Below are 57,671 nucleotides of genomic sequence, written 5' to 3' on the forward strand. Positions count from 1 at the left end.
CCCATTCCACCACGTTGAGGTAGACCTCGAAGATGCGCCGCTTCGACCAGGCGCTTTCCAGCATCAGGGTGATGGCCGCTTCTTCAGCCTTGCGCCAGGGCGTCTTGCTCGGCGTCAGGAACAGGTTCTTCGCCAGCTGCTGGGAAATGGTGGAACCACCGGCCACCACCTTGCCCCGGCGCTGGTTCTTTTCCATGGCTTTCTGGATGCCTTCCCAATCGAAGCCTTCATGATCGACGAACTTGGCGTCTTCCGCAGCAATGATGGCCCGCTTCAGGTGGGGGGAAATGCGCTCGTAAGGCACCCATTGCTTCTGCAGGCTGGCCCCGGGATTCTTCAGCCACAGTTCTTCCTGGCGGATTTCCATGAAGCGGGTCATGCCCGGGTCCATCCAGTTCCACCACAGCACCCAGCCGAAGAGCCACAACTGGTAGGCCAGAAACAGGCCCACCGCCCAGGCGGCGCCCACCTTTAGCCAATGCAGCAGGCGTCCCACGGATTCAGGCCTGACGCAGCTGGGCCATCACCGGCCCGGTTTGCGGCCGCTGGCCGCGCCACAGCAGAAAGGCTTCGGCGGCTTGTTCCACCAGCATGCCCAGGCCGTCCGCCAGGCGGGCGGTGCCCTGTTCCCGGGCGAAGGCTAGAAAAACGGTATCGCCCTTGCCGTACATCATGTCGTAGGCCAGGGCGCCGGGGGCGAAGAGGTCCGGCGGCAGGGGCGGCAGGTCGCCGCTCAGGCTGGCGGAGGTGGCGTTGATGACCAGATCGAATTGCCTGCCGGCCAGGCTGTCGTAGCCGCCGCCGCTCACGGGGCCCAGGTCGGCAAAGTCCCGGGCCAGGGCCAGGGCCTTCGCCGCCGTGCGGTTGGCGATGTGCAGCTGCCGGGGCGCCGCCGCCAGCAGCGGCGCCAGGGCGCCGCGGGAGGCGCCGCCGGCGCCCAGCAGCAGGATGCGCTGGCCGGCCAGGGCAAAGCCCAGGTTGTGCTGCAGATCCTGGACCAGGCCGGCGCCGTCGGTGTTGTCGCCGAGGATCGTGGTGCCGTTGAAGGCCAGGGTATTCACCGCGCCGGCCCGGGCCGCCCGGGGCGTCAGCTCGGTGGCCAGGCGAAAGGCCTCTTCCTTGAAAGGTACGGTGACGTTGGCGCCCCGGCCGCCGGCCGCTGCGAATTCGGCCACGGCAGCGGCAAAACCATCCAGGGGGGCGAGCTTTGCTTCATAGCGCATGTCCTGGCCGCAGCTTTGCGCGAACAGGCCGTGGATCAGGGGGGATTTGCTGTGGCCAATGGGGTTGCCGAAAACGGCGTAGCAGTCAGTCATGGCGAAGGCAGGGGCGGGTGGAAGGATCAGGGCGGCAGTTTATCCCGGATCGCCCCGGTGTGGCCCGGGGGCGCCATCTCGCCCTGCAGCCGGCAGGCCTGGCTTGCCCATGGCTGGAGACCTAGGCGGGGCGCGGACATCCCTGCCAGGCCTCGCCCTGTCTTGGTGTTAGGGCAGGGGTGGCGGAGATCGGCGTATTGCTTGCCTCTCCGGCCAGGGAAGGAGTGGCAGCGCTGGCCGGCAGCTATCCACCAGCACCGGCTTGGCCGTCGGCGGGCTGTCGGAAGTGACATAGTTTTTGGCGAATAAAGCGGTGCGTTGTCTAATTTTGCCGACTATTTGGCCGAAAATGGCCGATGTTGGTCGCCCTATCGGCTGGTGGTTGAGCGGCGATTGCGCGGCGATTAAGCCGCGGTTGGCTTCCTGTAAGGTTGCCCGGCCTATGCTCACGCCTCTCTCGTCTCTCCCGTGCGTCTTACTGGAGCCCCGGCCATGTCCCGCAAGCAGGTTTTTCTTCTGACCCTGGTGGCCATGCTGGCTTTCGCCGGCAATTCCCTTTTCTGCCGCCTGGCCCTCAAACAGAGCGGCATGGACCCGGCCGCCTTCACCCTGATCCGCCTGGCCAGCGGCGCCCTGGTGCTGTGGGCCATCGTCCGCCTGCGGGGCCTGGCTGGCGGGCTGGGCAGCTGGTCTTCCGCCCTGGCCCTGTTTGCCTACGCGGCCGGCTTCTCTTTCGCCTACGTTTCCCTGGCGGCCGGCACCGGCGCCCTGCTGCTGTTCGGCGCCGTGCAGGTGACCATGATCGGCTATGGCCTGTGGCAGGGCGAGCGCCTGGCGCCACGCCAGACCGGCGGCCTGCTGCTGGCCCTGGCCGGGCTGGTGGGTCTGCTCCTGCCCGGCCTGTCGGCGCCGCCCCTGGCCGGCTCCCTGCTGATGCTGGGGGCTGGCGTGGCCTGGGGCGTGTATTCCATCCGCGGCCGGGGCGCCGGCGATGCCACGGCAGTGACCGCCGGCAATTTCCTGCGGGCCGTTCCCTTCGCCCTGCTGCTGGGACTGGTGGCCCTGCCGGCGATGCCGGCCCCCAATCCCCAGGGCATCCTCTACGCCCTGCTTTCCGGCGGCCTCGCCTCCGGTATCGGCTACGCCCTCTGGTATGCCGCCCTGCGGGGCCTGCAGGCAACGACGGCGGCAACGGTGCAGCTGAGCGTGCCGGTGCTGACGGCCCTGGGCGGCACCGCCTTCCTCGGCGAGGAACTCGGCTGGCGCCTGGTGCTGGCCTCCTGCACAATCCTGGGTGGTGTGGCCCTGGTCATTCGCGGCCGGGCCCGTTGACTCCCGAATACCCGTGACGGCGTGGCCCGGGCGTATTTCCTGCCAGTCCCGCCACGTCGCTCCCCAGAAGCCAAGGCCATGACCCAGAAACTCCCCGTTCTTGCCCCGGAAACCCTCGCCGCCAGCGGCGCCATCCCGGTGGATTCCCCCTATCAGGACATCGTGCCGCCCCTGCACGTGGCGACCACCTTCGAGCGGGCCGGCGACTGCAGCTACCCCGGCGGCCGGGTTTATTCCCGGGATGCCAGCCCCGCCTACGACGCCCCTGAAGCCCTGCTCAAGGAACTGGAAGGGGGCGCCGCCGCCGCGCTCTTCGCCTCCGGCATGGCAGCCGCCTCCGCCGTGCTGCAGGCCTTGAAGCCCGGCGCCCGGGTGGTGGCGCCCCGGGCCATGTACTGGGGGCTGCGCAACTGGATGGTGCAGTTCGCCGCCAATTGGCAGCTGCAACTCGACTTTTTCGCCGACGATGCCGACCTGGCCGAGCTGCTGCAACGCCCCGCCGACCTGGTGTGGCTGGAAACGCCGGCCAACCCCACCTGGGAAATTTCCGACATCGCCGCCGCCGCCCGTCTGGCCCATGCCGCCGGCGCCCGCCTGGTGGTGGATTCCACTGTGCCCACGCCCGTCTTCACCCGGCCCCTGGAACTGGGCGCCGACATCGTCATGCATTCCGCCACCAAGTACCTCAACGGCCATTCCGACGTGGTGGCCGGGGCCCTGGTGACCAAGACGGCAGACGACTTCTGGCAGCGCATCAAGACCGTCCGTGCCCTCGGCGGCGCCGTACTGGGGCCTTTTGAGGCCTGGCTGCTGGCCCGGGGTATGCGCACCCTGTTCCCCCGGGTGCGTGCCGCTGCGGCTTCCGCGGCCGCCATCGCCGAACATTTCCATGGCCACACCCAGGTGGTCCAGGTGCTCTACCCGGGCCTGCCTTCCCACCCGGGCCATGCCGTGGCGGCGCGGCAGATGCAGGGCGGTTTTGGCGCCATGCTCTCCCTGCGGGTGGTGGGAGGCGAAGCGGCGGCCAAAGCCGTGGCTGCCCGCCTCAACGTCTTCAAACGGGCCACCTCCCTGGGTTCTGTCGAAAGCCTGGTGGAACACCGGGCCAGCGTTGAAGGCCCCGGTACCTTCTGCCCAGACGACCTGCTGCGCCTCTCCATCGGCATCGAAAGCACCGCCGACCTCATTGCTGACCTGGAACAGGCCCTGGCCGGCTGAATTCACGTTTCGCTGGCCACAAAAAAGGCGCCCGGGGCGCCTTTTTTGTGGGGTGAATCGGCTCAGGGCAGGGGCGCGAACACGCCCTCGGCGCCCCGGGGGGCACCGCGCCAGAACTGGGGCGGTGCCTGCACCTGGGCACCCAGCTCGGCAGCGGCGCGCCAGGGCCAGCGGGGGTCGAACAGCATGACCCGGGCCACGCCCACCAGATCGGCATCGCCGCCGGTGACCACGGCTTCGGCCTGCTTCGCTTCGGTGATGAGGCCGACGCCGATGGTGGTCATGCCGGTAGCCTCCTTCACCTGGCGGGCGAAGGGCAGCTGGTAGCCGGGGCCCACCTTGATCTGCTGTTCCAGGGACAGGCCGCCGCTGGAAACGTGGATGAAATCGGCGCCCCGGGCCTTCAGTTCCCGGGCCAGTTCCACCGTTTCTTCCGGCGTCCATCCACCTGCCACCCAGTCCGTGGCGGAGACCCGCATGCCCAGGGCCTTGCGGGCGGGCCACACGGCGCGCACGGCGTCGAACACTTCCAGCACGAAGCGCAGGCGGTTGGCCAGGCTGCCGCCGTACTCGTCGGTGCGCTGGTTGGTGACGGGGGAGAGGAATTCGTGCATCAGGTAGCCATGGGCGGCGTGCAGTTCCACCGCATCAAAACCGGCCCGGTCGGCGCGCCGGGCGGCGTCGGCAAAGGCTTGCACCAGCCGCTTGATGCCGGCGGTGTCGAGGGCCTGGGGGGCGGCATCGCTGGGGTCGAAGGGCAGGGCGGAAGGGGCCACGTTCTGCCAGCCGCCCTGGTCCGTAGCAAGTTGCTTGCCGCCCAGCCAGGGCGCGGCGCAGCTGGCCTTGCGGCCGGCGTGGGCCAGCTGGATGCCGACGGGCATGGCGGAATAGCGGCGCACGCCTTCCAGCACCCGGGTCCAGCCGCTTTCCGTGGCGTCGTCCCAGAGGCCGGGGCAGCGGTCGGAGATGCGGCCTTCCGGGCTGACGGCGGTGGCTTCGGCGATGAGCAGGCCGGCGCCGCTGTGGGAGAGGTTGCCCAGGTGCATCAGGTGCCAGTCGCCGACCACGCCGTCCTTGGCCGAGTACTGGCACATGGGGGCGATGACGATGCGGTTGGGCAGGGTCAGCTGACCCAGGGCGTAGGGGGTGAAGAGGGGGCTGGTCATGGAGAGTCCTCTGGAAAATGGGTGTACGGCAGGCAGTATCGGCCAGGACTTGAATCCAATAAATGAAAGTGTTTTGATTTCAGAATTCCAGATATTGGAATAGTTGCTCCAGTTCTCAACCCCGAGGTTGTCGCTCCACCATGCTCAATCGACTGGAAATGCTGCGTCTTTTCGTTGCCGCCGCCGAGGCCAAAAGCTTCAAGGAAGCGGCCCTGCGCCTGCACGTCTCGCCCCAGGCGGTGACCCGGGCGGTGCGGGAGCTGGAGGAGCATCTGGGAGAACTGCTGTTCCACCGCAACACCCGGGCCAACCGCATCACCGACTTTGGCGCCCAACTGGCGGCCCAGGCCCGTCAGGCGGTCATGGGGGTGGATGCCCTGTTTCAGCGTTCCAGCCCGGTGCCCGACAACGAACTGGCAGGTCTCGTCCGCCTCACCGCCCCCAAGGCCCTCGGCCAGCATTTCGTCATGCCCCTGCTGGCGGAACTGGGGCGGGAATTTCCCGGCCTGCGCCTGGACCTGCGCCTCTCGGACCGGCCGGCGGACGTGGTGGATGAGCAGATCGACATCGGCGTGCGGGTGGGCTTCCTGCGGGACAGCCGCTTCGTTGCCCGGGCCGTGGCCAAGGTGCATTTCCATACCGTTGCCAGCCCGGCCCTGGTTGCAGCAGTGGGGGAGCCCCGCAGCCTGGCCGACTTGCAGGCGCGGCCGGTGACGGTGGTGATGGACCCAAGCACCGGCAAGCCCTGGCCCTGGTTCCTCAAGGACGGGGAGGAATGGCTGCCCTCCACCTGGGCCTTTGCCACCGACGAGACCCTGGCCGAGTTCGCCGCGGTGCAGGCCGGCCTGGGCTTCGGCCAGGTGGTCAGCCTGCTGACCATCCCCCTGCTACGGCGGGGGGAACTGGTGCGGGTATTGCCGCAGATGGAGCCGGAGCCCTGGAACCTCTATGTGTACCGTCCCCAGCGCGGCCCGGTGGCCGCCCGCATCCGCCTGGTTTTCGACCGGCTGGTGGAATGCTTTGCCGACCGGCAGCGCTTTCCCGAAGCGCCTTGATTCTGCCCCCTCCATGCTCCTTTGGCAGCGCCGGCCAGCAGCCCCGGATATGCGGGCGGTGATCGCTGATTAGGGCCGCTGGGCCGCCATCAGCTTGTGCCAGGCATTCCACACGGCCCGGGCGTAGCGGCTGTTGTGCTCCGGCGTGCGGGAGTGATAGTTGCCCACGGCCCGCCAGAAAGTGGCCTGGTCGATGCGGGCCGGATCGATGTTGGCAAAGCCCCGGGAGAGCAGCCAGGTGCCGAAGTGGATGTTGGCGCAGCGATGGTGCGCGATCAGTTCCAGGGTGCCGCCGCGGCGTTGGATCTCCGGCAGCCAGAGGGAATTGATCTGCATCGGGCCGATGTCGAAACTGCCATTCTGGTTGTACAGCACCTGCCCGGATTTTCCGCCTTCCACCCGCATCACGGCGAGGATCAGGGAGGGCGGCAGGCGAAATCGCTCGGCCGCTTCGACCACACAGGGCTCCGTCGCCAGGGCCGGGCCAATGCCCATGAGGGCCAGCAGAAACAGGCACACCCACCGTCTCAGGTAATGCTTGCCGCCAGCGCAAAAACGGGCGCCGGCAGGCGCTACGGTGGGCGGCTCCAGGTCGCCATGCTGCCCGTGATCCTGCCCTGCGGCGGCGCTCACGGCAGGCACGGTGCCAGGGCGGCTGCGGCAAGCTCCTCCTGCCAGCGGGCCAGCCAGCCCCGGGCACCCATCTGTCGGGCGAGGCGTTCGGCATTTTCCAGGGCCGGTGCAACCCGTTCCCGTTGGCCGGTGGCCCGGCAGACTGCGGCCTTGAGGCGCCACAGGTCGGGCAGACAGTAGCTGTGCTCACAATCGTCGGCAGCCTGCAAGGCCCGCCGGATGACGCTGCCGGCCGCTTCCCACTGGCCGGAGGCGACCAGGGCCTCGCTCATCAGCCAGCGGGCCGAATTGGTGCCGGCCGGATAGACATAGGCGATGGCCTGTTCCCAGCCTTCCAGCTGGGCCAGAAGGGGGGGCTTGCCTGCCCGGGCGGTATGCACGGTGGCCAGCAGGCCGGCGAAAACTTCCCAGAAAGTGAAATTTTCCGCCGAGGCCAGTTCCAGGGCTTCCCGGGCGTAGGCGGCGGAGGCGGTGTATTCCCCGGCTTCCAGGCTGGCGGCAGCGCCCAGGGTGAGGGCCACGCAGAGATCCAGACGGATACCCTTCTCGCGCTGGGCCTCGATGGACAGGTGCAGGGCGGCCGGCCAGCCGGCGGCGCCAGTGAGGGCGTCGATCCAGGCCAGGGAGGCGGTGGCAAAGACGCAGGGGTCGGAGGGAAAGTAGCGGATGCGCTGCTGGGGCGACAGATGCCGGCGTTGTTCCAGTATTGCCTCCAGATGGCGCCGAGCCTGGGGAAAGTCGCCGAGCCAGAAATAGGTATTGCCGAAGGCCCAGTCGGCAGCGAACTGCCGCTCCGGGGCGCTGGCCCGCTGGCGCAGGCGTTCAGCGTAGTCCAGCCCGGTACTTTTGCCGATGCCGCCAGACCAGAGATAGAGCAGCACCAGGGCGGAAAACTCGATTTCGCTTTGCTCCGGCGTCAACTGCGGGGGCAGCAGGGCGAGGACTGTCTGGCATTGCTCCCGCACGAACTCCGTGCCGTAGCCATCCCGCATCACCCAGGCCCGGGCGTAGCGAATGCGGTCCCACAGGGCCAGGGTAGAGGTGTCGTAGCCCAGGCGTTGCAGCTGCCCGTAGTGGTCGCAGGCGGCCACCATGTCCTCGTCGGCAACGGCGCGGCGGGCGGCTTCGCGCCATAGGCTGCGGGCCTGGTCCAGTTCGCCGGCCTGTTCCCACAGGGGGGCGGCGCGGCCCGGCTGGTCCAGGCTGGTGAAGCGCTCGGCGGCGGCGCGGGTGAGGCGCTGGCGTTCCTCTTCGGGCAGGGTGGCGAGCAGGGTTTCCTGGACCAGGGGGTGGTAGAAGACCCAGTGCTCCGCATCGTAGTTGAGCAGCAGGCTGGCGTCGCAGCCGACCACGGTGGCCTGCAGGGCGCCGCTGTCCCCCACCATGGCGCACAGGTCGCTGTAGCGCCACTGCATGCCGAGCAGGGCAGCGGCGCCCAGGTTGAGCAGGGCGGGCCGTGCCGCGTTGATGATGGAGGTCTGGAATTCGTGGTGGGCCGGGCTGTCGGCGGCATTGCCCGAAGCGGTGACGAGATAGATGGGCACGCCGCGGGCTTGATGCAGGGCGCTGCGCAGGGCCGTACCACTGTATTCCAGGCCATGGGGGGCCTGGGTCAGCAGATCCCGGGCTGCCTGGTCCGTCAGGGGGCGCAGGTTGATCACCGTGCTGTCCCCGAGCAGCACCGACGGCTGGCCGGAATTGCGCTGAGTGATGAGGATCAGGCCGCCGCGGAAGTGGGGCAGCACACGTTGCAGCAGCTGGGCGCTGGCATTGTCGGCCCAGTGGGCATCGTCGATGACGATCAGTTCGGCACCTTCGAGAAGGCGGGCCACCAGGCGTTCAAAATCACCCCGGGCCGGTGTCGGCACGCTGCGCTGTTCGAGGAACTGCTGCAGGAGAAGCTGTTCCTTGCGGTTGAGGCGCTGGGGAATGTCCTCCTGGCGCTGGCGGCGGGTCAGCCATTCGTAGAGCAGGCTCCAGGGCTGCTGGGCCGTTTCGGCCCGGGCACCGAACCAGCTGACCATGCCGCCCTGGCCGATGCGCTGGCGGGCGAATTCCCAGGCCAGCCGGGTCTTGCCCATGCCCTGCTGGGCGGAAATGGCCAGGCGCTGGCCCACCGCCTGGCGGGAATCCTGCCAGCGTTGCTCGAGTAGCTGCAGTTCGGCTTCCCGGCCTACCAGGGGCAGGGGGGAGCCGGGGGGCGGCAGGGTGGGCAGATGGAAGTGGGCCAGCTGCTGGCCGAACATCGCCTGGGCGGGGTAGGCGAGGGGGGGCAGGGGCAGTTCCCGGGGAGCCAGGCCGAACATCGGCGCCAGATCGGCAAAGCCCCCGTCGGCGATGATTTCCCCGGGGGCGATGAGCAGGGAGAGGCATTCGACCCATTTCAGGCGCCAGCCGGAGATGCGTGGCGCGGTGCCGTTGCGGAATTCAACGATGTTGGTGCCGGCGCTGAGGACGATGCGCAGGCCGTCGATATCGCCGAAGCGACAGGCCAGTTCCGCCGCAGTGCGCAGGGCCTGCCAGCGGAAGCCGCAATTGAGGGTGCTCAGGCCGAAGGCCACGGTGATGCCCGAGGCGTCGTGATCCACCACGCTGCCGCCGAAGAGGGCCACTTCCTCTGCCACCTCCGCTACGGTGCGAATCCATTGGGCATGGTGGGCTCGCTCGTCGATACCACGGCCGGCCGGGATGCCGGCTTCCAGTCGCAGCAGGGCCAGTTGGGCCACTTCGGGGCAGGGCTCGGCAGCCAGCGGCGGGGTCGTCGGGGTGGGCAGGGCGGCCGGGAACTGCTCGCACAGCCGGTGCAGATAGGCCTGCCGGGATTGCAGCCAGTCCTGCCAGTCGGGGTTGGCCTCCTCCAGCTCCAGGGCTTCGCCCCAGGCCACCTGGCTGAGGAAGTTACGCTGGGGTGCGGTCTGCAGTGCCCAGTCCTGGCCTTCCGCCAGGCCCTGCACCAGCTGTTCATCGGTGACCAGGGCAGCCTCGCCGTGCAGGGTCAGCCACTGGCGCCCGCATTCCAGACGGGCCGGGAGGCCCAGGGGCGGCAATTGCTTGTTCAGGTCGTTGATGATCACCCGCAGATTGCGTCGTCCTTCTTCCAGGGGGCGGCCAGGCCATAGCAGCTCGGCCAGCAGCTCCCGGCGCACCGGGCGCCCGCTCTGGGCAGCGAGAAAGGCCAGCAGGGCGGTGCTCTTGCGGTAACGCATGGCCAAGGGGGTGTGGCGCCCGCCGCGGATAAGACCGGGTTTGCCGAAAAAAGTCAGCCAGACGCGTTGCTCGGCGACGGCTCCCTGAGGATGGGACAGGCGAGTTGGCATGGTCTTGTGGGAATTTTTAAAAATGCAATTGTAATAACTTTTGCTCGGCTATTGCTGGAAGTCCAGGTCTGGCAACGACCTTCGTGCAAACGCTTTGCGAACGATGGGCGAATGGGGTGGAAACGCAAGCTTCGTAGAGTTCGCCAGTTCAATGCCAATTGAATTTCTACGACTCATTTCCCTGACGAATTGATGAATTGTTTTGAAGGAGGTTTTATGACCCACCCGATCGCAGTAAACCCCATGGGGCGTCCGCGCCAAGGGGGTTTCACCATGGTGGAGCTGGCTATTGTTCTCGTGATCGCCGGCATCATCCTGGTGGCCGCCCTCAAAGGCACCGACATGATCAACAAGGCCAAGATCGAGCGCACGGTGCAGGACATCCGTGGCATCCAGACCATGGTCTTCGAGCATGAAAAACGCACCGGCCGCCTGGCCGGGGATTGCACCGGCGATGGCCTGATTGGTGTGACCGCCACCGATCTGCAAGTGGTACGTCTGGCTGGTGCCGCTTATGACGACAATGCCGACCCGACTGCTGGAACTGGTCCCGCCTGCGTGAATACTAGTACCGCTGAAACCAATCTGAACACGCCGTGGAAAGACCTGCGCAAGGCCAACATCATTGATCCGGCCCGGGTGAACCGCCAGATCACCAAGAACCAGACCAACAACTTCTATGGCGTCGGCTCCTGGCAGGTGAATAGCGTCCCCACCAACGTCATCACCGTCTATGACATCCCCCTGTGGATGGCCAAGGGTATCGACGTGGCCGTCGACGGTGCCGGTGTGGCTGGTGCCGCTCCGGAAACCTCCGGTGCTACCGGTCGTGTGCGTCTGTTGCATGACGGCACCACCAGCTCGCCTAATGGTGCTAATTGGCCAACTGCCAATGCCAACGACGACCAGCTGGTTTCCATCTTCTTCCAGTTCGATCGCCTGGCGCCTTAAGCGCAACTGATCGTGGCTGCCGTGCCCGCTGGGCACGGCGCCCTTCATTCCGCATTTCTTCTGTTTAATTCTGATTGCGAGCCATGTTCGAACGCGTAACGGGAACCCTGTTGGTAGCAGCCGGTGAAACTGCCGTGGATGCGGCCGCCGAGACGGTGCGCTATTGCCTGATGGCTGGGCGGCGCGTGGTGCGCCGGGGCGAGGTGGCCCCCGGGCGCCTGGCCGAACTGGGGGGCTACGATATCCGCGCTTCCTTCTTCGACCGGGGCGGCTATTTCGGCCGGGTGGCCTCCCAGACGGCCAACGCCCGTCTTGCCGGGGTGGTGGCGCGCCGTTTCATCGACGGAGAAATGCTCTTCAACGAACCCTATCGCCTGCGCCTGAGTGCGACGCCCACCGGCGAGCATGATTTCCAGCTGCGCATGGTGGCAGCCTCGGAACTGGCCTGCGTACGCCTGGAAGACCTATTGCCCCTGCAGGACCGGCCGGTAAGCACGGCCGCCCTGGAAGAAGTGGCCATTGCCGCCCTGGTGGCCCGAGTCACGATGACCCAGGTGATGGTGGCCTTTGCCCGGGGCAGCCGCTTCATGGCCTTTCTGGCCGAAGGCGGTGAAGTGAAATCCCGCTCGGTGGAGGCCCTCTACAGCGACGACCCGGCGGCGGCCATCGATGCCGCCAACCGGGCCGAGGCCATGCTGCTCGGCGGCGGCTCCGCTCTGGGCAGTACGAACAGCAGCACCCCTCCCTTGAAAATCTATCTGGGCGACCTGCGCTCCCTGGCGGCGGAACCGGCTGCCCAGCGCGACGTGGCTTCCCGTGAAATTGAAAAGCGCATCGCCGCCCTGGTCCAGGGGGGCGACGCCTTGCTCGAGCCGGAGCTTTATGGCCTCAAGTACGTGGCCTATCGCTGGAACCTGCTGGAGCCGGAACAGGCCCAGCGTGCCTGGGCCTGGAAGATTGCCGTACCCACGGTGGGCGCCATGCTCGCCGCCACCGTGGCCTTTGCCGGCCTGGCGGCCCTGCTGCATATGGGCAATCGCTACACCGAGAAGGCCAATGCCCTGCAACAGGCGGAGCTGGATGCCCAGCGCAGCAAGCTGGTGGCCCGGGTGCCGCCGGAGCAGGACGTGCGTCGCATCAAGGACCTGACCGACCTGCTGCGCCAGCGGGACCAGCAGGTGCGTGTGGACCACCTGCTGTCCTGGCTCACCCATCAGGTGCCCCAGGGCGCCACCGTGGCGGCCCTGCACGTTTTTCCCGTCGGCGAGACGCCGCCGGAAGTGGTGCGCCCCAAGGCCGAAGGCATGGGCGGGGTGGATCTGCTCTCCCGCCTCTTCATGAAGGATGACGCCGCCACCCCCCAAGCCCTGCCTCAGCCCGCCTCAACCCTGCCGGTGCGGGGCGCCAAGGCGAAAGAGGGTGAGTACGAACTGACGGTGGACCTGGTACTGCCCGGCACCTACGAACGGGGGGAATCCCTGGCGGCCGAGATCATCCGCCGCTTGGCGGCCAAGGGCAGCTTCAAGCTGGGCACCCTGACCTACGACGCCGAACAGAACCGTTCCGTGCTGCACACCCAAATGACCGTTCTGGCAGAGGATTTCATCAAGTGACCCAACATCGAAAAGCCCTCGGCGAGGCCCTCCGGGACTCCGGCCTGATCGACGAGGAACTGCTGCATTACGCCCTTTCCATCGCCAAGACCTGCGGCGAACGTATTGGCGAAACCCTGGAAAAGCTCGGCTTCGTCACCGACCAGGAAATAGCCCAGGCGATCTCCAAACAAACTGGCATTCCGTTCACCGACCTGACGGCCGGCTCCTCCGCCGAAGCCCTGCGGTTGGTGCCCTTTGCCTTCGCCCAGAAAAACTTGCTGCTGCCCCTGGAAGTGCGGGATGGCCGCCTGCTGGTGGCTGCCGACGATGCGGCCAACCCCCAGCTGGCGACCATGGTGGCCCGCTTTGTCTCCAACCCCTTGGAATTCTGCATTGCGCCGAAGCGTCGGCTGCTGCGGGAAATCCAGCGTCGCTACACCCGGGTCGAGCATTCCCTGGATGACGAAATCGCCCGCATCGGCCAGACCGCCCTGGGGGGGCGTGACTTTCCCGCCGAGCGACTGGCAGAACTTGTCATCACCAGCGGTGTCGATGCCCAGGCCTCCGATATCCACATCAGCGCCACGCCCCTGGCCACCCTGGTTTCCCTGCGGGTGGATGGCGTGCTGCAACTGGCCCATTCCCTGCCGGCGGTGGTCCATACCCGCCTGATTTCCGCGGTCAAGGTGATGGCCTCCCTGGACATCGCCGACACCAACCGGGCCCAGGACGGGCGCATCTCCTTCTCCTACCTGGAAGAGCGGCACGACCTGCGGGTCTCCACCATTCCCGGCGTCAATGGCGAGAACCTGGTGATCCGCCTGCTGGCGGGCCGGGCCGACCTCTATTCCCTGGACAGCATCGGCTACACGCCGGAGCAGGTGCGCATGATCGACCGCATGGCCCGCAAGTCCCACGGCAGTGTGCTGGTCACCGGCCCCACCGGCTCCGGTAAGACCACCACCCTGTATGCGGTTCTGCGGCGCATCAACATGCTGCAGCGGAATGTGCTGACCGTTGAAGACCCGGTGGAAATCCGCCTGCCCATGGCGCGCCAGATGGAAGTGAACGACAAGGCCGGGGTGACCTTCGCCTCCGCCATCCGCGCCTTCCTGCGGCAGGATCCGGATGTGATCCTGGTGGGCGAGGTGCGGGACCAGGATACGGCCCACCTAACCCTGCGGGCCGCCCAGACCGGCCACCTGGTGTTGTCCACCGTCCATACCAACGACGCCATCGGCGTGGTGGTGCGGCTGCGCGACCTGGGCTGCCAGGATGCGGTACTCTCCGCCTCCCTCAACGGCGTGGTGGCCCAGCGCCTGGTGCGTAAGCTCTGCGTCTACTGCCGCGAACAGGTGGCTGTGACCGATACCCAGCGTTGCCAGTACCACCTGGAAGTGCCGCATATCTACACCCACCGGGGCTGCGAGCGCTGCCGTCACACCGGCTACGCCGGTCGGGTGGCGGTGGCCGAAATCATCGAGTTTGACCAGGAACTGCGTGGGCTCATCGAACACGGCGCCCTGCCGACAGAAATCGAGCGCCTGGTGCGTAGCCGTGGCGTGCCTTCCCTGGTGGACGCAGGCATGCATCTGGTGGCTGCCGGGGTCACCGATGTGGCCGAAATCGAACGGGTGATCTGAGCTTCCCGACACCATGGCCTTTTTCATCTATTCGACCATCGCCGCCGACGGGACCTCCCTCTGGCGCAGCGGCAACTACGACAGCCTCGACACCCTGTGGCAGGAACTGGATCGCCGCGGCGAGCGGATCGACCGTTTCTACGAACTGCCCGGCATCCTGGAAAAAGTGGCGGAAGCCTTCCAGGGCAAGATCCGTCCGGCCCAGGTGGTGGAGATCTGCAACTACCTTTCCCTCTACGTGCAGGGCGGCCTGGATTTACAGACGGCCCTGGCCGACCTGGCCCGGGGTTCCCGGGGCGGTGCGGTGCGCGGCGTTGCTGAACGTATGCGGCGCGACCTGCTGGCGGGCCATCCCCTGTCCGTGAGCATGGAGCGTTCCCGGCAGTTTCCCGAAGTGGTGGTCAACATGGCCAAGATCGGCGAGACCTCCGGCAACCTGCCTACCATGCTGGCGGATGCCGCCTCCTATATCGAGCGTATCGAAGACATCAAATCCACCAGTAAGCGGGCCCTGATCTATCCGGCCTTCACCCTGTTCATGCTCTTGCTCACCACCGTCTTCTGGATGGTGCTGGTGGTGCCCAAGCTGGCCTCGGTCTACAAGAACATGGATGTGGCGCTGCCCTGGCCCACCCGTATGCTGCTGGCCATGAGCGATGCCTTCGTCAGCGGTTGGACCTGGGGCATTCTCGGGGTCGTCGGCACCTTCCTGTCCTGGTCCATAGTGCGCCGCTGGCGCGGCCTGCGGCCCTTCTTCGACCGGGTCTCGTGGGATCTGCCGATTTTCGGCAACGTGGTGCGCAGCGCCCAGATTGCCTTCTTCTTCCAGTATTTCGCCCTGGTTTACAAGGCCGGCGTGCCGATTGTGGATGCTGTCGGCAGTCTGGTGGATACGGCCCAGAACCGCTACTTCCGCGCCCGCATCCGGCGCATTCCTGAATACCTGCGCATCGGCGTGACCCTGCGGGAGTCCTTCCAGCGCTGCAACATTTTCCAGACCCTGGACGTGCGCATGATCGGCATCGGCGAACAGACCGGTTCCCTGGATAGCCAGCTGAGCAAGTTGGCCGCCCTCTACATGAACCGGGTCAAGGTGGCGGTGGAATTGCTGACCAAGGCAATCGAGCCCTTGCTGGTATTGGTCATGGGCATCTTCTTCGTCTTTTTCGTCATCGCCCTGCTGGCGCCGATCTACGAGCTGGTAGCCAAGATGATGAGTCAATTGGGAGGTCAAGGATGAAGATCCCGCATCGCACCCGGGCGTGGGCCCAGGCCGGATTTACGTTGCTGGAGCTGGCGTTCGTCATGCTGGTGATGGGCATCGTCACCTCCACCCTGGTGCCCATGGTTTCAGATCTGCATCACCGCAGCCTGGCCGATGAGGACCGGCGCATCCTGAAGACCGCCAAGGAGGCCATCATCGGCCAGTTCCTGGCGACCGGCGCCCTGCCCCCCTGCCTGTCGGCGGCCGGGGTCGACTCGCCGACCGGCAACTGCGACACGGCCCGTTCCCTCGCCGGCCTACCGGTTCGGGTGGCGGACAACCGCAACACGCTGATCCGCTACGACGCCTGGAATGTGGCGGCCTCCAATCTGACCAGCGCTGGCGCCTCCCCTTCCACCAAGGCCACCGCCTGCGCCCGGCTGGACACGGCCATCGCCGCGGCCTATGCCGCCGGCCAGCCGGCCCAGTGCAGCACCGCGCCGGACAACCAGAACAGTGCCACCTGGCCCACCTATTGCGCCACGGCCCAGAACATTGCCTTCGTGCTGGTGGCCACCGGGGTCAACCGGGCCACCCAGAGCAACGAGACGGTGGCCAGTTCGGCGGCCCGCCTGGGCAACCGCAATATCGGCACCGATCGGGTCTTCGAACGCCCCGAGCGCCGCGCCAACCCGGATTTCTACTACGACGACCAGGTGGAGGTCGTCACCCTGCAGGAACTGAAGGCCAAGTGCCCCCTGTAGCCGGATATTTCCAGGAGCTTCCATGCCGCTTTCCAAACGCATTTTCCTGATCCTCGCCGCTTCCAGCACGCTGCTGGCGGCCCTGCTCTTCGTCTGGCAGATGCAGACCGCCAAGGCCGCCATGCTGGCCGAGCAGAAGAACCAGCTCGGGGCGGCGGAGCAGAAGCTGGCCCAGCTGGCCCGCGACATTCAGCAATACGAGGCGGCCACCCAGTCCCTCGGCGGCGGCAAGAGCCTGGCCCGCCACGAGAAGGTGGCCCTGGGCGCTCGTTTCGCACCGGGGGATCTGGCCCGCATCCACGAAGTGCTGACTCGGGCCTATCAGGGCGATGGCTTCCTGCTGCTGAAGAACTTTTCCCTCGAGTGGAAGAGTGGCAACAGTCTCGGCGATACCTCGGCCTCCCTGCAGATGGACATGGCCGGGGAAAAGGTCTTCCTCCGCTGACCCGATGCCTTTCCATGGTGACTAACTCATGAATGCCTTTATTCCCTTTGCCGTCGTGCCGCTGATCCTTGCCATCGGCATGTGGATCGCCCCGTGGCTGAACAACCTGATGCTGCATCAGCCCGAGACGGTCCAGGTGCCGCAGCTGGAAAAGCTGGCCGCTGGTGCCGCTGATGCCCTGCTCGGCCATGCCGAACAGGACACCACGCCGCCGCCCCGGCTCGAAGTGCTGATGCCTGCGGCCCTCATGCAGGCCCTCTTTCCGCCGCCGGCCCGGCCGCCCTTGCCCAGCGCCCTGGCGCGGTATCGCCTGAAGTCCGTACTGGTGACGCCTGGCAGCCGCACGGCCGTACTCAACGACAGCGTTGTTCAGGAAGGCAGCCGCCTGGAGGAATTCCGGGTCAGCCGCATTGCGGCCGATCGGGTGGTGGTGGTGGGGCCCTCCGGCCGTGAAACCCTCTTCCTCGACAGTCTGGATCTTGCCGCCGCCGCTGTGGCGACCGCCCGGGGGCCAGCACCTGTGGCCGATGCCGGTAGCCGGCCGGTGGCTGCGGCACCGCCGCGGGCGGCCCAAACCATCGCTTCCAACACCCCGGCTGCTGAGCTGGAGCGCCAGTACCGCCATCTTCTCGAACGCTTGAGCCCTTGATTCGGAGCAGAACAACGTGCAGAACCAACGAATTTTCCTTGCCCTGGCAACGGCCCTCCTGGTGACCGGTTGCGCCCAGCAGCCCAAGCTGCCGGACGTTCCCTCCACCTATACCGCTGCATCCCTGGTGCAGAGCAAGGCGCCGCCGCCGGTGGATGTGGAGGCCAAGGCCGCCCTGGCCCTGCGGGACCGGCTGCCCAAGCCCCAGGTGGATGCGCCTTTCGCCACCCAGAAACTGTACGGCTACTCGGCCCGCAACCTGCCGGTGCGCCAGGCCATGGCCCAGTTCGCCGCCGCCTACGGCCTTAACATCGTTCTCGATGCGGATGTCAGCGGCAACATCACTGTGGATTTCCGCAACCTGCCGCTGGAAAAGGCCATGGAAGCCATGCTGGAAACGGCGGGCCTGTCCTGGGGGTGGGATGCCGGCTTGCTCCGCGTTTCCCGCCTGACCACCAAAACCTTCACCCTGGATTATCTGCGCCTGACCCGGGCCGGCATCAGCACCAGCACCAGCACCACCTCCTCCAACGGGGGGGGCGGCTCCAGTGACTCCGCCCGGGTGGGGGTGACGAAGAACGACACCATCAACTACTGGGATGAGGTGGAGCGCCAGCTCGACGAGATCCTGACCAAGGGCCGGGCCGAATATTCGGGCGGCACGGATCAGCCCCAGCAGCAGGTGACGACCCTTACCGACCGCCTGACCAACACCACCACCACCATGACCCAGGTGGTCAAGGAGCGTATCGGCCGGCTGATCGTCAACCGCCTCTCCGGTACCGTGCAGGTGACCACCAGCCGCACCCGGATGCGGGCAGTGGAGGATTACCTCGAATCCCTGCGGCGCAAGACCCTGCGCCAGGTCTATATCGACGTGCGTATCGTCGAAGTGACCCTGGCAGCCCGCAACGCCCTGGGGATTGACTGGACCCGGGTGAACATGGGCGCCCTGGTACTGACCGGCGTCACCGGCGCCGCTTCCACCATCGGCGGTGCTGCCACCCTGGCCGCCACCTACGACAAGACCTTCCCCTCCACCCATCTGGTGAACGACATCGGTGCCCTGATTACCGCCCTCCAGGCCGAAGGCAATGTGCGGGTGGTCTCCCAGCCCCGCATCCGCACCCTCAACAACCAGCCGGCCATCGTCAAGTCCGGCACCGAGCGCACCTTCTTCGCCACCACCACGGTGGTGACGCCGGTGGCCGGCGGCCAGCCCTTGATTACCACCACCAACACGCCCCAGACCATCACCGAAGGGGTGGTGCTGTCGGTGACGCCCCAGATCGCCGACGACAGCCGCATCACCCTGGACGTGTCGCCCTCCATCACCCGCATCTCCGGGGTGGATGTGTCCCCCGATGGCAACTCCAATGCGCCCCGGCTGGACATCAAGACCACCACCACCATGGTGCGGGTGGGCGATGGCGAATCCATCGTCATCGGCGGCCTGATCGAGGAAGTGAATTCCAGCACCGAGCGCGGCATTCCCGGCCTCTCCAAGGTGGATGGCATCGGCGCCATGTTCCGGACCAACGATGAGCAGCGCAGCCGCCGCGAGCTGGTCATCATTTTGACGCCGTACATCGTCGAATGAACCAGCTCTACGACGTCGAACAAATCTACCGGGCAATGGGCTTCCATTGCCCGCCCTTCCGCATCACGCCGGATACCTCCTTCTTTTTTCCCCACAGCCAGTACCTGACGGCCCTGGGCCGGCTGCGCTTCGGTGCTTCCAGCGGCGGCCTGACGGTACTGACGGGGGAGGTGGGCCTGGGCAAGACCTTGCTGTGCCGCTATTTCCTGCGCCAGCTGGCCGATGCGCCAGACGTGAAAACGGCCTACATCTTCAACCCCAAGCAGAGCTATGCGGAGCTGCTGGCCAGCCTCTACCGGGATCTCAGCGGCGAGGAAATCCGTGCCCAGGAGCCCGGGGCCCTGCACGACGCCCTGTACCGGGAGCTGATCCGCCATGCCGAGGCCGGCAAGCGGGTGATTTTCATCGTGGACGAAGCCCACGGCCTGGAGCCCAGCCTGATCGAGGGCCTGCGCCTGCTGACCAACCTGGAAACCGAGGATCGCAAGCTGGCTTCCCTGATGCTGTTTGGTCAGACCGAGCTGGATGAGCTGCTGGCCACGCGGCAGCTGCGCGCCCTGCGGGAGCGCATCACCGTCTGGCACAAGCTGCGCCCCTTCGGCTGGATGGAGACGGCGGAATACGTCAATCACCGCATCAACAAGGCACGGGTCGAGGGCAGCTTCACCTTTACCCGGGCCGCCCTGATGGCGGTGCGACATTACACGGCGGGCATTCCCCGCCGCATCAACATCCTGTGCGACCGGGCGCTCCTGGCCGCATTCGCGCACCAGAAGAGCTGCGTCGATCTCCCCCTGATCCGCCAGGCTGCCCGCGAGACCTTCGGCAACGTTAAGACTGTGTAAACCCGACCATGAGCATAATTGACGATACCTTGAGCCGCCTGGGGCGACCCGGCGCCGCCGATGCCGTGACGCTGCCCCCCAGCGATGTGCTGGCGCCCCTGACCCTGGAGGGCAACGCTGCCCGCCGGCGTTCGTCGCTACCCAAGTCGGCGCTCCTGGGCGTGGCCCTGATCGGCGCCAGCCTGGCCGCCTGGTGGTGGGTGGAGCAGGCGGCCTTTTCGCCCCTGCTGCCAACGCCTGCGGCGTCGGCGCCCATTGCCGCGGCTCCCGCTGGGGCTGCCACGCCGGAGGCTCCTCCAGCCCCAACTCCGCCTGCCGCTGCCGCCGGTGATGGCGCTGATGCTGCTGCCAAGGCGGTACCGGGGACTGCCGAGTCTGGAAAGTCGCCCGCTGTGCCCGCCCCTGGGGCCAACACACCGATGGTTTCCCCGGCCGTGGCTGCCGCCACTGCGCCGCTGCCGGCCGCGACCCTGGCGCAGGCGAAGGCTGAAATGCCGGCGGCCGCCGTGCCGGCCAAGAGTCCCACGGACTTCGTGCTGCCCAAGCCGAAGAAACTGCCGCCTTCCTTCCGTCAGGCGGTGGAACTGGCCGATCAGGGCAAGACCGAAGCGGCGCTGGCCGCCTGGCGGACCGGCCTGGAGACCCTGGCGCCCAAGCAGCGCCTGGAATTGCTGGCTTCCTTCTCCAGCGCTGGTGGCGCCCTGGCGGCGGTGACCCGGCTGAATGATCTGGATGGCGTCTTTGTCGTGGAGGATGTGCGCAAGGGCAAGCCCCTGTGGCGTCTCGGCATACTCAGTTCGCCGGCTCACCGGGCCTGGGACATTGAACTCGCTTCCTCCCGCCTCGGCCGTGCCGACTTCTCCAGCGTCTCCGCCGGTCGCCTGCTGGCGGCCAAGGGCAAGCAGGATGCTGCCAATGCCGGGGCCAATGGCGGCACCGGGGCTGGTACCCCAGTCCCGACGAATTCCCATCCCGGCGTGCGTGTTGCCGCCGGCAGCGGGAACGAGTCGGTGCCTTCCGGCCCGGCGCAGCCCCGGGAGGCTGCCGCCCACGGTGATGAGGCCGGCTTCGATCCCCTGCTGGATGGCGTGGTGCGTGCCGTCGGTCGCAACGCCTTCAGCGAGGCAGCACGGCAAGCCCAGGGGCTGCGGCAGCAGTATCCGGGCCGGGTCGAAAGCTGGCTGTGGTCCGGCCGGGCGGAGCTGGGTAATGGGGCCTTCGCGGCGGCGGAAGGCTTTCTCGCCAAAGCGGTGGAAATGGCACCCCATCTGGCCGACGCCTGGCTGTTGCGCGGCATTGCCACCCAGGAGCTGGGCAACGATCGCCAGGCCCTGGCCTACTTTGCCGAGGCGGAACGCCTGCGGCCCCGGGACCCGGATATCCAGTTCAACGTGGCCTATTCGGCGGTTCGTCTGGGCGAGTTGGGCCGCGCCAGGGATGCTTTCTCGACCTTCCTCGGTTTGACTGCCAAGGAACCGCGGTACGACGCCCAGCGGCGTCATGCCGAGCGTTGGTTGCAAGGGCAGCGCTGAGGAGTTGGGGCAACGTCAGGGGACGTTGCCCTTTTTTTCTTTCAGGGTCGGGTGGCCTGTTCCAGCCGGTTGAGCCAGGCCAGGGCCGACGCCTGGCCGTCGCCACACATTTCCGGCGACGGCTGCAGGCCGCCGCAGACCGCCGGCCGTTCGGGCTGGCCGAAGATGGCACAGCGGTTGTCGTCCAGCAACTGGGCGCACCGCACCCCCGCGGGCTTGCCCTGGGGCATGCCCGGAATGGGGGAAGAGATGGAAGGGGCGATGCAACAGGCGCCGCAGCCCGGGCGGCATTCCAGGGGAGCGCTGGCGGGAAGCGGGCTCACGGCTGGCCGCTCCAGGTCCAGGTGTTGATCTCCTCCGGGTCCACCCCGTGGGCATGGGCGTGGGCGCGACACTGCTGCTGCTTTTCCTGCAAGGCCTGGCGGATATGGGCGCCGGCGACGGCCAGGCGCGGCACCCGGTCGATGACGTCCATGGCCAGGGAGTAGCGGTCGATCTGGTTGTCCATGGCCAGTTCCAGCGGGGTGCAGATGCTGCCCCGTTCCTTGTAGCCGCGCACGTGCAGGTTGACGTGGTTGGGGCGGCGGTAGGCCAGGCGGTGGATCAGCCAGGGGTAGCCGTGGAAGTTGAAGACGATGGGCCGGTCGGCGGTGAACAGCCCGGTCCAGTCCCGGTCCGAGAGGCCGTGGGGGTGCTCTTCAGCCGGGGTCAGCTTGAATAGGTCCACCACGTTCACGAAGCGCAGCTTCAGGTCGGGGAAATGGCAGTAGAGCAGTTCGGCCGCCGCCAGGGCCTCCTGGGTGGCCACGTCGCCGCAGCTGGCGAGGACGATCTCCGGCTCCGTGCCTGCCTCGTCGTCGGTGCTGGCCCAGTCCCACAGCCCGATGCCCCGCTCGCAATGCAGGGCGGCGGCTTCCGCATCCAGGTACTGCAGGTGGGCCTGCTTGTCGGCGACGATGACGTTGATGACGTTGGTGTCGGCCAGGCAGCGATCGGCCACGGCCAAGAGGCAGTTGGCGTCCGGCGGCAGGTAGATGCGGGTCACTGCTGGGCTCTTGTTCACCACCAGGTCGAGGAAACCCGGGTCCTGGTGGGTGAAGCCGTTGTGGTCCTGGCGCCAGACGGTGGAGGTGATGAGCAGGTTGAGAGCCGATACCGGCGCCCGCCAGGGCACTTCCCGGCACATCTCCAGCCACTTGGCGTGCTGGTTGAACATGGAGTCGATGACGTGGGCGAAGGCCTCGTAGGTGGAGAGAAGGCCGTGGCGCCCGCTCAGCAGGTAGCCTTCCAGCCAGCCCTCCAGGGTGTGTTCCGAGAGCATTTCCATGACCCGGCCGTCGGCGGCGAGATGGCCGCCGTCTTCATCTTCCGGTCGGCTTTCGCCGAGCCAGGCCTTGGCGGTGGCGGCGTAGATGGCCCCCAGCTTGTTGGAGGCGGTTTCGTCCGGGCCGAAGAGGCGGAAGTTGTCCGGGTTGCGGCGCACCAGCTCGGCCAGGTAATGGCCCAGGGGGTCGGTGTTGCTGTGGCGGCGCTGGCCGGGGGCATCGAAGCCCACGGCCTGGGCGCGCCAGTCGGGGCGCTCCAGGGGGCGGCGCAGCAGGCCGCCGTTGGCGTGGGGATTGGCCCCCAGGCGGCGGCTGCCTTGAGGGGCGAAGTCCCGGATCAGGGCAGCGGGCTGGCCGTCTTCGGTGAACAGGGTGTCGGGGCGGTAGGACTGTAGCCACGCTTCGAGCAGTCGACGGTTCTCAGCGTTGTTGCGGGGATCGGCCAGGGGTACCTGATGGGCCCGCCAGGTGCCTTCCACGGCGTGGCCGTCGGCGGCCTTTGGCCCGGTCCAGCCTTTCGGTGAAATGAGCACGATCATGGGCCAGCGGGGGCGCTGTACCAGAGCCTCCGTATTGCGGGCTGCGGCCTGGATGGCGCAAATCTCGGCCAGGCACTCATCCATGGCCGCCGCCATGGCCTGGTGCATGGTGGCTGGTTCGTGGCCTTCGACGATCTTCGGTGCCCAGCCGTAGCCAGTGAACAGGGCCAGCAGTTCCTCCTGCGGGATGCGGGCGAGGATGGTGGGGTTGGCGATCTTGTAGCCGTTGAGGTGCAGGATGGGCAGCACCGCTCCATCCCGGGCCGGGTTGAGGAATTTGTTGGAATGCCAGGCGGTAGCCAGGGGCCCGGTCTCAGCCTCGCCGTCGCCCACCATCACCGTCACCAGCAACTGCGGGTTGTCGAAGGCGGCGCCGAAGGCGTGGGAGAGGCTGTAGCCCAGCTCGCCGCCTTCGTGGATGGAGCCCGGCACTTCCGGTGTGCAGTGGCTGCCCAGGCCGCCGGGGAAGGAGAAGTCGCGGCAGAAGCGGGTGAGGCCGGTGAGGCCCCAGCCCCGCTCCGGGTTGTGTTCCCCCAGGCTGCCTTCCAGCCAGGCCGGGCCGAGGACGCCGGGGGCGCCATGGCCTGGGCCGGCGAGGAAAATGGCCTCCAGGTCGTGCCGGCGGATGAGGCGGGTCAGGTGGGCGTAGGCGAAGGCCAGGCCCGGGCTGGCGCCCCAGTGGCCGAGAGGCCGCTGCTTAAGGTGCTCCGGCGCCAGGGGCTGGCGCAGTAGGGGATTGTCCTGCAGGTAGATCATGGCCCCGGCCAGGTAGTTGGCGGCGCGCCAGAAGGCATCCAGCGCTTGCAGGTCAGGGGGAAGGGGGGCAGGAGCGGCTGAGTCGGGCTTGGCGGTCATGGCGGTAGCGGGGAGGGCACAGGCCTCCATGGTAGGCCAAGCGGGGAGCGGCTTACAGTCCGTCACCCGCCGGGCAGCGCCATTTTGTTAGCATAGGGCACGGACTGGCCCAAAGACGGCCACAGGCGGCGCCTGCAGATGACCCGATGGTGCCAGACCGGCGGCGGCTGTGGGGCGGCCGGTCCCTCGCTTCCTTTTTCTTTGCCGAGGCTTTTCGATCCATGCAGCCTTTTCGTTCCGACCGCGTTCTGGGCTTTACCGCCTTGGGCTTTCTCATCGTCGGCTGTTTCCTGGTGCTGCGGCCCTTCCTTTCCGCCGTGCTGTGGGCGGCCATTCTGGCCACCACCGTGTGGCCGGCCTTTCTCTGGGTGGACCGGCGTCTGCCCGGCTGGCGCAACACCTCGGCCCTCATCACCACCCTGCTGACCGCCGTAGTGCTGATCGCGCCCTTCGTCATCGTTGCCATCGGTCTGGGCAGCAACGTGGCGGAGCTGGTAGCGGCCACCCGCACCCTGCTGGAGGGCGGGCTGCCCGATGCGCCCCGCTGGCTGCAGGAAATTCCCTTCGTCGGTGATCGCCTCTACGCCTACTGGCAGGGCTTTGCCCATAACGGCGAGCGGCTGGTGGCGGAACTGGGGCAACTGGTGGAGCCGGCCAAGGCCCTGATCATCAACGGCGGCCGGGCCATCGGCCTGGGGGTGTTCCAGATGGGCCTGGCGGTAGTCATCGTCTTTTTCCTCTTCCGCGACGGCGAGGCGGTGACGGCGCGCCTGGGGGCGGTATTGGAACGCCTGGCCGGCCCCCGGGGACGGCGTCTGCTGGCCCTTACCCACGGCACGGTGGGCGGTGTGGTTTACGGCATTCTCGGTACCGCGTTGGCCCAGGGCATCCTGGCCGGCATCGGCTTTGCCATTGCCGGCGTGCCCGGCGCCCTGGTGCTGGGGCTGGCTACCTTCTTCCTTTCCGCCGTGCCGGTGGGGCCGCCCCTGATCTGGGGGCCGGCGGCCTTCTGGCTGTTTCAGCAGGGGGAATTGGGTTGGGCCCTGTTCGTGGCCCTGTGGGGCTTCTTCGTCGTCAGCACCGTGGACAACGTGCTCAAGCCCCTGATCATCAGTCGCGGTGCCAGCCTGCCCTTTGTCCTGGTGTTGCTGGGGGTGCTGGGGGGCGTGTTGGCTTTCGGCTTCATCGGCGTCTTCCTCGGGCCGACGTTGCTGGCGGTGGGTTACCGGCTGCTGACGGAGTGGACCACCGGCCTGGCGGGCCTGCCCCGGGAATGAAAAACGGCGGCCCGGAGGCCGCCGTTTTGCTGAAGCCGTTACGCCGTTACCGGCGGATCAGACCTTGCGGTAGAGCTCGGCGCCGCTCTTCACGAATTCCACCGCCTTGGCTTCCATGCCCTTCTCCAGGGCTTCGCCTTCATTCAAGCCCTGCTGGGCGGCGAAGTCCCGCACGTCCTGGGTGATCTTCATGGAGCAGAAGTGGGGGCCGCACATGGAGCAGAAGTGGGCCACCTTGGCCGATTCCTTGGGCAGGGTTTCGTCGTGGAAGGACTTGGCCTTGTCCGGGTCCAGGCCCAGGTTGAACTGGTCGTCCCAGCGGAACTCGTAACGGGCCTTGGACAGGGCATTGTCGCGGATCTGGGCGCCCGGGTGGCCCTTGGCCAGGTCGGCGGCGTGGGCGGCCAGCTTGTAGGTGATGATGCCTTCCTTGACGTCGTTCTTGTCCGGCAGGCCCAGGTGCTCCTTGGGCGTGACGTAGCAGAGCATGGCGGTGCCGTACCAGCCGATCATGGCGGCGCCGATGCCGCTGGTGATGTGGTCGTAGCCGGGGGCGATGTCGGTGGTCAGGGGGCCCAGGGTGTAGAAGGGGGCTTCCTTGCAGTGCTTCAGCTGCAGGTCCATGTTCTCCTTGATCATGTGCATGGGCACATGGCCGGGGCCTTCGATGATGGTCTGCACGTCGTGCTTCCAGGCGATGTCGGTGAGTTCGCCCAGGGTTTCCAGCTCGCCCAGCTGGGCCTCGTCGTTGGCGTCGTAGATGGAGCCGGGACGCAAGCCGTCGCCGAGGGAGAAGGCCACGTCGTAAGCCTTCATGATTTCGCAGATGTCCTCGAAGTGGGTGTAGAGGAAGCTTTCCTTGTGGTGGGCCAGGCACCACTTGGCCATGATGGAGCCGCCACGGCTGACGATGCCGGTCATGCGGTTGGCGGTCATGGGGATGTAGCGCAGCAGCACGCCGGCGTGGATGGTGAAGTAGTCCACGCCCTGCTCGGCCTGCTCGATCAGGGTGTCGCGGAAAATTTCCCAGGTCAGCTCCTCGGCCTTGCCATTCACCTTCTCCAGGGCCTGGTAGATGGGCACGGTGCCGATGGGCACGGGGCTGTTGCGGATGATCCACTCCCGAGTTTCGTGGATGTTCTTGCCGGTGGACAGATCCATCACCGTGTCGCCGCCCCAGCGGGTGGACCAGGTCATCTTGTCCACTTCCTCGCTGATGGAAGAACCCAGGGCGGAGTTGCCAATATTGGCGTTGATCTTCACCAGGAAGTTGCGACCGATGATCATCGGCTCAGATTCTGGGTGGTTGATGTTGTTGGGGATGATGGCGCGGCCGCGGGCCACTTCGGAACGCACGAATTCCGGGGTGATCTCCTGGGGAATGGCGGCGCCGAAGTCCTGGCCCTTGTGCTGGCGGCCCAGCAGCTTGACCATCTTTTCACCCATGGGGCCGGTATTGCGCAGGTTTTCCAGGTACTGCTGGCGATTCAGGTTTTCCCGGATGGCCACGTACTCCATCTCGGGGGTGATGATGCCCTGGCGGGCGTAGTGCATCTGGCTGACGTTCTTGCCGGCCTGGGCGCGGCGGGGCTTGCGATGCAGGCCGGGGAAGCGCAGTTCGTCCAGGGTCGGGTCGGCGGCGCGCTGGCGGCCGAATTCGCTGGAAAGGTCGGGCAGCACCTCGGTGTCGCCCCGCTCCTCAATCCACTGCTGACGCAGGGCCGGCAGGCCGGAGCGGATGTCGATCTTGGCGGCCGGGTCGGTGTAGGGGCCGGAACAGTCGTAGACGTAAATGGGCGGGTTCTTCTCGCCGCCAAAGCCGGTGGGGGTGTCAGCCTGGCTGACTTCCCGCATGGGCACCCGGATATCGGGGCGCGAGCCCTCGACGTAGATCTTGCGGGAGTTGGGCAGGGGCTGGACCGCCGCTTCGTCCACATGGGCGGAAGTGGCAATGAATTTATCGTTGGCGTTCATGGTGTCTCCTTGCTGGGGAGGGGGCGCTGGGCCGGACTGGATAGGCGAGAGCGTGGCTAAGGCGTGCAAGGAGGAGCGAGGGGTGGGGCTGGAGAATCCGGCCGCCGGCGACGCTTTCCCTACGACGGCATTACCCGTACAGGTCATAAGGGTATTTCTCAGCCGGAAGCCAGTGTTTCCAAGGCATTCGGGCACCCCCAAGGTACGGGCGCAAGTTACTGGAAAGCCTGGGAAAATGCAAGGTAAGCTAAGCATCCCGAGGTGTCCCGGCTAAAGTTTTTCCGTTCCCGTCCGTGAAACTCACGTTAGCCGAGAAAAACGACCTAAAAAGCGAGATTTCGCCATGCCCGCCCATTTGCCCATTCCGCCCGCCAGCCTTGCCGGCCGCCCTGCCCTCAAGGCGCTGGCTGCTGCCCTCTGTCTTGCCTTGGCCTGGCCGGCCCTGGCCGCCGCGCCCAACAAGGTGGGCGATGTAAATCGCACCTGGCAGGCCATTTCCAACGAGCCGGGAAAACGCATCGAAATTGATCGGGCCAGCATCAAGAACGACGAATCCGGCAAGGTCTCGGCCTGGGGCCGTATCGTCCTGGAAAAAGACCTGCCCGACGCCCAGAGCGCCAGCACCTACCGCAGCATCGAGGCCCTGGGCCGCTACGACTGCAGCAACCGTACCTATGCCACCCTGAAGCGGGTCTACGTCAAGGCTTCCGGCGAAATCCTGCGGGAGGAAGAGGTCAAGGTAGCCGCCGACATGCCGGTGCGGGGCAATACCCTGGACGACAAGCTGTTGCGGGATGTTTGCCGTCCCACCACGGCGGCGGGGATGCGGGACCTGACCCAGGCGACGGTGAAGAAGGCCAATGCGGCGGCGGAAGACCTGAAGAAGGCCAACGACGCCATGGTGCAGAAGGCGGTACAGCGGGAGGCGGCCAAGCCGGCTCCCGCCGCCGCTGCCCCGGCCCCGGCGGAAAGCCTGGATCATCTGGAAATCCGCAAGCCTGCTCCTGCACCGGTGCCGGCCTACACGCCCCGTCCGGCGCCGGCCTATGCCGCTGCCCCGAGGCCGGCTTCCCGCCCGGCGAGCCGTCCCGTGCCCCAGCCCGAGAACGAGGCAGTGGAGCAGCATCGCCATATCCACTGGTCTTACGAAGGCGAGGCCGGCCCTGATTTCTGGGGCAAGCTGAAGGGGGATTTTGCCACCTGCGACAAGGGCCGGCGCCAGTCCCCCATCGACATCTACGACGGCATCCGGGTGGATCTCTCACCCATTGAATTCAATTACCGGCCGAGCCGCTTCCGCATCGTCGATAACGGCCACACCCTGCAGGCGGCCCTGGGCCACGGCAGCATCGTGCATCTGGGCAAAACCTATGAACTGGTGCAGATGCACTTCCACCGGCCTTCCGAAGAGCGGGTGAATGGCAAGGCCTTCGACATGGTGGCTCACCTGGTGCATCGTTCCGACGACGACCAGCTGGCCGTGGTGGCGGTGCTGCTGGAAAAGGGAGCCCAGGAAAACCCGGTGGTGCAGACCCTGTGGAACTACATTCCCCTGGAGAAGAACCAGGAGATCGTCCCGCCGGAGGCGGCCATTGATCTCAACCAGCTGCTGCCGGAAAAACGCGGCTATTACACCTACATGGGCTCCCTGACCACGCCGCCCTGCACCGAAGGGGTGCTGTGGCTGGTGATGCAGCAACCCGTGCAGGTGTCGCCCCAGCAGATCGGCATCTTCGCCCGGCTCTACCGCAACAACGCCCGCCCGGTGCAGCCGGCCAACGGCCGCCTGATTAAGGAATCCCGCTAGGCCAGCGGTGGGTCGTCGTCCCGGGGCAGGCTGAGATTGAAGGTGGCGCCGGGGGCGTCGATGCTTTCCGTCGGAGTCGGGGCCAGGGTGACGTCGCCACCGTGGCGGCGTATCAGGTCCCGGGCCAGGTGCAGGCCGAGCCCGGCACCAGATGTACGGTGGCCGCTGTCGCTGCGGTAGTACTTGTCGAAAATGCGCTCCCGGTCCCCCTCCCGCACGCCGGGGCCCCGGTCCTCCACCTGGATCAGGTGCATACCGGGCAGGGCGTCGGAGCGCAGGCGGATGGTGACCTGCTGGGCTTCCGGCGAGTACTTCAGGGCGTTATCCACCAGATTGGCCAGGGCCACGTCGAACAGGTGGCGGTCGCACATTACCCAGGCCGGGCCTGAGGGCAGCTCCAGGCGGATGCGCCGGGCCGATTGCAGGGCGCGCTCCCCGTAGCCCATGCGCAAAAACTCCACCAGATCCACCGCCTCCCGGCGCAAGGCCAGGTTGGGCGCCGCCAGGCGGTCTTCCGCCAGGCAATTTTCCAACAGGTTGTGCAGGCGGGCGACGGCCCGGCGAATCTTGCCCAGCCGGGGCGACAGCTCCGGCTCCCGCTGTTCCAGCACCAGGCCCAGGCGCTGGGCCGTGGTGTCGATGATGGCCAGGGGCGTGCGGAATTCGTGGGAGAGCATGGCGACGAACTGGCGCTGGGTGACCAGGGTCGAGCGTTCCGTCGCCAGGGCCTCCTGCAATTGCTCCTGCAGGGCGAAACGTTCGCAGACTTCTCGCTCCAGGTCTTCCGTGCGTCGGGCCACCCGCCGCTCCAGCTCCTGCTCGGCCTGGTGGGCCTGGTGCAGGGCCTGCTGCTGGGCCGCTTCCTTCTCCCGGCCGGCCAGCCAGGTGCGGCGGGCGATGAGGATCGGCAGCAGGGTCAGATGGATGAAGGCGCCGATTTCCTGGCTGTAATGGGTCAAGGGATTGGGTTGCAGCCAGTCATGGCGCACCAGGGCGGGAATGAGCAGGGCCGCCAGCCAGGGAACGAAGGCCAGCACATAGGCCCGCCGCTGTCGGTCCTTCCAGCCGAGGTAGAGGACCAGGGGAATGCCGGCGATACCGATGGCAAGCCGGCTGTCAGTGAGGAAGGTACCCAGGGGGCGCCAATCCATGACCAGGGAGAGGGGGCTGACCAGAACATGGGCGGCGACCAATAGTTGCAGGACCCGATGCACTTGGGGCTGATGCTCCGCCACGGCGAAGGTGCGGCCGAGGAACCAGAGCTGAACGGCCATCACCGGCCCGAAGACGAGGCCCGTCACCCGGTCGTTGAGACCCGCTGCTTCCGGATAGAGAAACTGGCTGCCGAAGCCGGCAATGAGCAGATGGATGCAGGTGCTGGCGGCGATGTTGGCGGCAAAGGCGAAGTACAGCGGTTCCCGCAGCCAGAAGTGGAAAGCCAGGCTGAAAGCCAGGAGCAGGGCCATGGCCCCCAGGTAAAGGCCATAAAAGCCGTAGTCCAGCGTGGTGAAATGGCGGAAGGCGGGCTCGCTCCACAAGGTGATGGTCGGAGCCAGCCGGCTGCTGCTGGCAATACGCAGATAGACCGGCTGGTTCGGGCTGAGGTCGTCGGGGATGGCGAAGGCGAACTGGCGATAGCCCCATTGCCGCGTGCTGAAGGGCAGGTGGTCACCGCCACGGTGTTCCTCGAAGGCATTTTTCCGGGGGAGAAAGAGGCTGAGGTCGTCGAGGGCCGACGGGCCAATGTTGAGCCAGCGTGTCGTTTCGGCGGAGGGGCTGGGATTCGGCGGCAGGCAGAAGCGCAGCCACAGAACCTGGGCAGAAAATCCGGCGCTGACCTGCCCATGCAGCGGCCGGAAGGTGAGGGCGCCGGTGGCCACCTCCACGATGTCGTGCCGACCTTCCGCATCCCAGGCCATGGCCATGGCGAAGGGAGCGCTGGTCTCGCCCAGGGGGCGCGGGCAACTGGCCCAGGCCTGGGCGGGAAAGAGGCTACTGCAGAACAGCAGCAGGGCCACCCAGCAAAGGTTCCAGCAGAGCGGCTGCCGCCAGGCGGAGGTATTTGCGGATGGCAAGGGGGAAGGCGGAAGGCGCAGGCGCATGGGAAATGCCGGGGCAAGCAAGGTAGTGTGAGGATTGGTGATTTCTGTCGCCCGATGGCTCCGCTATCATCTTTTATAGGAACGGCATTCTGCCATGAAGGCTTCTCCGTCTTCTTCCTCGAAACTCTCGGAATCTCCGGGAAAACACACGAAACTTCAGGGGTAGCAATCATGGATGCCGCGGTTAGACGGCTGGAAATCTGCGTCGTCGAAGACGAAGAGGATTTGCGCGAGGAAATAGTCGGTGCCTTGCAGGATGCAGGCTTCGGTGTCAGGGGATTCCCCGGCTCCCGGGAGTTGTATGCCTCCCTGCTGGCGACGCCCTGCAACATTGTCATTCTCGACATCGGCCTGCCGGGAGAGGATGGCTTTTCCATTGCCGAGCGTCTGCACGGCCTGGGTTCCATGGGCATCATCATGCTCACTGCCCGGGGCCAGACGGAAGATCGGGTACGGGCCCTGATGGGTGGGGCCGATGCCTATATGGTCAAGCCGGTGGACCTGCGGGAATTGCTCGCCGTCATCGGTAGTCTGGCCCGACGTATGCAGTTCGGCTCCGTGACCGAGAGCGGGGTCGCCGGGCAGGACAATGTCGCCCGGGCCTGGGCCATGTCGGCCGACGGCTGGACCCTGTTCGATCCCGAGGGCAATTCCATTCCCCTTACGTCCCAGGAGCGGGCCTTTCTGCAATGCCTGTGGCAGCGGGCCGGCGAGGCGGTTTCCCGGGAAGACCTGGCCGTGGCCATGGGCGGCGATCCCTACGAGTACGATTTTCACCGCCTCGACACCCTGGTCAGCCGCTTGCGCCGCAAGGCTGCCGACGCCGGCCTGGCCTTGCCGCTGCGCGCCGTGCGGGGCACCGGTTATCTCTTCCTGCCCGTTTCGGTACCTGTCTCCGAGCCTTTCCAGGAGCGCGCCTGAGCGCTTCCGCCGGATCTCCTCCGGTCTGTCGGCCACTTGGCCGCCCCGCCTGTTGCTGCCCTGCAGCCTCCCTCTCCCCTGTTTTTTCCCATCGCCGCCCTTACGGATTCCAACGTACTTAATTCATGCCGTGTGAGTATCGGTGAGTTTTCTTCAGCCTTTCACAGGCCCGGTGCGTGAGTCTCGCTGGCGAACTCCCTAGTATGACCATCGCCTACCCAGGTCGGGCAGGCTGCCGTCCTCTGACCCACCGGTTTTGCGCTCTGCCGCCCGGGGGCGCCGGGAGCGGATCAGGTCAACCGGAGAACCCGTACTGCCATGAAGAAGACTACGCCCCGCTTTCGTCCTGCCAGTCGTGCCGTCGCGCTCGAGCCCCGCATCCTCTTTGACGGCGCCGCGGCCGTCGCCACGACCGAGCATCTGAACGATGGGGCTCCGGCCGAACGGCCCGCTGCTGAGCGTCAGGCGGAGCGGCCCCAGGAAGCGGGTGGCGTATCCCAGCCGGGTGCCGGCGGTACCCTGGTCATCATCGATGCGCGGGTGGCCGGCTACCAGCAACTGCTGGCCGGCTTGCCGGCCAACGTCACCGTGCGCGTGGTGGGGGCAGGTGAATCCGGTTTGTCGGTGATCGGCGAGGCCCTGGCCGGCGGTCAGACCTTTTCCGCAGTCCACCTCATCAGCCACGGCAGTGCCGGTAGCCTGAGCCTGGGTCGGGACACCCTCAACAGCGCCACCCTGGCCAGCTACGGGGCCCAGTTCCAGGCCTGGGGTGCCCAGCTGACGGCCGATGCCGACATCCTGCTCTACGGTTGCGATATCGGCGCAGGCGAAAAGGGCCGGGCCTTCCTGCAGCAGATGGCCTCCCTGACCGGGGCCGATGTAGCTGCTTCCAGCGATGCCACCGGTGCCGCCAGCCTGGGCGGCAATTGGCGCCTGGAGACCCGCACCGGTGTCATCGAGGCCGGCATCATCCTCGCCCAGTCGGCCCAGGATGCCTACGAACATCTGCTGGCGGCCCCGACCATAGCCGACGCGGTGGAAACGGTACGAGCGGTCAACGAAGACAGTTCCCTTGCCATTACCGGCATCACCATTGCTGACAGCGACGGCAACAACCAGACCGTCACCCTGAGCACCGCCAACGGGCGCCTGACCCTGGCCTCCACCCTGGGCCTCACTGGCCTGAGCGGCAACGGCACCGGCACGGTGACCTTCACCGGCTCCCTGGCTGACATCAATGCCGCCATCAACGGCCTCATTTACCAGGGCAATACGGATTTTTACGGCAATACCAGCCTGAGCATCAGCACCAACGACGGAAGCAGCACCACCAGCCAGACGGTGACGTTGTCGGTGACCGCGGTCAATGACGTGCCGACGCTCAGCGGCACCACGCCGGCCCTCACGGTGGGCGAAGGCCAGCAGGGCAGCTTCAGCGCCGCGACGCCCCTGGGTATCGGCTTTACCCAGAGCAACCTGGGCCTCACCGATGTGGATAACCTCCAGGCCCAGGTCATCCTCAAGGTTACCGGTCTGGCCAGCCGGGGCGTGTTGCTGCTGGATGGCGCCGAGCTGGCCCTGGGCTCCACCTTTTCCATCGCCGACATCAACAAGCTGGTCTACAAGCACAACGGCGATCAGGTCCTCAGCAACACGCTGGACACCTTCCGCCTGACCATCGACGATGGCGCCGGCGGGGTGCTGACTGACCGGGCCTTTCAGGTCCAGATAACCCCGGTTAACCAGCTGCCTACGGTGACCGGCGCGGTGCGCGTGATTGAAGGCGAAACCGCAGTCAATCTCTTCGCCAACGGTAACCTGCCCACCATCGGCACTCCCCGGGGCGCCATCACCATCGGCGACCCGGATCAGGCCGGCGGTGTTTCCCACACCTATACCCTGGGCAGCCTGCCGACCCGCGGTACCCTGTACTACAACGGCGTTGCCATCACCGCCGGCAACATGGCCAGCATCGTCATCACCAACCCGGCTCTGTTGACCTACAGCCACAACGGTTCCGAGCCCCGGGTCACCGGGTATCAGGACACCTTCATTCTCAAGGTGACGGATGATGGCGGCGGCACCGGCGTGCCCGGCACCACGAACCAGACCATTACCCTGGATATCATCGATAACAACGATGACCCGGTTCTGGTGCATAGCATCACCCAGCGACTGGTGGAGGATCACGGTGGTGCCCCAAGCTTCGTGGTGACCCCAGCCATGCTGCAGGTGAGCGACAGCGATTCCTTCGATTCCAGCCTCGCCTACACCCTGACGGCGGTGCCTGACATCATGCTGGGCTATTTCACCCGGGGCGGGTCCCTGCTGGTGGTGGGCTCCATCTTTACCCAGCAGGACATCATCGATGGCAAGGTGGTGTATCACGTCACCAACTACAATCCCTTCCAGCGTCTCGATACCATCGAATTCACCGTCAAGGATGGTGGCATTCGTCTGTATCCGACGGAGCGTAACGGTGGCATCTACGATGCCGGCACCGACAATCTCTCCAAGCTCTCCTTCAGTGTGGTGGTACCGGCCAGCGCGGGCTCACCGGGCTCTCCCCCCAGCCTGCCCAGCCCCATCGACATGCCCACGGTCGGGGGTGACCATCGTTTCACCCTGAATGAAGCCGGTAGCTATACCCTGCAAGGCAGCGATTTGCTGGCCAGCGACGGTACCACCCTGCCCAGCGGGCTCACCTATCGCCTCAACACCCTGCCCAGCAACGGCACCTTCTTCCTGAATGGCGTTGCGCTCAACAAGTTCGGTTCCTTCACCCAACAGGATATCGACGACGGCAAGGTGACCTTCCAGCATTCCGGTGCCGAGGACTTCACCGCCGACTTCCAGTTCACCGTGTCCAACGGCAAGCTGGAAACCGCCGCCATCACCTTCTACATCACCGCCACGCCGCAGAACGACACCCCCACGGCCACGGTGGGCGACCGGGTGTTCCTGGCGGAAGGCGGCAACATCGCCATCAATGGCAGCCACATCACCCTGGCGGACAGCGATGCGGTGGCCGACTCGGCGGCGGTCGGTACCGGCAACTTTGAAAGCACCGGTATTGGCTACGCCAATACCAATACCTTGAGTTTTGTCCTCACGGCCAAGCCGACCCATGGCTATCTTTCCCTGGATGGCGGCGCCACCCATCTCGCCAACGGCGCAGTAGTGACGGCGGCACAACTGTCCGCCGGGCAACTGAAGTACTACCACGATGGTTCGGAAAACTACGACGACGGGTTCACCCTGACGCCGGTGGATGACCAGGGCGTCGCGGTCACCGCCGGCACCAATCAGTCCAGTACCGGCTCGGCTCTGTACGTCCCCATCGTCATTTCTCCCCTCAACGATGCACCGGTCTTCGTCAGCAAGAACCAGCTCATAACCGGGGAAGCCGGGCCCGTCGCTCAGGGCGGCAGCGCCGTCATCGGTGGGTCCACCGGCTACGACAATACCCGCGGCGTCCTCGGGGCCGGCAGTTCCACTGGCGCCGCCGCCGGTGCACACCTCATCTTTAAGGACGACGACAACACCACCATCCAGCGCCAGTACCGTATCACCACGGCCACGGCCCACGGCCAGTTGCTGTTGAACGGCATTGCCCTGGGGGTGAACTCCGTCTTCACCCAGGACGATCTGGACAAGGGCCGCATCACCTACAAGCACGACGGCAGCGAAGATACCCTCAGCGACAAATTCTCCTACGTGGTCAGCGATGGCGACTTTTCGGCTAATGATGGCCAGTCCTTCGCCCAGGGGACGGCGACCACGTCGTCGGATTTTCTGATTGAAATCCGGCCGGCCAACAACAAGCCCGGCGTGAGCGCCCCGGGGTCTCTGGATGTGGTGGCCAGCGGTACCACGCCAGTGGCGATACCCGGCATTTCCGTCAGCGATCCGGATCTGGCTGTCGTCATCGCCGGCAAGGAAGAGAACTTCCTGCGGGTGGAGGTCCAGGTGCTGGATAGCGGTAACAACCCGGTGGCCGGTGCCGCCCTGAGCTATACCGCCACCGATCCCAGCGGCAGCCGGGCCTACGTCAGCGGCAAGGGAGTGGCGGGGGCCACCCTGGTCCTGCAAGGTACCCGGGAACAGGTCAACGCCGCCCTGGCCACCCTGACTGTGGCCTTCTCTTCCGATGAGGACAGCAGCACCGAGAAGATCCGCGTCATCGTGGACGACCGCCTCTACACATCCGCCGGTGCGCTGGATAGCGGCGCTAGCGGAGGGGCCAACGGCGGTGTCGGTACTACCGAGAATGCCGATGGCAGCACCATCAATGCCACCAACAACCGGGTCACCAAGGACATCACCCTGGTGGTTTCCAACCTCAACGACACGCCGCTCATCACCAACGTCAGCAACTACAGTGTCAATGAGGATGCCAGCCTGACCTTGAGCGGCTTCACGCTCAGCGATGCTGACAGCTTCGACAAGAACGTCACCGTCCGAGTGGAGCTGTACACCGATGCCGGCCGGACTTCCCTGGCCAATGCCAGCACCCAGGGCGCCCTGACCACCGGGGCCCTCACCGGCGTCACCGCCAGCGGCAGCGGCAGCGGCAGTAACACCATCACCCTGAGCGGTTCCATGGCCGACGTGCAGGCCGCCCTCAATGCCCTCAAGTTCCAGGGTGCTACGGATTACAACGGTGCCGGAGTCGGCGACATCCATTTCTATCTGCGCACCACCTTTACCGATTTCGGCCATGCCGACGTGCCGGCCGGCCGTAGCGTCACGGTGGACAACGACATCACCCTCAAGCCGGTGAACGACAAGCCGGTGTTGACCGTGCCCGGCAACAAAACCTTGAACAGCGGTACCTACCTGGACATCACCAGCGGCTTCAACGTCCAGGACAACAAGGACATCAACCAGGGCGCCACGGATTACATCGAGGTCACCATTGCTGCCAAGGATGGCAGCACGCCTTACGGCACCATTAGCATCCAGACTCCCGGCAGTGCTTTGGTGACTGGTGACGGCACTGATACGGTGGTGGTCAAAGGCACCAATGCGGATGTCAAAAGCGCCCTCAATAGCCTGCGTTACACCCCGACCAACCCCAACGTGGACAAGGTGGTGACCTTCACTGTGGTTGCCGATGATCGTTCCTCCGGTGTCGGCAACGGCAAGGAAGGCAGCGGCGTCGACGGCAACAACACCGACACCAAGACCTTCACCGTGACCATCTCCGGCACCAACGATGCGCCGGTGGTCACCGCTCCAGCCTCCGTCAGCATTGCGGAGGACAGCAGCGCCAACACCATTGCCGGCATCTCCTATGCCGACAGTGACGACTTTGGCGGTGTGCAGCGCATCACCCTGAGCGTGGTCCACGGCACCGTGGACCTCAGCACCCGTACCGGCCTGACCGTGATCACGGGTGCCTATGGCAGTGCCACGGTGACGGTGGAAGGCACCAAGGCCAATCTCAACGCCGCCTTGGCGAGCCTCAAGTACACCCCCACGGCTAACTACCACGGCGGTGACATCTTGACCGTGACGGCCGACGACCAGGGCCTGGTGGGTAGCGGCGGTACCAAGACTGACACCCGGACCGTGGCCCTGACCGTGACTCCGGTGAATGATCGCCCCACGGCCAGTACCGACGTGACTCTGCCGGCGGTGATGGAAGATGCGGCCAACCCCGCAGGTTCCACCCTGTCTTCCCTCGTCTTCGGCTATAGCGACGCCACGGATAACCAGACCGCCAGCAGCGGCGGTGATACCGCCACGGCTTTCAGTTACATCGCCATCGTCGGCAATGCCGCCACTGCTGCCCAGGGAACCTGGCAGATTTCCGATGGAGCCGGCGGCTGGATCAGCGTGCCCACGAGCGGTCTGGCCACCACCAGCGCCCTGGTCTTCAGTGCCGACCGGCAGGTGCGCTTCGTTCCCAGCGCCGATTTCAACGGCACCCCGGGCAAGCTCACCGTACGCCTGGCCGATGCCTCGGTGGACCTGAGCAGCAAGCTCAGCACCTCGGCGGCCACCAAATTTGATATCACCCAGGCTGCCAACGGTGGCACCACCCAGACCGGCGCCTGGAACAGTGCCGACCGCACCATCGGTACCAGCGTCACGGCGGTGAACGATGCCCCCACCCGGGGTGCCCTGCCGACCGCCGTCCAGGTGGACGAGGACGCGACCAATCCCGCAGGAGCCACTGTTTCCAGCCTCTTCGGCAGCACCTTCAGCGATGCTCGGGATACGGTGAGCGGCGGCTCCTCCGCCGATACTTTCGCCGGCATCGCCATCACCGGCGTGACCAGCGACAAGGGCGTCTGGGAATACTGGAATGCCGGTAGCGGCACGTGGGTCGCTGTGCCGGCTGACGTGGCTGAAGGCAATGCCTTCGTGCTGAAGACCACCGACCAGTTGCGTTTCCGTTCCACGACGGCGGATTACAACGGCACCCCCAGCGATGCCCTGACGGCACGTCTGATCGACAGCTCCGCCGGCACGCCGACTTCCGGCAGCCGTCCCGACCTCTCCGGCACCCATTCCGGCGGCACCACGGCCTATAGCGATGCGGCCAATGCGGTGACCCTGGGGGCCGTGGTGCGGCCCATCAACGATGCCCCGGTGCTCACCGGTACCTCCACCAACCCCACCTACACCGAGGGCGGCAGTGCCGTGGCCCTGATCCAGAGCGGTGGTACCAGCGATGTGGATCTACCGGGCAGCGTTACTTTCGGCGGCGGCACCCTGACCGTCACTTTGGACAACTATCGCGCCGGCGACGTCCTCAGCCTGGCCGGCAGCCCCACCGGTGTGGCCAGCGTCAGCGGCGGTAACGGCGCCGCCCTGGTCATCACCCTCAACACCGCCGCCACGCCGGCCACCCTGGGCGCCATACTCGAGGCCCTGCGCTTCAGCAGCACCAGCGATGACCCGACCCTGCTCAAGAGCGGCAGCCCCGATAGCGACCGGGTCTTCTCCATCCGCCTCAACGACGGCAACAACGTCAACGGCGCCAGCAACGCCGGCGGCCCGGCCAGCCTGGATTCCAACCTCCTCACCGGCACCATCAGCATCGTCGCCGTCAATGATCCCCCGGTGGCAGTGAATGACACCCATGCCGTGACCGAAGATTCCGGTGTGCCGGCCAGCGGCAATGTCATCACCGGCGCCGGTTCACCCAACACCACGGCCGACAGCGACCCGGACAACCTGCCGGCGGATCTCAGTGTTTCCGGCATCCGCAGTGGCAGCGAAGCCGCCGGCGGCGCCATGGGCGCAGTGGCGGCGGGCACCAGCAGCGCCACCGGCACCACCGTCACCGGCCTCTACGGCACGCTGAAGATCGGTGCCGACGGCAGCTATACCTATACCCTCAACGACGCCAACCCGACGGTCAATGCCCTGACGGCGGGCCAGACCCTGAGCGACGTATTCACCTACACCCTGAGGGACCCGGGTAACGCCACGGATACCGCCCAGCTGACCATCACCATCCACGGCAGCACCGACGCCGGCAGCCTGCAGATCGAGGCTGTGGATGGCAATGGCGCCGTGGGCGGTCAGGCCACGGTTTACGAAAAGGGCCTGGGCAAGAGCGGCGACAGCAGCGAGACCACCACCGGCACCCTGCGGGTGACGGCACCCGACGGCATCGCCAAGGTCAGCATCGGCGGCACCGAGTTCACCATCGCCCAGCTGGCCGGTTTCGCCACCACGCCCTCCAGCCCCATCGATACCGGTGAAGGCTGGCTCACCGTGACCGGCCTGACCGTGGTCAGCGGCGCTGCCTCGGCCCCGACGGAAGCGCGCGTCAGCTACAGCTACACCCTGAAGGGCGGCGTCAGCCAGCCGGGCGCCAGCGACAGCACCGATGGCGTGGCCCTGGTGGTCACCGATGCCAGCGTGGCCGCCAACACCGCCAGCGGCACCCTCACCGTGACCATCGTGGATGATGTGCCCCTGGCCGCCAATGATGCCTTCACGGTTTCCCGCAACACGCCCTTGAGCGGCAGCCTGACGGGCAACGACAGCCTCTCCGCCGATACGCCCCACACCTGGGCCAAGGCCACCGATCCAGCCCATGGCTCCGTGGTGGTCCATGCCGACGGCACCTTCACCTATACCCCGACCGCCAACTACAACGGGCCGGATAGCTTTACCTACACCATCACCGATGCCGATGGCGACGTTTCTACCGCCACCGTCACCCTGACGGTGGACGATGTGCCAGTGGCGGTGAACGATGCCTTCAGCACCGCCGAAGACACGCCCCTGAACGGTTCCCTGAAGGGCAACGACACGCCCTCCGGCGACGGCGGCAACGTCTGGAGCAAGGCCAGCGATCCGGCCCACGGCACCGTGGTGGTGAACCCGGATGGCACTTTCACCTACACGCCCCACGCCAACTACCACGGCAGTGACAGCTTCACCTACACCCTCACCGATATCGATGGTGACGTGTCCACGGCCACCGTCACCCTCACCATCAGCCCGGTGAACGATGTGCCGGTGGCGGTGAGCGACAGCGTCAGCACCACCGAGGACACCCCGGTGAGTGGTTCCCTGAAGGGCAACGACACGCCTTCCGGCGACGGCGGCAACATCTGGAGCAAGGCCAGCGATCCGGCCCACGGCACCGTGGTGGTGAACCCGGATGGCACTTTCACCTATACGCCCCACGCCGATTACCACGGCAGCGACAGCTTCACCTACACCATTACCGATGCCGACGGCGACGTGTCCACGGCCACCGTCACCATCACGGTGGCGCCGGCCAACGATCCCCCGGTGGCGGTGGATGACCGGGGCCACTCCCCGGATGGCAGCCCGGTGGTCATCCCCGTGCTGCGCAACGATAGCGATGTGGACGGTGATGCGCCCCTCACCGTCACCCATGTGGCCGGCCAGCCGGTGGTGCCGGGCCGCCCGGTCTCCGTCCCCGGTGGCAGCGTGACCCTCAACGGCAATGGCACCCTGACCTTCACGCCAGCCCCCGGCACCCAGGGCGAAGTGCGCTTCACCTACCAGATCAGCGATGGCAATGGCGGCACCGCCGCCGCCCAGGTCGTGGTGACGGTGGTGCCGGCGCCGACAGTCAAGGTGCCGGACGCGCCGTCTTCCACCAGCACCCCCTCCCTGCATGTGAACCGGGTGGTAGAAAACGACCAGGCCCGGGAACCCAGCGTCTTCTTTGACGGCTCTTCCTTCGACAAGGTGCTGCGCCTGCCCATCCCCTTCCACCCGGTGGTGTATGTGAACCGGGAGGTGGTGAATGTGCAGAACGAGCGCATGGCCAGCGACCCCCTGGGCTTCAGCAACCCCGGCCTGGTGGGTGCGGGCACGGTGCAGAGCGCCTCCATCGGCGGCAACCTGGGCTTCGACCCCAACCTCTTCGTCATGGCGGCGGTCCGCGCTTCCCAGGCCCACGGCGAGCTGCTCGGCAACATCGTCGATGGCCGTCTGGTCCGGGTGTCCCTGGCCAGCGACCGGGCCATTCCGACGCCGGACCTGTTCGATCCCCAGGCCATCCAGTTGCCCGCCAGCCTGGCTGCCGTCAGGAATCTGCCCCCGGACAATCTGGCCGAGCTGCCGCCCGGGGCGGTGAAAGAGACGCCTGAAGGGGCGCCGGCCGCCGCTTCCCGCGAGGCGGCCTTGCAGGAAAAGCCCGGCAAGCCGTCGTCTACCCGGGGTGCCGTGGCCCCGCGGGCTGCACCTTCCTTCTCCGAACAACTGCGCAGCGCCGGCGGCCGTCCTGCCACTGCCGGCCGTGCCGCCCTGCGCGCGCCGTCTGCCACCTGATGCCCTTTTTGCCAAATCTCCGACTGTTGCCCATGACTGCCCAACCGACCCCGCTTCTCGCCCGTCCCCGCCTCAAACCCCTGCGCCTGGCGGTGCTTTCCTGCCTGCCCCTGTTCCTGGGGGCCTGCGGCACCCTGGCTCCGGTGGCCTATACCCCGGATGAAATCCACGAGCGGGCCACCCAGGACCGCCAGCAGATGTACGCCGACCAGGAACCGGTGACGGCCCCCATCACTTTCCACGAAGCGTCCGCCCGGGCCCTCAAGTACAACCTGGACTACAAGCTGAAGGTCATGGAGAACGCCCTGTCCACCAGCCTGCTGGACGTGGCGAACTACGAAATGCTGCCCCGCCTGGTGGCCGGCGCCGGCTATGTCTCCCGCAACAATGATTCCGGCGGCCGTTCCATCGGCATCGAGGATCGGCTGGAAAGTCTGCGTCCCTCCACCTCCCAGGAGCGGGACCGCACCCTGGCTAACCTCACCTTCTCCTGGAACGTGCTGGACTTCGGCGTCTCCTACTATCGGGCGCAGCAGAAGGCCGACCAGGTGCTGATGGCCGAGGAGCGCCGGCGCAAGGTCATCCAGAATGTCCTGCAGGACGTGCGCAACAGCTACTGGCGCGCCCTCGGGGCCCAGAAACTGCTGGGCCGGGTGGATAGCCTGCTGGCCCGGGTGAAGAAGGCCCTGGAGTCGGCCAAGAAGGTGGAGCGCGAGGGCCTCATGCCCCAGCCCCAGGTGCTGGCCTACCAGCGGGCCCTGCTCGATGCGGTGAACCTGCTCACCCTGCGCCGCCAGGATCTCGAACTGGCCCGCGCCGAGCTGACCGCCCTGATGTCCATTCCTCCCGGCACCGACTACACCCTGGCCGGCGAGAACGAAGTGGCCCTGCCGCCCCTGCCCGGCAACGTGCAGCACCTGGAGCACCTGGCCCTGGAGAACCGGCCGGAGATCATGGAAGAGTGGTATCGCAAGCGGGTCACCGAGAACGACCTGAAGGCCGCCAAGGTGCTGCTTTGGCCCAACCTGAGCATCGATGCCGGCCCCCAGTACGACTCCAACAAGTACAACTACAACAGCAGCTGGGTGGATGTGGGGGTACGGGTCTCCTGGAACATCCTCAAACTGGCCCAGGGGCCGGCTCTGGAGCGGGCCCACGAGCATCAGAACAAGACCGATGACATGCGCCGCATGGCCCTTTCCATGGCCGTGCTGACCCAGGTGCGGGTCGGCCTGCAGCGCTATGGCCTGGCCCTCTCCGAACTGGAATTCGCCGACGAGAGCCTGCGGGTGGACCGCCGCCTGCTGAGCTTCGCCCAGGCCGCTGCCAAGACCCAGTTCGACTCCGAGCTGGAAGTGATCCGCGCCGAGGCCCGGGCCATCCTGGCCGAATACCAGCGCTACGCCACCTACTCCAATGCCCAGGCGGCCTGGGGCCGGCTCTACAACTCCGTCGGCCTGGACGTGCTGCCCTCTGCCGTGGATAGCCACGACGTCAAGACCCTGGCCAAGGCCATGGAAGAAACCATGGGCACCTGGCAGAGCACCGTCTTCAAGCCCGTGGCGGCCAAGTAAGCGGGGCGGCGGTCGAACCATGTCCTGCAAGCGCTTCGCTTCCTACCTCATGGCCGCCGGCCTGGCCTGCAATGGCCTGGCCCAGGCCCAGACAACCGCCGCCACGGCGGCTCCTGCCACGGCATCCGCTGCCGGCGCTGCACCGGTCAGCGCTGCGCCGCCTGCTCCCGCCAAAGCCCCGGTGGCTGACCCGGCGGCCATCCGCGTACTGCTCAGCCCCGATCTGGAAACCACCCTGGTTTCCCAGATGGTGGGCCGGGTCGCCAGCCTGCAGGCCAGCCTCGGGGCCCGGGTCAGCAAGGGCAAGGCGGTGCTCTCCTTCGATTGCGGCGAATCCGGCGCCCGCCTGCAGATGGCCCAGGCCGAACAGGATTCGGCCCGCGAAAGCCTCGAGGTGAAGCAGCGCCTGCGCAAGCTGGAAGCGGCCGGTGACATGGAAGTGTCCCTCGCCGAATCGGCGGTTAACAAGGCGCGGGCGGCGGTGGCCCTGGCCCGTGCCCAGCTTTCCCAATGCACCGTGGTGGCACCGTTCAACGGCCGCATCGTCAAGGTCTATGTGAAGCCCCACCAGGGCGTGAACGTGGGGGCGCCCCTGCTCGAGATGGTCAGCGACGGCCCCCTCAAGCTGCGCCTCAACGCGCCCTCCCGCCTGCTGCGCAGTCTCAAGGTCGGCACCCCCTTCGAGGTGGATATCGACGAGACCGGCCGCAGCTACCCGGCCAAGGTCACGGCCATCAACGCCCGGGTTGACGCGGTGGCCCAGACCATCGAGCTGGAGGCCCGCATCAATGGCGATCACCAGGAACTCCTGGCCGGGATGAGTGGTATCGCACGCTTCAAAACCGCCCCCTGATGGCCGCCGAGGAACTGACGCCGGCGACGCCGGTGGATGCTGCCCTGGCGCCCCTCGTCGCCTGGCTGGAGTCCCGGGCTCGGGCCGCGGGCAGCGTCGCCGAGCTGGCCTTCTCCATGGCCAACGACACCTATAGCCTGCTGCCCTTCCGGCAGGCGCTGGTGTTTTCCGGCAACGGGCAGCTGCAGGCCGTTTCCGGCCTGGCCAAACCCACGGAAGACAGCCCCTACCTGGTCTGGCTGCGGCGCAGCTGGCCCTGGCTGGCGGAAAGGCTGGCGGCCCGGCCGGGCTGGCTGGAGCTGGCCGACGGGGCGGCGGAGGCGCCGCCGGAGGTGGTCGGAGGCTGGCATGAATGGTGGCCCCGGGGCGTGTTCGCCCTGCCGCTGCTGCGTCGTGACGGGTCTCCCCTGGGCTGGCTGTGCCTGCTCCTGGACGAGCCGCCGGAACCGCGCCTGGTGCCCGCCCTGCTGCAACTGACGCAAAGCTGGAACTACTGCTGGGAGGCCATGGCCGGCCGACCCCGGCCCGGCCTCAAGGACCGCTGGCAGGCCCTCAGCCTGAAGCAGCGGCGTCTCATCGGCATCGGCCTGGCCGTCTTCTTCCTGCTGCCGGTGCGCCAGACCTCCCTGGCCCCGGCGGAAGTGGTGGCGCGGGACGCGATGGCGGTGACGGCCCCCATCGACGGGGTGGTGAAGACCGTCCATGTCCGCCCCAACCAGCCGGTTAAGGCCGGCGACATCCTCTTTTCCCTGGACGACACCACCCTGCGCAACCGCCTGGCGGTGGCCGGAAAATCCGTGGCCGTGGCTGATGCGGAACTGATGGCGGCGACCCAGAAGGCCTTCGACAGCGTGCAGAGCAAGGGCGACCTGGCCCTGCTGGGCGGCCGGGCCCAGGAACGCCGGGCCGAGCTGGCCGCCGTGCAGGCCCAACTCAGCCGGGTGGACGTGCCGGCGCCCCATGACGGCGTCGCCGTCTTTGGCGATCCGGACGACTGGCTGGGCCGCCCGGTCAGTACCGGCGAGCGCCTCATGCTGCTGGCGGACCCGGCCAAGCCCGGGGTGCTCATCCACCTGCCCGTGGCCAATGCAGTGGCCCTGGAGACCGGTGCCGCGGTGAAGCTCTTCCTCACTGTGCTGCCCCTCTCGCCCATGTCCGGCACGCTGACGGAAACCAGCTACCAGGCCATGCTCTCCCCCGATGGCGTGGCCAGCTACCGGCTGCGTGCCACCTTCGACGGCAAGGAAGAGGAGGCCCGCATCGGCCTGCGGGGCACGGCCAAGATCTACGGCGGCTGGGTCTGCCTGGGCTACTACCTGCTACGCCGGCCCCTGGCCACCCTGCGCGAATGGAGCGGCTGGTGAGTGCAGCCGCCGCCCAGGCCGACGAGGCATCGCAGCCCCTGCCGCCCCTGCGGGAAGACCTGCGCCTGCACGAATCGGCGCCGGATCGGGATGGCGCCCCGGCCTGGGCCATCCAGGACCCGGTGACCAACCGTTTCTACCGCATCGGCTGGTTCGAGTTCGAATGCCTGCTGCGCTGGCCCGGTACCCCGGCGGAGATTGCCGCCGATATTGAACGCACTACGCCCATGGCCGTTGATGCGGCCCAGGTGGAGGAGTTCGCCCGTTTCCTGGAGCAGCACCAGCTGCTGCGGCCCTCTGCCGAAGGCATGCAGCGCCTGCTGGCCCAGGCGTCCCAGCCCGGCTGGCGGCACTGGCGCTGGTGGCTGCACCATTATCTGTTCATCCGCGTGCCTCTGGTGCGCCCGGAGCGCCTGCTGGCCCGCCTGCTGCCCTGGGTGCAGCCGCTCTTTTCCCCCGCGGCCCTATGGGCGCTGCTGCTGGCCAGCGGCCTCGGGCTGATCCTGGTGGCTCGCCAGTGGGATGAATTCACCCACGGGGTGATGGATATCCTCACCCCCGCCGGCATCGGCGGCTTTCTCCTGGCCCTGGCCATTTCCAAGACGCTGCACGAGCTGGGCCATGCCCTGGTGGCGACCCGCCTGGGGGTGCGGGTGGCCCATATGGGCGTGGCCTTCGTGGTGCTCTGGCCCATGTTGTACACCGATACCAGCGAATCCTGGCGCCTGCGCAGCCATCGCCAGCGCCTCGCCATCTCGGCTGCCGGCGTGGCGGTGGAGCTGGCCCTGGCCGGCCTGGCGACCCTGCTCTGGGCCCTGCTGGAGGACGGCCCCCTGCGCCAGGCCATGCTCTACCTGGCGACCACCGGCTGGGCCTTGTCCCTGGCCCTCAATGCCAGCCCCTTCATGCGCTTCGACGGCTACTTCATCCTTTCCGACCTGCTGGACTTTCCCAATCTCCACGAGCGGGCCGGCGCCCTGGCCCGAGCCTGGCTGCGCCGTACCCTGCTGGGCTTGGCCGAGCCGGACCCGGAGGCGCTGCCGGAGCGCACCCGCCGGGCTCTGGTGGCTTTCGCATTGGTGACCTGGGGGTATCGGCTGGTGGTCTTCCTCTCCATTGCCCTGGCGGTCTACGTCTTCTTCTTCAAGATTCTCGGCATCTTCCTGCTGGGGGTGGAAGTGGTGTGGTTCATCCTGCGCCCCATCTGGTCAGAAGTCTCCGTCTGGCGCCGCCGCTGGGATGAAGTGCGAGCCAACCGCCGGCGCCTCTGGCGCAACCTGGGCCTGGCGGGTCTGGGCCTGTTGCTGATGCCCTGGGCCTTCGACGTGCGGGCGCCCGGGGTGGCCCATCCCGAGCGGCTACAGGTGGTCTATGGCCCCTTCCCGGCGCGCCTGGCGGCAGTGCACGGGCCCGGGCCGGTGGCGGCCGGCACGGTGCTGGCCCGCTTCGAGGCACCGGATTTGCAGGTGCGGGAGGGGCGCTCCAGCGCTGCCATCCACGCCCTGGAGCAGCGCCTGGCCGGCTTGCCGGCGGAGGAGGGCGGCCTGGCCCAACAGCAGGTGACGACGGAGCGCCTGCGGGAACAGCTGGCCGAAGCCCAGGCGGTGCGGGAGGAAGTGGAGCGTTTGCAGGTGGGCGCCGAGTTCGAGGGCGTCTGGCAGGATGTGGATCCCGCCCTGCAGCCGGGCGTCTGGGTCGGCGTGCGGGAGCCCCTGGGGGTGTTGGCGGACCCGCGCCGCTGGGTGGTGGATGCCTACGTGGAGCAGCGCCAGGTGGCCCGGGTGTTGCCCGGGGCCGCGGCCAGCTTTCGGCCGGAGCAGCACCTGCTCGCCATCAACGCCCGGGTGCTGGCGGTGGACCCGGCCCGCAGCCAGCGCCTCGGCCACGCCATGCTGGATGCCCGCCACGGCGGCGCCGTCGCCACCCAGAGCGGCAGCCGGGAAGCGCTGCCGGTGGAGGCCCTCTACCGGGTGCGCCTGCTCCTGGACGAACCTTTGCCCGCCTTGCGGGAAACCCGGGGCAGTGCGGTCATCGAAGGCACCCGCCAGAGCCTGGCCTGGGAAGGTATCAAGCGCGTCCTGGCCGTAGTGATCCGGGAGAGCGGTTTTTAGGGGCGCCGCCGCAAGTAGTATCGGCGGCACGGGCGGCACTCGTGGGTGGTATTGGCGGCAATGGTAGAGGTGGGGACAGGGCGCTTGGCGCCCGTCCTTGCCATTCCTCCCGTCGGGCTGCGCCCACTCCGGCAGGTCATTGCCGACCCCGGCGCTGATTGTTGCCTGCCGCCCGGGGGGCGATGCCGGGATTCAGAGGCTGGCTTCTTCCGACACCAGAATGACTTCGTGAGCCCATTGCAGGGCCTGGAACATGGCGTCGTTGAGTTCCGACGGGGCCAGGCCCTGTTCCGTCCCACCGTGCTGGATGGCTTCGGCGTCGTTGCTTTCGCAGATCGCCGCCAGATGCAGGATGGCCGCCAGGGGGCCCTGGCGTTCCAGCAAGGCCTGGCGCACTTCTTCCGGCAGCTGGATGTCCTTCAGCAGGCTGTCCAGGGGGGCCCCCAGCAGCTGGTCGAGCAGGGAGAGCAGGCCGGTGAGGAAGGCGTTGTCCGCATCCTTGGGCACCAGGCGCTCCATGAAGGCGCCCCGCACCAGGGCCTGTTCCATCAACACCCACTCGCGGTAGCCGGGGTTCTTGACGTGCAGCAGGAGCACCGAGAGCCAGCGGTAGAGCTTCTCCCGGCCCAGGATGACCACTGCCTGGTCGATGGAGTCGACGTGGCAGACCAGGCCCATGGCGGGGGAGTTGATGTAGCGCAGGAGCTTGAAGGTGAGCACCGGGTCCTGGCGCAGGTCCAGGGCCAGTTCCCGGGGTTCGGCGCCCTGGCGCAGGCGGTTGAGGATCAGGGCCACCTGCACCCGGTTGAGGGCCTGGCCCGGCTGGCGCCAGGCTTCCCGGGCGTTGATGAAGCTGCCGTGGAAGTAGTCGAAGCCCCGGTCGAAGCAGAAGCGGAAATCCTCGTAGCTTTCCAGCATCCGCGCTACCAGGCGGGGGCGTTGCTCCGGGTCCATGCTCTTCAGGTCCTGGGCCAGGGCCTGCAGGGAGTCCGGGGTGCTGGCGGGGAAATCCACCCGCAGGAAATCCGCGACCTCCAGCAGATTGGCCGGCCCCGGGGCCTCCATGTTCCAGGCGATGCGGTAGCCGGCGGCCTTGAGTTGGGCCAGGCGCTCGCCCAGGGCGGCCAGGTCCACCGGCAGGCCCGGCGGTACGGTGATGGCGAGGACCAGGTTGTCGGCCGGCAGGCGGGCCAGTTCCGGGCTGCCCAGGGCGGCGGGGCTGACATCCATGAAGGCCAGGCGCTGGCCCAGCAGGGTGTCGATGCGGATGGCCGCCAGGTTGCGGATGAGGGCCTCGTCATAGACCTTGCGGATCAGCTCCCGCTTGTCCCGCAGGCGGGATTGCAGGCGCTGGGGCAGGGTGAATTCGTAGCCGGCCACCCGCTCGTCGCGCCCCAGCACCGCCTCGCGGCAGATGAAGGCATTTTCCTGGGGTTCCGGGCCGCCCCGGGGATCGTCCTGAAGCGGCGCCAGGTCGTTGAGGCGCGCGAAGGTCTCCTGTTCCGGTTGGGCCGGCTCGGCGGGCGGCGGGCTGAAAAGGGAAAAGAGGCGTTGCAGCAGCGTCACGGCGGCTCCTGGGCTGGCTAATGACAATGGATTTGGCGATTCTAGCCCACGCAGTACCCCGGCCGCATCCGCCGTGCTTCACCGAGGTTGTGCATAACTCACCAAGCCTGCCAGGCAGCGGGGAGGCGCCTCATTGCTGCACCGGCTCGCCGGCAGCGGGACGGCACGGGCGGGCGTTGGCCAAAAGTCGGCCCGCAGCCCGCCGGCGATAGGGCAGGGGCGGCGGCCCGGGTCTTTGGTGCCGTGTCAGCTTCGGCCCAGGGCTTGGCCGAGGAAGCGCTCCAGGCGCGGGTCCTGGGTGTAGCCGACGTTGAAGCGGATCCACGGTGAGGCCTGCAGCTGGGGGCGGAAGATGTGCCCCGGGGCCAGCATGATGTCGGCCACCGAGGCCTGGGTGGCCAGGCGCGCCGCGTCCTCCAGGCCCGGTGCCCGGGCCCAGACGAACATGCCGCCGGCCGGTTCGGCGTAGGCCTCCATGCCCACCCGTTCCAGCAGGCGCAGGGTCTTGTCTGTCGCCTCCCGCAGGCGGCCGTGGATGCGCTCCAGGTACTTGCGGTAGTGGCCGGCGGTGAGCATTTCGTAGACCAGCTGTTCCGCCACTTCCGAGGTGGAGACGCAACTGACGATCTTGACGTCGGTGAGGGCCGCCATCAGGTCCGGCCGGCCGGCGACGAAGCCCACCCGCAGATTGGCCGAGAGGGTCTTGGAGAAGCTGCCGACGTAAACCACCCGCTGCAGCTGGTCCAGGGTGGACAGGCGGGTGGCGCCGCCGGGGTGGAAGTCGCCGTAGGTGTCGTCCTCCACCAGCAGGAAATCGTGCTTCTCCGCCAGTTGCAGGATGCGGAAGGCGTTGGCCGGCGAGAGATTGCAGGCGGTGGGATTCTGCAGCACCGAATGGGTGAAGAAGGCCCGGGGCTGGTGCTCCGCCAGCAGGGATTCCAGGGCCTGGGGATCGGGGCCGTCCTGGCCCCAGGGCACGCCCACCAGCTGCACCCCGTGCAGGCGCAGGTTGGCGAACAGGTTCCAGTAGCCCGGGTCATCCACGAAGACGCAGTCGCCGGGCTTGAGCAGCAGGCGGATGAGCAGGTCCAGGCCCTGGGTGGCGCCGTGGCTGAGCATGATCTGCCCGGGCTGGGCGGCGATGCCCAGGTCCGCCAGCTTGAGCCGCACCTGTTCCCGCAGGGGGGCGAAGCCCAGGGGCGTGCCGTAGCAGGTCAGCTTGACCTCGTCGCGCCGGGCCAGGGCCCGCAGCTGGCGCCGCACCCCTTCCTGGTCGTGCCATTCCGGCGGCAGCCAGCCCACGCCCACCTTGAGCCGATTGGGCGAATCCTCCAGGCTCTGGTGCAGCACCCCGGCGTTGTCGAAGGCCCGGGCCACCTGGCCGGCCACCGGCTCCGCCGCGGCCTGGGGCAGGCTGCGGGCCTCGACGTAGAAACCGGAGCCGCGACGGGACTTGAGCAGGCCCTGGGCCACCAGCCGGTCGTAGGCCTCCACCACGGTGAAGCGGCTGACGCCGTGGTTGTCGGCGAAGTGGCGGATGGGCGGCAGGCGCATGCCGGGGCGCAGCAGCCGGTCCTCGATGCGGGCCCGGACGCCGGCCACGATCTGGTCCACCAGGGGCTGGGGGGAATCGGGATTGAGGGAAAGGTTCAGCATCTGTTCGCTCCTGGGGCGGGATTGGCCCGGTGGTTTTACCGGAACAGTGTTGCAGTCAGATCGGCTGATTGTATATTCCGATGGGAAAAAGTGTTCGCTATTGTCAGGTGTCCATTGTCGCTTGGCCCAAGGAGCCCGCCATGGCCTGTCACGAGTACCTCCACCCCCGTTTGTCTTTTCCCCTGTTGCTGGTGGGCTGTGCCCTGGCTATTGCCGCGGTGCTGCTGCTGGGGGCGGGTATCGGGGTGGGTGGGGCCGATGCGATGGGCACGCGGGACGCAGCGCCGGGCATGAGCCGGGCGGAATGGCGGGAGGCCGGCCTGCTCTACCTGGCGGACCAGCGCAACGGCCAGGTACAGGTGTTCCACCTGCGGGGTGACCTGCCGGTGCCGGTGGCCACCCTGGCGCCGGGCCCCCGGCGCAGCATCCGCGCCCTGGGCCTGGAAGGTGCGAAGGAACGCCTGTGGGTGCTGGATGTAGCGGGGCTCAGCCTCTACGACGCCCGCCGCCAGGTGCTGCTGGGGCACTGGCCGGCCCCGGCCGGCGTGGCCTTCCACTCCCTGGTGGAAGGGCCTTCGCCGTCCCAACCCCTGGCCGTGTTGGCGACGGACGGCGCCGAATACCGCCTGGGCGCCGCCGCCGACACCCTGGCCAGTGGCCGCCCCGCCTGGCAGGTGCGTCGCGCCAGCTAGGGATGGGCTGGCGGAAGCGGCTGTCGTTCCTGCTCCGCGCTTCACCCGGTTTATGCGCTGCCCGTTAGTGCCCCAGGGCTGAGTCGGGGAGGGGGCGAGGCCAAGATGAGGGGCCAAGTAGGGGAGTTAAAGCACCGGGCAGCACACGTGTCGTTATTCACTGGAATTGAGATCGTGATACCAGTGCCCATGCGGGCTTTTACGCTCTCATTTTGCGTGAATGGGCCGATATTTTTCACGCAAACTGAGAGTTTCTCCTTGTTTGTTCATTCAACCTGAGAGTCTGTTAGGTCAAGTGTCCGGGGCTCAGTTTACGAGCAAGTTTTGGCATCCAAACTCATTGGAATCTCTGCGAAAGAAAACGCATCATTTTCGTGAGGGGGACAGCTGTCTTGTTCGCCTTTGGAACGTAGCTGGCTCCATACGTTCTCTCCCAAGCGCCATGGAGCTATCAATAAGCCGCGTTACAAGGGGTATTGAGAGAACGACAGGTGATACTTGAGATAAGTCTAGGGGCGCTCCCCTTGAGATGTAGTGAAACTTGGGGCGCGCACGTATGAGGCTAGAAAAATATCTGCCGGATGTCCCAAGCCTTACTCGATTGGGATTCGAGCAAAATGGCATTGAACACCTTGTCGACTTCCGTAAAGTTTACTAGGGGGAATTTCGCCGAGTTCGCCCGATCGGGATGACACCAGTGGGCCGTTTTGGTGATTGCGATATGCCTTCGACAGACGAACGGTCGAGCGTGATAAATGCTGCAACTGTTGTTTCGCAGGAACGGGCAAGCTAGACCGTGGTAGTCCTCTGTGCTCCGGACATTCTTTGCACGCAGAACACCGGACTCTCTCTCGATGAACTTGATCTCCACCTCCCTAATAGACACAGGGTAGTGACAGCACGATATGCAGCCCTTTTTGCAGGGGGTGAACTTGTGAATTGAATCGTAGATCTGCGCCATGAAATCGTACAAGGCACGCAGCTTTGTGATGGGATTGCCCTTCAGGCGGTTGTACCAATTAACTAAATGGGCTTCTCTCTCTTGCAGAGGCTCAGGTATAGAGGTGGCCACAACCGCAAATGTAGCCCGGGCGTTTTCGATAGCAACGTCAAGATTCTGCTCCGCCAGAGCCTGGCTGATACCCCGCGCTTGATCATTTTTCTGAGGTGTCATGCCTGATCATTTTTCGCAGTTGTTGAATAGATTTATAGGACCTCACTTGCTTCTAGCTTATTTGAGACTGAGTGGAGCAAGAGTGCTGTTCAACGTAAATGGCCTTACTTTCTTTACCTTTCGGCTAAGGCAGTCCCCGTAAAGTAGGCGCAGGGAGGCTTCTAACAGCGGGGAATTTAACTGAACAGTCGTTTGCGCTGCTTGTTCTCTGTTGCTACGTCCAATGTGGCCACATGCCCAGGGAGGCTCAGGGCCAATTTCTCTAATTCTAAGTGCTACCACTTAAGTCTGAGCAGTTTACTTTCCTGATGGTTTTATCAGGCGGCGAAGCTTTTTCCATGTCCAAGTGATGGGAAGCCAGTACAACGCCCATCCTTGGCGAACCCCAACCATAAACTCGCGCTTGATTTCGTTCAGGGTCGGAAACATTTGCTTTCCTGTAGTCTGAAATGCCAGGGAATAGACAGCCTGTTGACGGAGAAGGGTGAAGACACGACCTAAACCTTTTTATTTGCTAATCTTTGATGCTGACGGCCTTAGAAATGTGGGCAAGGGCTTTATCGTCTACTTCGCCAGAGAGGTACCGAGCCATCAAAATTGCGATTGGTTTGAGTATCGCACGGTTAGCCTCATACCTAGATTCTCCGCTTTGGATTACACCAAAGTGTGACCAAAACGTTGGTTGATTTTTGCCTCGCCGGCAGGGGTCATTGGAACGATTTTAGCGCGATGTAACATTAGAAATTCGGCTCAGAAATCTCAGAGTATCCATTGTCCTAAAAATACATGAATTGCATATGCGTGAAGAGTTCTAATTTTCAGACGGCTAAAAAGGTTCGGTCGACGGATCGGCCTTTGCCGACATTCGGTTCCGTTCAAAACACCGACCGGTGAGAAATACAAAGCGGTCCGCCAACACGACTACAGAAGCAGGGGCAATTCATGAACCATGACCCCTTTGCGCTAGGTTGCTTTGACCCATCGAATGCGAACGCCCGTTTGTTTGTCGTCTTCGCGTACTAGGAGTTTCTGCTCGCGCATCTTTCCGAATAGATTTGTAGCTTGCTCCGGATGCTCCAGGGCAAGGAGGTCTAGCGCTTGCCGGTTTGTGATATGACCATGCTGATCAACAAACCTAGAGATTACGTTGATGGGGTCGCCTTTCGGTACCCGCTTTAGCATCACGTATAGGTTAACCCCGTCTTCTTTCAGAATCGGATCGATGAATCCGGCTTGGCGCATGCGCTCGTAAACGGTGTTGATACCTTCACCTAGGTCTTTGTTCGGTGCATCGGGGAATTTTGCTAGCATTCGAACCAGCTTGGGGTTTCTGGAGAATCGCGCGTCACGAATGTTTTCGACCGTCACATAGCCAGGAAGGCGGCCGGGGCTACGGAACTCGATTCGATTCCGATAAACGCTAATTAGAACGTTATCGGAGACGCCGTAGTCCCGATGTAAAACAGAATTCACAAGAAGCTCGTACAGTGCTTCACTTGGATACGTAGGTGATGATAGGCCATCCATCGTCCAGCATTGGCATCTGCTGATGACCTCCTTTAGCTTCTCAAATGCTTTGGCAATTTGCAGATGCAGAGGTCCCTCGATGGTATGCCGATCATCTGTCAAAGCGTCGCGATCGATTTCTTCCTCTGACGAGTCGTACCGAACAATCTTGACCGCGCATTGTCGAGGCATTACCGAACTGGGGTTCTGGGCAAAAAGCAGCACCAGAGCGACCGTGGGGTGCATGGTCTCAGGCAGAAGACTCTCTTGTATTGCGAAATTCAATGGGTCTTTATCGGTGATCGGCAAGGTGGCCAAGAAGCTATTGAGGTGCTCACCGTCGATAATCGATTCAGCACGAACCTCTGGTAACGAGGAATCTTCTTCAGACGACACGCCCTTTGCACGCATGAGTTCCTGAACTTTGACTCCTCGCAGGGTCAGCGATTGAGCTCCCTTACGAAGCAACACGTCGCCTTTTGCAGTTTCGTGAACTTTCAGGCTCTTCCTGATAACAAGCCGTAGGACATAATCTCGCTTATAGCCGCCCTCCCGGTACAGGAATTTGTGTTCGTAGTCGATGCTTGGATTGAGTGAGGAAAGGCTATCTATGATCGGGTTGTACTTCTCAATGCTTTCCTGTCCCTGCCATTGATCGATGGGATTTTGAGACTTCAGCGACTTGGCATCTTCAATACCAACGACGACGATACCACCTTCTGCATTGGCAAATGCCACTGCCACATCCTGTATCTGATTTGGCTTGATACGGGCTGATTTTCGATCAAAGAAGTCATCCTCTTGCCGCGTGCAAAGATCAATAACTTCCTCATCCCCAATTTTTATCACAGTATTCATAGTTTTATCTTGCCTTTGCGTAGCCACATTCCTACGTAATTGAACCTAGTCTCTTAAGGGGGTAGCGTGCTTGTATGTCATATACGAGTACGGATATTGGTGCGCCCGCTACCTGGTCCGGCGCATGCTCCCTGGCAAGCGGCACGGTGTAGTGCTGCTCGGCAAGGCCATGGCCGCTCTTACGGATTTCTGCAAGGGTGTTGATGTCTTCATCGTCGAGTTCTCCGTTGAGAACAAGACGGCGCAAAGCCTCGCGCTGCCCCTCGGGGCGCTCCTGTGGCAATTGGAGAATTCTCTGAGGAGCGTCACTTTCGCCTCGCCTGATTCGTTCATGTTGCACGCGCATAGCATAATGCATAAGAGGAGCCGAGTAATTTGGATATCAAAATTGCTCGGCTCCCTTCAGGCGCCAGATAAGAAATCCCCCTACGCTTAGAGTGAAAACGACATGCACGTCCAGCAACTGACCCACCTTCCGACCGAGTCCGATCTGGAGGCACGAATCCAAGGCACGATTGCCCGCATCTTTCCGTGGATTGGCTCCAATTCGTTGCGTCATCAGCTCCGCTTTTCCATTAAGTTTGGACGTGCAAATGTCATGATTGATGGCCGGAATGCGTCTAGTGCCGAGGCTCGCCTGGATATTCTGGTATCGGATGGTGAAACGCCGCTTGCTATCCTGGAACTGAAACGAGAGGGGGCCCGTCTTTCGGACGCCGATGAGCAGCAAGGGCTGTCCTACGCAAGGCTGCTCCAACCTAGCCCTCCTTTGGTAATCGTGACCAACGGCGACGACACCCGCCTGCTCGCTTCGCACAATGGAGCACCTTTAGATTCCGGCATTTTCGGCTCTGAACAACTGAAGAATCTGATATCTGCGGCTTCCACCGTCGCCACCGGCGATTTGAGAAGGGCTGTCGACACTCTCCTCGGCCAGGGCGGAAGGTTGTGGGTCAATGCCATACGGATTGCAACGGAAAGCATGGTCGCCGACATGTGTGGGGCATGGAATGACTACCTACAACCATTCGTTCGAGATTTTCTGATTCCGCGGAAAGCGACCCAAGAGGTCTTGTCCAATCTCAGACGCAAATCTGGCCCACGGGTAACGATCATCGACGGCCCCCCATTAGCAGGGAAGAGCAGCGTCATCAGGGAAGTTGCCGAACTGGCCGCTCGATCCGACGACCTGTGTGTGCTTCTCATGGAAACGGACCAGGAAGGGGAAGGAGTGTTTCAGCGCTTGGCAAACCTGTTTTCGGTGGAATTGGGCTGGCCAGCCACGTCGGACGATATAAGAGCCTGGTTGCGTGGAGCCTCGGTCCGGGAAGTCGGGCCAAGATTAGTGGTTGCCATCGACGGCAGCAACGTGGTAGGCGAACAGGTTCGCAGGGACATCGAAGAACTTATATCGGATCAGTTCGGTAGCGAACTGCAGATTCTTCTTGGTCTAGATGACTCCTTTACTGGCTCGGTAATGTTCAATGAGACAAGAAGAAAGCGGACCCGGATTGGGCGAAATGCAGCGGTCGTCACGGTAGGCATTCTCGATGATGACGAATTCAAATCCGCATGTCAGGCCTTAGCCCAGTTGAACATGCGCTTTATGCCTGGCGCAGAATCGTCGGGCGAATACCGGTCTCCTTGGCTTCTCCGGGCGATTGCCGCAGGCGTGTCAATTGATCCCGAGATTAGTGAAGACATGGTTGTGGCGCTTCCACCGCTGTTGGGGCTGGACCTGATTGCCAATGCACGACACCACTTCTCCGACGACGATCTTCGCTCCGGTTACAGAAAGCTAGCCAGATGCATTCTGATGGACGCGAAGGACATGTCCAGGCCTGCCCATCTTGCACTGGAGTCAATGATGATCTACGTCGTACGTACCGCCACAACGAAGGCGGAGTTCGACCACGGAGAGATCCGTGCAATGCGTAACGCCGGAGTTGTTAGGAAGACTATCCATGCGTCGGGCGAAGACGTCATTATCGCGCGTCTGCCCGAGGCCATGGCGGCGGAACTTGCGAGCACCCTAGCCAAGGAGCTTGCAGGCCGGGTGAAATCAAATATTGCAAAGGCCGCGAAATGGTTCCTTCGGACCTCCGCGAGGCTGCCGTTGGGGGACGTTGTGGCTGCCCAGGCTGTTATTGATGCGGCACAACTTCTTGAAGGCATACCACTGGCCTTCCTGAACGAATTGCTGAAGGACTGCCCTCGCCAGGAGAAGGTAAGCCCCGGTACCCGGGCAGCTATGTATTGGCCTAGTATCGGGACGGTCAGCCTTCGGTTCAATAAGGACGGCAGTGTCGTTGCATCCGCTCCCGGCTGTATGCCTTTGGAACTGGATATTTCGCCCGACGAGCGGGACGAAATGTCCATGCAGATTGGCGGCCAAGGGTGGCTAGTGTTATCCCATCTGGCCGGCCTTCAGCTTCTCGCCGTAGGCGATGATGGCCGATTTGTCGGCAGCGCGAC

At 65.5% G+C, this 57,671-nt stretch carries 37 protein-coding genes and 1 riboswitch (2 of these 38 running past the window's edge); of the genes, 23 read left to right on the plus strand and 14 right to left on the minus strand.

Going from position 1 to position 57,671, the window contains the following annotated elements:
• On the minus strand, window positions 1–496 hold the 5' portion of the coding sequence (gene mtgA, locus AZSI13_RS16925) for a monofunctional biosynthetic peptidoglycan transglycosylase (protein WP_201262427.1). It extends 200 nt beyond the left edge of the window; the window shows 496 of its 696 coding nt (coding positions 1–496); its start codon is at window positions 494–496; the stop codon falls past the left edge of the window.
• A gap of 4 nt (window positions 497–500) precedes the next feature.
• Window positions 501–1,316, minus strand: a complete 816-nt coding sequence (gene aroE / locus AZSI13_RS16930; RefSeq protein WP_109042366.1) for a shikimate dehydrogenase — start codon at window positions 1,314–1,316, stop codon at window positions 501–503.
• A gap of 492 nt (window positions 1,317–1,808) precedes the next feature.
• Between aroE and AZSI13_RS16935 the strand changes: the two genes are divergently transcribed.
• Window positions 1,809–2,648: a DMT family transporter gene (locus AZSI13_RS16935; protein WP_109042367.1), complete on the plus strand. Its 840-nt coding sequence runs from the start codon at window positions 1,809–1,811 to the stop codon at window positions 2,646–2,648.
• Window positions 2,649–2,726: 78 nt separating this feature from the next.
• Window positions 2,727–3,866 carry a PLP-dependent aspartate aminotransferase family protein gene (locus AZSI13_RS16940; RefSeq protein WP_109042368.1) on the plus strand — a complete coding sequence of 380 codons (1,140 nt, stop codon included), beginning with the start codon at window positions 2,727–2,729 and terminating at the stop codon, window positions 3,864–3,866.
• A 62-nt stretch (window positions 3,867–3,928) separates the two neighbouring features.
• Here the strand turns inward: AZSI13_RS16940 and AZSI13_RS16945 are convergent, their stop codons facing one another.
• Window positions 3,929–5,032 (minus strand): NADH:flavin oxidoreductase/NADH oxidase, encoded by a 1,104-nt coding sequence (locus tag AZSI13_RS16945; protein ID WP_109042369.1) that lies wholly within the window; start codon window positions 5,030–5,032, stop codon window positions 3,929–3,931.
• 140 nt (window positions 5,033–5,172) lie between these two features.
• Between AZSI13_RS16945 and AZSI13_RS16950 the strand changes: the two genes are divergently transcribed.
• Window positions 5,173–6,087, plus strand: a complete 915-nt coding sequence (locus AZSI13_RS16950) for a LysR family transcriptional regulator (RefSeq protein WP_109042370.1) — start codon at window positions 5,173–5,175, stop codon at window positions 6,085–6,087.
• Between the two features lie 69 nt (window positions 6,088–6,156).
• Here the strand turns inward: AZSI13_RS16950 and AZSI13_RS16955 are convergent, their stop codons facing one another.
• Together AZSI13_RS16955 and AZSI13_RS16960 are read right to left on the minus strand one after the other, a co-directional pair.
• A complete protein-coding gene (locus AZSI13_RS16955) occupies window positions 6,157–6,720 on the minus strand; it encodes a lytic transglycosylase domain-containing protein (protein WP_133247352.1) in 564 nt (187 codons plus the stop codon).
• Complete coding sequence (locus AZSI13_RS16960) at window positions 6,717–10,037, minus strand: AAA family ATPase (RefSeq protein ID WP_109042372.1); 3,321 nt, start codon at window positions 10,035–10,037, stop codon at window positions 6,717–6,719. Before AZSI13_RS16960 ends, AZSI13_RS16955 begins: the two co-directional genes overlap by 4 nt.
• Before the next feature lie 216 nt (window positions 10,038–10,253).
• Between AZSI13_RS16960 and AZSI13_RS16965 the strand changes: the two genes are divergently transcribed.
• The 10 genes from AZSI13_RS16965 to AZSI13_RS17010 all read left to right on the plus strand — a co-directional run bounded on the left by AZSI13_RS16965 (window position 10,254) and on the right by AZSI13_RS17010 (window position 21,265).
• Window positions 10,254–10,988 (plus strand): prepilin-type N-terminal cleavage/methylation domain-containing protein, encoded by a 735-nt coding sequence (locus AZSI13_RS16965; RefSeq protein ID WP_165833609.1) that lies wholly within the window; start codon window positions 10,254–10,256, stop codon window positions 10,986–10,988.
• Window positions 10,989–11,071: 83 nt separating this feature from the next.
• Window positions 11,072–12,601, plus strand: coding sequence for a hypothetical protein (locus AZSI13_RS16970; RefSeq protein WP_109042374.1), 1,530 nt, complete (start codon window positions 11,072–11,074; stop codon window positions 12,599–12,601).
• Window positions 12,598–14,226, plus strand: a complete 1,629-nt coding sequence (locus AZSI13_RS16975; RefSeq protein ID WP_109042375.1) for a GspE/PulE family protein — start codon at window positions 12,598–12,600, stop codon at window positions 14,224–14,226. The genes AZSI13_RS16970 and AZSI13_RS16975 overlap by 4 nt, the downstream gene beginning before the upstream one ends.
• Window positions 14,227–14,239: 13 nt before the next feature.
• Complete coding sequence (locus tag AZSI13_RS16980; RefSeq protein WP_109042376.1) at window positions 14,240–15,466, plus strand: type II secretion system F family protein; 1,227 nt, start codon at window positions 14,240–14,242, stop codon at window positions 15,464–15,466.
• Window positions 15,463–16,194, plus strand: coding sequence for a type II secretion system protein (locus AZSI13_RS16985; protein ID WP_109042377.1), 732 nt, complete (start codon window positions 15,463–15,465; stop codon window positions 16,192–16,194). The genes AZSI13_RS16980 and AZSI13_RS16985 overlap by 4 nt, the downstream gene beginning before the upstream one ends.
• Window positions 16,195–16,216: 22 nt before the next feature.
• Window positions 16,217–16,639 carry a hypothetical protein gene (locus AZSI13_RS16990; RefSeq protein ID WP_109042378.1) on the plus strand — a complete coding sequence of 141 codons (423 nt, stop codon included), beginning with the start codon at window positions 16,217–16,219 and terminating at the stop codon, window positions 16,637–16,639.
• 28 nt (window positions 16,640–16,667) lie between these two features.
• On the plus strand, window positions 16,668–17,288 hold the full coding sequence (locus tag AZSI13_RS16995) for a hypothetical protein (protein ID WP_109042379.1): 621 nt from the start codon (window positions 16,668–16,670) through the stop codon (window positions 17,286–17,288).
• 16 nt (window positions 17,289–17,304) lie between these two features.
• On the plus strand, window positions 17,305–18,888 hold the full coding sequence (locus AZSI13_RS17000) for a hypothetical protein (protein ID WP_109042380.1): 1,584 nt from the start codon (window positions 17,305–17,307) through the stop codon (window positions 18,886–18,888).
• Window positions 18,885–19,733 (plus strand): ExeA family protein, encoded by an 849-nt coding sequence (locus tag AZSI13_RS17005; protein ID WP_109042381.1) that lies wholly within the window; start codon window positions 18,885–18,887, stop codon window positions 19,731–19,733. The genes AZSI13_RS17000 and AZSI13_RS17005 overlap by 4 nt, the downstream gene beginning before the upstream one ends.
• Before the next feature lie 8 nt (window positions 19,734–19,741).
• The gene (locus tag AZSI13_RS17010; protein WP_109042382.1) at window positions 19,742–21,265 is read left to right on the plus strand and encodes a tetratricopeptide repeat protein; all 1,524 of its coding nucleotides are present in this window, start codon (window positions 19,742–19,744) and stop codon (window positions 21,263–21,265) included.
• 41 nt (window positions 21,266–21,306) lie between these two features.
• Here AZSI13_RS17010 and AZSI13_RS17015 read toward each other — a convergent pair whose 3' ends face one another.
• Entirely contained in the window at window positions 21,307–21,561 is a 255-nt protein-coding gene (locus AZSI13_RS17015) for a YkgJ family cysteine cluster protein (RefSeq protein ID WP_201262429.1), read from the minus strand.
• Window positions 21,562–21,584: 23 nt separating this feature from the next.
• Window positions 21,585–23,984 carry a phosphoketolase gene (locus AZSI13_RS17020; protein ID WP_109042384.1) on the minus strand — a complete coding sequence of 800 codons (2,400 nt, stop codon included), beginning with the start codon at window positions 23,982–23,984 and terminating at the stop codon, window positions 21,585–21,587.
• Window positions 23,985–24,205: 221 nt separating this feature from the next.
• Here AZSI13_RS17020 and AZSI13_RS17025 point away from each other — a divergent pair, with 221 nt between their 5' ends.
• Window positions 24,206–25,261: an AI-2E family transporter gene (locus tag AZSI13_RS17025; RefSeq protein WP_109042411.1), complete on the plus strand. Its 1,056-nt coding sequence runs from the start codon at window positions 24,206–24,208 to the stop codon at window positions 25,259–25,261.
• Between the two features lie 57 nt (window positions 25,262–25,318).
• Here AZSI13_RS17025 and thiC read toward each other — a convergent pair whose 3' ends face one another.
• Window positions 25,319–27,235, minus strand: coding sequence for a phosphomethylpyrimidine synthase ThiC (thiC, locus tag AZSI13_RS17030; protein WP_109042385.1), 1,917 nt, complete (start codon window positions 27,233–27,235; stop codon window positions 25,319–25,321).
• A 98-nt stretch (window positions 27,236–27,333) separates the two neighbouring features.
• A riboswitch (TPP riboswitch) is annotated at window positions 27,334–27,444 on the minus strand.
• 134 nt (window positions 27,445–27,578) lie between these two features.
• Between thiC and AZSI13_RS17035 the strand changes: the two genes are divergently transcribed.
• Window positions 27,579–29,042 (plus strand): carbonic anhydrase, encoded by a 1,464-nt coding sequence (locus AZSI13_RS17035; RefSeq protein ID WP_109042386.1) that lies wholly within the window; start codon window positions 27,579–27,581, stop codon window positions 29,040–29,042.
• On the opposite strand, the gene AZSI13_RS17040 is transcribed toward AZSI13_RS17035, so the two are convergent.
• Window positions 29,039–31,060 carry a sensor histidine kinase gene (locus tag AZSI13_RS17040; protein WP_165833611.1) on the minus strand — a complete coding sequence of 674 codons (2,022 nt, stop codon included), beginning with the start codon at window positions 31,058–31,060 and terminating at the stop codon, window positions 29,039–29,041. The genes AZSI13_RS17035 and AZSI13_RS17040 overlap by 4 nt on opposite strands.
• Before the next feature lie 255 nt (window positions 31,061–31,315).
• Between AZSI13_RS17040 and AZSI13_RS17665 the strand changes: the two genes are divergently transcribed.
• From AZSI13_RS17665 to AZSI13_RS17070, 6 genes are all read left to right on the plus strand, one after another.
• Window positions 31,316–32,065 carry a response regulator transcription factor gene (locus tag AZSI13_RS17665; RefSeq protein ID WP_165833613.1) on the plus strand — a complete coding sequence of 250 codons (750 nt, stop codon included), beginning with the start codon at window positions 31,316–31,318 and terminating at the stop codon, window positions 32,063–32,065.
• Window positions 32,066–32,383: 318 nt separating this feature from the next.
• Entirely contained in the window at window positions 32,384–41,842 is a 9,459-nt protein-coding gene (locus AZSI13_RS17050; protein ID WP_109042388.1) for an Ig-like domain-containing protein, read from the plus strand.
• A gap of 32 nt (window positions 41,843–41,874) precedes the next feature.
• Complete coding sequence (locus AZSI13_RS17055; protein ID WP_109042389.1) at window positions 41,875–43,416, plus strand: TolC family protein; 1,542 nt, start codon at window positions 41,875–41,877, stop codon at window positions 43,414–43,416.
• 19 nt (window positions 43,417–43,435) lie between these two features.
• Window positions 43,436–44,269, plus strand: coding sequence for an efflux RND transporter periplasmic adaptor subunit (locus tag AZSI13_RS17060; RefSeq protein WP_109042390.1), 834 nt, complete (start codon window positions 43,436–43,438; stop codon window positions 44,267–44,269).
• Complete coding sequence (locus AZSI13_RS17065) at window positions 44,269–45,633, plus strand: efflux RND transporter periplasmic adaptor subunit (RefSeq protein WP_109042391.1); 1,365 nt, start codon at window positions 44,269–44,271, stop codon at window positions 45,631–45,633. The genes AZSI13_RS17060 and AZSI13_RS17065 overlap by 1 nt, the downstream gene beginning before the upstream one ends.
• On the plus strand, window positions 45,630–47,744 hold the full coding sequence (locus tag AZSI13_RS17070; protein ID WP_201262428.1) for a site-2 protease family protein: 2,115 nt from the start codon (window positions 45,630–45,632) through the stop codon (window positions 47,742–47,744). Before AZSI13_RS17065 ends, AZSI13_RS17070 begins: the two co-directional genes overlap by 4 nt.
• A 192-nt stretch (window positions 47,745–47,936) precedes the next feature.
• On the opposite strand, the gene AZSI13_RS18265 is transcribed toward AZSI13_RS17070, so the two are convergent.
• Together AZSI13_RS18265 and AZSI13_RS17080 are read right to left on the minus strand one after the other, a co-directional pair.
• Window positions 47,937–49,310 carry an EAL and HDOD domain-containing protein gene (locus AZSI13_RS18265; RefSeq protein ID WP_109042393.1) on the minus strand — a complete coding sequence of 458 codons (1,374 nt, stop codon included), beginning with the start codon at window positions 49,308–49,310 and terminating at the stop codon, window positions 47,937–47,939.
• Window positions 49,311–49,556: 246 nt separating this feature from the next.
• Window positions 49,557–50,966: a PLP-dependent aminotransferase family protein gene (locus tag AZSI13_RS17080; RefSeq protein WP_109042394.1), complete on the minus strand. Its 1,410-nt coding sequence runs from the start codon at window positions 50,964–50,966 to the stop codon at window positions 49,557–49,559.
• 140 nt (window positions 50,967–51,106) lie between these two features.
• Here AZSI13_RS17080 and AZSI13_RS17085 point away from each other — a divergent pair, with 140 nt between their 5' ends.
• The gene (locus tag AZSI13_RS17085; protein ID WP_109042395.1) at window positions 51,107–51,658 is read left to right on the plus strand and encodes a hypothetical protein; all 552 of its coding nucleotides are present in this window, start codon (window positions 51,107–51,109) and stop codon (window positions 51,656–51,658) included.
• A gap of 562 nt (window positions 51,659–52,220) precedes the next feature.
• Here the strand turns inward: AZSI13_RS17085 and AZSI13_RS17090 are convergent.
• The 3 genes from AZSI13_RS17090 to AZSI13_RS17095 all read right to left on the minus strand — a co-directional run bounded on the left by AZSI13_RS17090 (window position 52,221) and on the right by AZSI13_RS17095 (window position 55,196).
• Complete coding sequence (locus AZSI13_RS17090) at window positions 52,221–52,832, minus strand: YkgJ family cysteine cluster protein (protein ID WP_109042396.1); 612 nt, start codon at window positions 52,830–52,832, stop codon at window positions 52,221–52,223.
• 297 nt (window positions 52,833–53,129) lie between these two features.
• On the minus strand, window positions 53,130–53,261 hold the full coding sequence (locus AZSI13_RS18270) for a hypothetical protein (protein ID WP_268807547.1): 132 nt from the start codon (window positions 53,259–53,261) through the stop codon (window positions 53,130–53,132).
• A 534-nt stretch (window positions 53,262–53,795) separates the two neighbouring features.
• The gene (locus AZSI13_RS17095; RefSeq protein WP_109042397.1) at window positions 53,796–55,196 is read right to left on the minus strand and encodes an ATP-binding protein; all 1,401 of its coding nucleotides are present in this window, start codon (window positions 55,194–55,196) and stop codon (window positions 53,796–53,798) included.
• A 448-nt stretch (window positions 55,197–55,644) separates the two neighbouring features.
• Here AZSI13_RS17095 and AZSI13_RS17105 point away from each other — a divergent pair, with 448 nt between their 5' ends.
• Window positions 55,645–57,671, plus strand: partial view of a type I restriction endonuclease gene (locus AZSI13_RS17105; RefSeq protein ID WP_109042399.1) — the 5' portion only. It continues 376 nt past the right edge of the window; 2,027 of the gene's 2,403 nt are visible here — the first part of the coding sequence; it begins with the start codon at window positions 55,645–55,647; its stop codon lies off the right edge, out of view.

This window comes from Azospira sp. I13 (assembly GCF_003112695.1).
In the GTDB taxonomy this organism is placed as follows: Bacteria; Pseudomonadota; Gammaproteobacteria; order Burkholderiales; family Rhodocyclaceae; genus Azospira.

Coding starts and splice junctions, on each gene's coding strand:
- AZSI13_RS16980 (WP_109042376.1), top strand. CDS start 14,240: ATGGCCTTTTTCATCTATTCGACCATCGCCGCCGACGGGACCTCCCTC.
- AZSI13_RS17060 (WP_109042390.1), top strand. CDS start 43,436: ATGTCCTGCAAGCGCTTCGCTTCCTACCTCATGGCCGCCGGCCTGGCC.
- AZSI13_RS17005 (WP_109042381.1), top strand. CDS start 18,885: ATGAACCAGCTCTACGACGTCGAACAAATCTACCGGGCAATGGGCTTC.
- aroE (WP_109042366.1), bottom strand. CDS start 1,316: ATGACTGACTGCTACGCCGTTTTCGGCAACCCCATTGGCCACAGCAAA.
- AZSI13_RS16945 (WP_109042369.1), bottom strand. CDS start 5,032: ATGACCAGCCCCCTCTTCACCCCCTACGCCCTGGGTCAGCTGACCCTG.
- AZSI13_RS17085 (WP_109042395.1), top strand. CDS start 51,107: ATGGCCTGTCACGAGTACCTCCACCCCCGTTTGTCTTTTCCCCTGTTG.
- AZSI13_RS18270 (WP_268807547.1), bottom strand. CDS start 53,261: ATGTTTCCGACCCTGAACGAAATCAAGCGCGAGTTTATGGTTGGGGTT.
- AZSI13_RS17050 (WP_109042388.1), top strand. CDS start 32,384: ATGAAGAAGACTACGCCCCGCTTTCGTCCTGCCAGTCGTGCCGTCGCG.
- thiC (WP_109042385.1), bottom strand. CDS start 27,235: ATGAACGCCAACGATAAATTCATTGCCACTTCCGCCCATGTGGACGAA.
- AZSI13_RS16940 (WP_109042368.1), top strand. CDS start 2,727: ATGACCCAGAAACTCCCCGTTCTTGCCCCGGAAACCCTCGCCGCCAGC.
- AZSI13_RS16950 (WP_109042370.1), top strand. CDS start 5,173: ATGCTCAATCGACTGGAAATGCTGCGTCTTTTCGTTGCCGCCGCCGAG.
- AZSI13_RS16935 (WP_109042367.1), top strand. CDS start 1,809: ATGTCCCGCAAGCAGGTTTTTCTTCTGACCCTGGTGGCCATGCTGGCT.
- AZSI13_RS17090 (WP_109042396.1), bottom strand. CDS start 52,832: ATGACACCTCAGAAAAATGATCAAGCGCGGGGTATCAGCCAGGCTCTG.
- AZSI13_RS17665 (WP_165833613.1), top strand. CDS start 31,316: ATGGATGCCGCGGTTAGACGGCTGGAAATCTGCGTCGTCGAAGACGAA.
- AZSI13_RS16990 (WP_109042378.1), top strand. CDS start 16,217: ATGCCGCTTTCCAAACGCATTTTCCTGATCCTCGCCGCTTCCAGCACG.
- AZSI13_RS17095 (WP_109042397.1), bottom strand. CDS start 55,196: ATGAATACTGTGATAAAAATTGGGGATGAGGAAGTTATTGATCTTTGC.
- AZSI13_RS16995 (WP_109042379.1), top strand. CDS start 16,668: ATGAATGCCTTTATTCCCTTTGCCGTCGTGCCGCTGATCCTTGCCATC.
- AZSI13_RS17065 (WP_109042391.1), top strand. CDS start 44,269: ATGGCCGCCGAGGAACTGACGCCGGCGACGCCGGTGGATGCTGCCCTG.
- AZSI13_RS17020 (WP_109042384.1), bottom strand. CDS start 23,984: ATGACCGCCAAGCCCGACTCAGCCGCTCCTGCCCCCCTTCCCCCTGAC.
- AZSI13_RS17025 (WP_109042411.1), top strand. CDS start 24,206: ATGCAGCCTTTTCGTTCCGACCGCGTTCTGGGCTTTACCGCCTTGGGC.
- AZSI13_RS17035 (WP_109042386.1), top strand. CDS start 27,579: ATGCCCGCCCATTTGCCCATTCCGCCCGCCAGCCTTGCCGGCCGCCCT.
- AZSI13_RS17055 (WP_109042389.1), top strand. CDS start 41,875: ATGACTGCCCAACCGACCCCGCTTCTCGCCCGTCCCCGCCTCAAACCC.
- AZSI13_RS16970 (WP_109042374.1), top strand. CDS start 11,072: ATGTTCGAACGCGTAACGGGAACCCTGTTGGTAGCAGCCGGTGAAACT.
- AZSI13_RS17010 (WP_109042382.1), top strand. CDS start 19,742: ATGAGCATAATTGACGATACCTTGAGCCGCCTGGGGCGACCCGGCGCC.
- AZSI13_RS16965 (WP_165833609.1), top strand. CDS start 10,254: ATGACCCACCCGATCGCAGTAAACCCCATGGGGCGTCCGCGCCAAGGG.
- AZSI13_RS16985 (WP_109042377.1), top strand. CDS start 15,463: ATGAAGATCCCGCATCGCACCCGGGCGTGGGCCCAGGCCGGATTTACG.
- AZSI13_RS17080 (WP_109042394.1), bottom strand. CDS start 50,966: ATGCTGAACCTTTCCCTCAATCCCGATTCCCCCCAGCCCCTGGTGGAC.
- AZSI13_RS16960 (WP_109042372.1), bottom strand. CDS start 10,037: ATGCCAACTCGCCTGTCCCATCCTCAGGGAGCCGTCGCCGAGCAACGC.